Origin of the sequence: Paraburkholderia sp. DHOC27 (assembly GCF_003429005.1) — a bacterium.
Classification (GTDB): domain Bacteria; phylum Pseudomonadota; class Gammaproteobacteria; order Burkholderiales; family Burkholderiaceae; genus Paraburkholderia.
The window spans coordinates 723-57,918 of sequence record NZ_QVQV01000003.1; the positions used below are offsets into that span (position 1 = coordinate 723).

52 protein-coding genes (1 of these 52 running past the window's edge) are annotated in these 57,196 nt (G+C 63.0%); 17 read left to right on the forward strand and 35 right to left on the reverse strand.

The annotated features are described in order from the left end of the window. Positions 1–288: 288 nt before the first annotated feature. The 6 genes from D0B32_RS11955 to D0B32_RS11980 all read right to left on the reverse strand — a co-directional run bounded on the left by D0B32_RS11955 (position 289) and on the right by D0B32_RS11980 (position 6,507). Positions 289–1,398 carry an ABC transporter ATP-binding protein gene (locus D0B32_RS11955; RefSeq protein ID WP_117334204.1) on the reverse strand — a complete coding sequence of 370 codons (1,110 nt, stop codon included), beginning with the start codon at positions 1,396–1,398 and terminating at the stop codon, positions 289–291. 138 nt (positions 1,399–1,536) lie between these two features. Beyond that, complete coding sequence (locus D0B32_RS11960; RefSeq protein ID WP_117334205.1) at positions 1,537–2,235, reverse strand: HAD family phosphatase; 699 nt, start codon at positions 2,233–2,235, stop codon at positions 1,537–1,539. Positions 2,236–2,279: 44 nt separating this feature from the next. Continuing rightward, positions 2,280–3,146: a carbohydrate ABC transporter permease gene (locus D0B32_RS11965; protein ID WP_117334206.1), complete on the reverse strand. Its 867-nt coding sequence runs from the start codon at positions 3,144–3,146 to the stop codon at positions 2,280–2,282. Then, positions 3,143–4,078, reverse strand: coding sequence for a carbohydrate ABC transporter permease (locus D0B32_RS11970; protein WP_117334822.1), 936 nt, complete (start codon positions 4,076–4,078; stop codon positions 3,143–3,145). Before D0B32_RS11970 ends, D0B32_RS11965 begins: the two co-directional genes overlap by 4 nt. Before the next feature lie 216 nt (positions 4,079–4,294). Next, positions 4,295–5,617 (reverse strand): sugar ABC transporter substrate-binding protein, encoded by a 1,323-nt coding sequence (locus D0B32_RS11975; protein ID WP_117334207.1) that lies wholly within the window; start codon positions 5,615–5,617, stop codon positions 4,295–4,297. 107 nt (positions 5,618–5,724) lie between these two features. Then, a complete protein-coding gene (locus D0B32_RS11980; protein WP_117334208.1) occupies positions 5,725–6,507 on the reverse strand; it encodes an L-iditol 2-dehydrogenase in 783 nt (260 codons plus the stop codon). Positions 6,508–6,896: 389 nt separating this feature from the next. On the opposite strand from D0B32_RS11980, the gene D0B32_RS11985 reads away from it, so the two are divergent. Genes D0B32_RS11985 through D0B32_RS11995 form a run of 3 tightly spaced genes read left to right on the forward strand, consistent with a single transcriptional unit; the run spans position 6,897 to position 9,563 of the window. Then, positions 6,897–7,841 (forward strand): metal ABC transporter solute-binding protein, encoded by a 945-nt coding sequence (locus D0B32_RS11985; RefSeq protein ID WP_117334209.1) that lies wholly within the window; start codon positions 6,897–6,899, stop codon positions 7,839–7,841. Next, positions 7,838–8,788, forward strand: a complete 951-nt coding sequence (locus tag D0B32_RS11990; protein ID WP_117334210.1) for an ABC transporter ATP-binding protein — start codon at positions 7,838–7,840, stop codon at positions 8,786–8,788. Before D0B32_RS11985 ends, D0B32_RS11990 begins: the two co-directional genes overlap by 4 nt. After that, positions 8,781–9,563: a metal ABC transporter permease gene (locus D0B32_RS11995; RefSeq protein ID WP_117334211.1), complete on the forward strand. Its 783-nt coding sequence runs from the start codon at positions 8,781–8,783 to the stop codon at positions 9,561–9,563. Before D0B32_RS11990 ends, D0B32_RS11995 begins: the two co-directional genes overlap by 8 nt. Positions 9,564–9,644: 81 nt before the next feature. On the opposite strand, the gene fghA is transcribed toward D0B32_RS11995, so the two are convergent. Both fghA and D0B32_RS12005 read right to left on the reverse strand, forming a co-directional pair. Beyond that, entirely contained in the window at positions 9,645–10,490 is an 846-nt protein-coding gene (fghA, locus tag D0B32_RS12000; protein WP_117334212.1) for an S-formylglutathione hydrolase, read from the reverse strand. Between the two features lie 32 nt (positions 10,491–10,522). Further along, complete coding sequence (locus tag D0B32_RS12005) at positions 10,523–11,629, reverse strand: S-(hydroxymethyl)glutathione dehydrogenase/class III alcohol dehydrogenase (protein WP_117334213.1); 1,107 nt, start codon at positions 11,627–11,629, stop codon at positions 10,523–10,525. 399 nt (positions 11,630–12,028) lie between these two features. Between D0B32_RS12005 and D0B32_RS12010 the strand changes: the two genes are divergently transcribed. After that, on the forward strand, positions 12,029–13,447 hold the full coding sequence (locus tag D0B32_RS12010; protein WP_117334214.1) for a nucleobase:cation symporter-2 family protein: 1,419 nt from the start codon (positions 12,029–12,031) through the stop codon (positions 13,445–13,447). A 239-nt stretch (positions 13,448–13,686) separates the two neighbouring features. Here D0B32_RS12010 and D0B32_RS12015 read toward each other — a convergent pair whose 3' ends face one another. The 3 genes from D0B32_RS12015 to D0B32_RS12025 are packed head-to-tail and all read right to left on the reverse strand — an operon-like array spanning position 13,687 to position 19,681. Next, positions 13,687–15,207, reverse strand: coding sequence for an efflux transporter outer membrane subunit (locus D0B32_RS12015; RefSeq protein ID WP_117334215.1), 1,521 nt, complete (start codon positions 15,205–15,207; stop codon positions 13,687–13,689). Positions 15,208–15,217: 10 nt separating this feature from the next. Continuing rightward, positions 15,218–18,418, reverse strand: a complete 3,201-nt coding sequence (locus tag D0B32_RS12020) for an efflux RND transporter permease subunit (RefSeq protein WP_117334216.1) — start codon at positions 18,416–18,418, stop codon at positions 15,218–15,220. A 15-nt stretch (positions 18,419–18,433) separates the two neighbouring features. Then, positions 18,434–19,681 carry an efflux RND transporter periplasmic adaptor subunit gene (locus tag D0B32_RS12025; protein WP_117334217.1) on the reverse strand — a complete coding sequence of 416 codons (1,248 nt, stop codon included), beginning with the start codon at positions 19,679–19,681 and terminating at the stop codon, positions 18,434–18,436. Positions 19,682–20,109: 428 nt separating this feature from the next. Between D0B32_RS12025 and D0B32_RS12030 the strand changes: the two genes are divergently transcribed. Beyond that, positions 20,110–20,820 (forward strand): TetR family transcriptional regulator, encoded by a 711-nt coding sequence (locus D0B32_RS12030; RefSeq protein ID WP_117334218.1) that lies wholly within the window; start codon positions 20,110–20,112, stop codon positions 20,818–20,820. Here D0B32_RS12030 and D0B32_RS12035 read toward each other — a convergent pair. The 6 genes from D0B32_RS12035 to D0B32_RS12060 all read right to left on the reverse strand — a co-directional run bounded on the left by D0B32_RS12035 (position 20,807) and on the right by D0B32_RS12060 (position 26,587). Beyond that, on the reverse strand, positions 20,807–21,559 hold the full coding sequence (locus D0B32_RS12035; RefSeq protein WP_117334219.1) for a CoxG family protein: 753 nt from the start codon (positions 21,557–21,559) through the stop codon (positions 20,807–20,809). The genes D0B32_RS12030 and D0B32_RS12035 overlap by 14 nt on opposite strands. A 34-nt stretch (positions 21,560–21,593) precedes the next feature. Further along, the gene (locus tag D0B32_RS12040; RefSeq protein WP_117334220.1) at positions 21,594–22,037 is read right to left on the reverse strand and encodes a DUF427 domain-containing protein; all 444 of its coding nucleotides are present in this window, start codon (positions 22,035–22,037) and stop codon (positions 21,594–21,596) included. A 160-nt stretch (positions 22,038–22,197) separates the two neighbouring features. Continuing rightward, positions 22,198–22,689 (reverse strand): carboxypeptidase-like regulatory domain-containing protein, encoded by a 492-nt coding sequence (locus D0B32_RS12045; RefSeq protein ID WP_117334221.1) that lies wholly within the window; start codon positions 22,687–22,689, stop codon positions 22,198–22,200. A gap of 244 nt (positions 22,690–22,933) precedes the next feature. After that, positions 22,934–24,460 (reverse strand): DegQ family serine endoprotease, encoded by a 1,527-nt coding sequence (locus tag D0B32_RS12050; RefSeq protein WP_117334222.1) that lies wholly within the window; start codon positions 24,458–24,460, stop codon positions 22,934–22,936. A gap of 158 nt (positions 24,461–24,618) precedes the next feature. Then, positions 24,619–25,920 carry an ATP-binding protein gene (locus tag D0B32_RS12055; protein ID WP_117334223.1) on the reverse strand — a complete coding sequence of 434 codons (1,302 nt, stop codon included), beginning with the start codon at positions 25,918–25,920 and terminating at the stop codon, positions 24,619–24,621. 4 nt (positions 25,921–25,924) lie between these two features. After that, positions 25,925–26,587, reverse strand: coding sequence for a response regulator (locus tag D0B32_RS12060; protein WP_117334224.1), 663 nt, complete (start codon positions 26,585–26,587; stop codon positions 25,925–25,927). Positions 26,588–27,135: 548 nt separating this feature from the next. On the opposite strand from D0B32_RS12060, the gene dacB reads away from it, so the two are divergent. The 3 genes from dacB (at position 27,136) to D0B32_RS12075 (ending at position 31,137) form a co-directional block, all read left to right on the forward strand. Further along, positions 27,136–28,653, forward strand: coding sequence for a D-alanyl-D-alanine carboxypeptidase/D-alanyl-D-alanine-endopeptidase (dacB, locus tag D0B32_RS12065; RefSeq protein ID WP_259295014.1), 1,518 nt, complete (start codon positions 27,136–27,138; stop codon positions 28,651–28,653). A gap of 194 nt (positions 28,654–28,847) precedes the next feature. Further along, entirely contained in the window at positions 28,848–29,771 is a 924-nt protein-coding gene (locus D0B32_RS12070) for a sterol desaturase family protein (RefSeq protein ID WP_117334226.1), read from the forward strand. A gap of 127 nt (positions 29,772–29,898) precedes the next feature. Beyond that, positions 29,899–31,137, forward strand: a complete 1,239-nt coding sequence (locus D0B32_RS12075) for an SGNH/GDSL hydrolase family protein (protein ID WP_117334227.1) — start codon at positions 29,899–29,901, stop codon at positions 31,135–31,137. Positions 31,138–31,436: 299 nt separating this feature from the next. Here D0B32_RS12075 and D0B32_RS12080 read toward each other — a convergent pair whose 3' ends face one another. From D0B32_RS12080 to D0B32_RS12125, 9 genes are all read right to left on the reverse strand, one after another. After that, positions 31,437–32,438: an L-threonylcarbamoyladenylate synthase gene (locus D0B32_RS12080; protein WP_117334823.1), complete on the reverse strand. Its 1,002-nt coding sequence runs from the start codon at positions 32,436–32,438 to the stop codon at positions 31,437–31,439. 183 nt (positions 32,439–32,621) lie between these two features. Next, a complete protein-coding gene (locus D0B32_RS12085) occupies positions 32,622–33,818 on the reverse strand; it encodes a 5-(carboxyamino)imidazole ribonucleotide synthase (protein WP_117334228.1) in 1,197 nt (398 codons plus the stop codon). 127 nt (positions 33,819–33,945) lie between these two features. Next, positions 33,946–34,473, reverse strand: a complete 528-nt coding sequence (purE, locus tag D0B32_RS12090) for a 5-(carboxyamino)imidazole ribonucleotide mutase (RefSeq protein ID WP_117334229.1) — start codon at positions 34,471–34,473, stop codon at positions 33,946–33,948. A gap of 209 nt (positions 34,474–34,682) precedes the next feature. Beyond that, on the reverse strand, positions 34,683–35,573 hold the full coding sequence (locus D0B32_RS12095; protein ID WP_117334230.1) for a phosphoribosylaminoimidazolesuccinocarboxamide synthase: 891 nt from the start codon (positions 35,571–35,573) through the stop codon (positions 34,683–34,685). A gap of 136 nt (positions 35,574–35,709) precedes the next feature. Further along, a complete protein-coding gene (gene fba, locus D0B32_RS12100) occupies positions 35,710–36,774 on the reverse strand; it encodes a class II fructose-bisphosphate aldolase (RefSeq protein ID WP_117334231.1) in 1,065 nt (354 codons plus the stop codon). 191 nt (positions 36,775–36,965) lie between these two features. After that, complete coding sequence (gene pyk, locus D0B32_RS12110) at positions 36,966–38,402, reverse strand: pyruvate kinase (RefSeq protein ID WP_117334233.1); 1,437 nt, start codon at positions 38,400–38,402, stop codon at positions 36,966–36,968. A 250-nt stretch (positions 38,403–38,652) separates the two neighbouring features. Continuing rightward, complete coding sequence (locus D0B32_RS12115) at positions 38,653–39,846, reverse strand: phosphoglycerate kinase (protein WP_117334234.1); 1,194 nt, start codon at positions 39,844–39,846, stop codon at positions 38,653–38,655. A gap of 276 nt (positions 39,847–40,122) precedes the next feature. Beyond that, positions 40,123–40,446 (reverse strand): AzlD domain-containing protein, encoded by a 324-nt coding sequence (locus tag D0B32_RS12120; RefSeq protein ID WP_117334235.1) that lies wholly within the window; start codon positions 40,444–40,446, stop codon positions 40,123–40,125. Beyond that, the gene (locus D0B32_RS12125) at positions 40,443–41,189 is read right to left on the reverse strand and encodes an AzlC family ABC transporter permease (RefSeq protein ID WP_117334236.1); all 747 of its coding nucleotides are present in this window, start codon (positions 41,187–41,189) and stop codon (positions 40,443–40,445) included. Before D0B32_RS12125 ends, D0B32_RS12120 begins: the two co-directional genes overlap by 4 nt. Positions 41,190–41,425: 236 nt before the next feature. Here D0B32_RS12125 and D0B32_RS12130 point away from each other — a divergent pair, with 236 nt between their 5' ends. The 7 genes from D0B32_RS12130 to moaC all read left to right on the forward strand — a co-directional run bounded on the left by D0B32_RS12130 (position 41,426) and on the right by moaC (position 46,796). Next, positions 41,426–42,349, forward strand: a complete 924-nt coding sequence (locus D0B32_RS12130; protein ID WP_117334237.1) for a branched-chain amino acid transaminase — start codon at positions 41,426–41,428, stop codon at positions 42,347–42,349. Between the two features lie 65 nt (positions 42,350–42,414). Beyond that, positions 42,415–42,609 (forward strand): zinc-finger domain-containing protein, encoded by a 195-nt coding sequence (locus D0B32_RS12135; protein WP_074263449.1) that lies wholly within the window; start codon positions 42,415–42,417, stop codon positions 42,607–42,609. A 225-nt stretch (positions 42,610–42,834) separates the two neighbouring features. Next, positions 42,835–43,860 (forward strand): lipopolysaccharide heptosyltransferase II, encoded by a 1,026-nt coding sequence (gene waaF, locus D0B32_RS12140; protein WP_117334238.1) that lies wholly within the window; start codon positions 42,835–42,837, stop codon positions 43,858–43,860. 139 nt (positions 43,861–43,999) lie between these two features. Beyond that, entirely contained in the window at positions 44,000–44,446 is a 447-nt protein-coding gene (locus D0B32_RS12145; RefSeq protein ID WP_117334239.1) for a nuclear transport factor 2 family protein, read from the forward strand. A gap of 39 nt (positions 44,447–44,485) precedes the next feature. Next, positions 44,486–45,583, forward strand: a complete 1,098-nt coding sequence (locus tag D0B32_RS12150; protein ID WP_117334240.1) for a hydrolase — start codon at positions 44,486–44,488, stop codon at positions 45,581–45,583. Beyond that, the gene (locus D0B32_RS12155) at positions 45,576–46,163 is read left to right on the forward strand and encodes a DUF2946 family protein (RefSeq protein ID WP_117334241.1); all 588 of its coding nucleotides are present in this window, start codon (positions 45,576–45,578) and stop codon (positions 46,161–46,163) included. Before D0B32_RS12150 ends, D0B32_RS12155 begins: the two co-directional genes overlap by 8 nt. Before the next feature lie 153 nt (positions 46,164–46,316). Then, positions 46,317–46,796 carry a cyclic pyranopterin monophosphate synthase MoaC gene (gene moaC, locus D0B32_RS12160; protein ID WP_117334242.1) on the forward strand — a complete coding sequence of 160 codons (480 nt, stop codon included), beginning with the start codon at positions 46,317–46,319 and terminating at the stop codon, positions 46,794–46,796. Between the two features lie 150 nt (positions 46,797–46,946). Here moaC and D0B32_RS12165 read toward each other — a convergent pair whose 3' ends face one another. The 9 genes from D0B32_RS12165 to recA all read right to left on the reverse strand — a co-directional run bounded on the left by D0B32_RS12165 (position 46,947) and on the right by recA (position 56,042). After that, entirely contained in the window at positions 46,947–47,216 is a 270-nt protein-coding gene (locus tag D0B32_RS12165; RefSeq protein WP_117334243.1) for a hypothetical protein, read from the reverse strand. A 214-nt stretch (positions 47,217–47,430) separates the two neighbouring features. After that, entirely contained in the window at positions 47,431–49,215 is a 1,785-nt protein-coding gene (locus D0B32_RS12170; RefSeq protein WP_117334244.1) for a Wzy polymerase domain-containing protein, read from the reverse strand. Between the two features lie 202 nt (positions 49,216–49,417). Further along, positions 49,418–50,053, reverse strand: a complete 636-nt coding sequence (locus tag D0B32_RS12175; RefSeq protein ID WP_117334245.1) for a pilin — start codon at positions 50,051–50,053, stop codon at positions 49,418–49,420. 138 nt (positions 50,054–50,191) lie between these two features. Further along, positions 50,192–50,923, reverse strand: a complete 732-nt coding sequence (locus D0B32_RS12180; RefSeq protein WP_117334246.1) for a TerC family protein — start codon at positions 50,921–50,923, stop codon at positions 50,192–50,194. 187 nt (positions 50,924–51,110) lie between these two features. Then, positions 51,111–51,992, reverse strand: coding sequence for a succinate--CoA ligase subunit alpha (gene sucD, locus D0B32_RS12185; RefSeq protein WP_117334247.1), 882 nt, complete (start codon positions 51,990–51,992; stop codon positions 51,111–51,113). Positions 51,993–52,106: 114 nt separating this feature from the next. After that, positions 52,107–53,276: an ADP-forming succinate--CoA ligase subunit beta gene (sucC, locus tag D0B32_RS12190; RefSeq protein ID WP_117334248.1), complete on the reverse strand. Its 1,170-nt coding sequence runs from the start codon at positions 53,274–53,276 to the stop codon at positions 52,107–52,109. A gap of 17 nt (positions 53,277–53,293) precedes the next feature. After that, positions 53,294–54,031, reverse strand: coding sequence for a DUF2889 domain-containing protein (locus tag D0B32_RS12195; RefSeq protein WP_117334249.1), 738 nt, complete (start codon positions 54,029–54,031; stop codon positions 53,294–53,296). A gap of 189 nt (positions 54,032–54,220) precedes the next feature. Next, positions 54,221–54,958 carry a recombination regulator RecX gene (gene recX / locus D0B32_RS12200; protein ID WP_117334250.1) on the reverse strand — a complete coding sequence of 246 codons (738 nt, stop codon included), beginning with the start codon at positions 54,956–54,958 and terminating at the stop codon, positions 54,221–54,223. Positions 54,959–54,965: 7 nt separating this feature from the next. After that, positions 54,966–56,042, reverse strand: coding sequence for a recombinase RecA (gene recA, locus D0B32_RS12205; RefSeq protein WP_117334251.1), 1,077 nt, complete (start codon positions 56,040–56,042; stop codon positions 54,966–54,968). 230 nt (positions 56,043–56,272) lie between these two features. On the opposite strand from recA, the gene D0B32_RS12210 reads away from it, so the two are divergent. Together D0B32_RS12210 and D0B32_RS12215 are read left to right on the forward strand one after the other, a co-directional pair. Further along, positions 56,273–57,082: a response regulator transcription factor gene (locus D0B32_RS12210; RefSeq protein ID WP_117334252.1), complete on the forward strand. Its 810-nt coding sequence runs from the start codon at positions 56,273–56,275 to the stop codon at positions 57,080–57,082. Between the two features lie 8 nt (positions 57,083–57,090). Further along, positions 57,091–57,196, forward strand: partial view of a sensor histidine kinase gene (locus tag D0B32_RS12215; protein ID WP_117334253.1) — the beginning only. Its footprint extends 1,433 nt past the window's final position; the window shows 106 of its 1,539 coding nt (coding positions 1–106); the start codon lies at positions 57,091–57,093; its stop codon lies beyond the right edge, outside the window.

A 57,196-nucleotide genomic window follows, 5' to 3' on the forward strand; every position in this document is an offset into this window, starting at 1 on the left:
GATATCGTCCTTATCAACAACAGTAAGAATTACTGAATATTGGGGACGATACCGAATGCGCAAAAAGATGGGTATCAGCGCAGCGCTGAGATTGCGTAGGGGATTTCGCACCTAAGCGTCAGTGCGAAGAAGACTACCGCCGCGCAGGCTCACACCCGCGCGTGAGCGCACTGCACTTGGTGCACCGGCGACAACTCAAAGAATGATCAGCATCAACAAAAAAAATGCGCCCGTAGCGGGCGCATCATCCATCGTGCAAAACATAAGCGCGGCAAGCCGCGCCCCACCTCAAGCCGCCAGCACCTCGACGATCTTGCGCTGGAATGCCTTGCCTTCGCTATTGAACAGATGGCAGTGATCCGGCGTCGCGCCCAGCTTCTGCGTCTCGCCCTTGCTATGACGTTCGAGCGGCGGAATGCGCGCGATCAACCCTTCCGGCGAGACGCTCGACTCCGCGTACAGATACGCCGCATCGCCCAGCGACTCCACCGCCATCGTGCGTGCCGAAATGCCATCCTCGGTCATGCCGACATGCAGATGCTCGGGGCGAATCCCCACCGTCACCTTGTCACCCTGCTTCACCCCGCCCGGCTCCACGGCCACGCGTTGCGTTTCGCCGGTCTCGTAGCGCACCGTGACGCCATCGTGCGTGACCGACTGCACCGTGCCTTCCATGAAGTTCATCTTCGGCGAGCCGATGAAGCCCGCCACGAACCGGTTGGCCGGCGCGTGATACAGCATGGTCGGACTCCCCACCTGTTCGATGTTCCCCGCCGAGAGCACCACGATCTTGTCGGCCAGCGTCATGGCCTCGACCTGATCGTGCGTCACGTAGATCATCGTGGTCTTGAGTTCGTCATGCAGACGCGCAAACTCGAGGCGCATCTTCACGCGCAGCGCGGCATCCAGATTCGACAGCGGTTCGTCGAACAGGAACACCTTCGGCTTGCGCGTGATCGCGCGGCCAATCGCCACCCGTTGCCGCTGGCCGCCTGACAGTTGCTTCGGCTTGCGGTCCAGCAGGTGATCGATGTGCAGGATCTTCGCGGCGTTGCGCACGGCGGCGTCGATCTCCGGCTTCTTGGTGCCGGCGAGCTTGAGGCCGAAGGCCATGTTGTCGTACAGCGTCATGTGCGGATACAGCGCGTACGACTGGAACACCATCGCGATGCCGCGCTTGGCCGGCGGAATGTCGTTCACCCGCGTGCCGTCGATGTTCAGGTCGCCGCTCGTGATGTCTTCGAGGCCGGCGATCATGCGCATCAGCGTCGACTTCCCGCAACCGCTCGGACCAACGAACACGACGAATTCGCCGTCTGCGATGTCGAGATTGATGTCCCGCATCACTTCGTTATCGTCGTAGGCCTTTCTGATACCGCGCAGAGTCAAGCTTGCCATGATGTGTCTCCGTGTATTGCTCGTATTACGTTAATCCAGTCTGAAAACGTCTGCTTGCGGTCGTGCGTCCTGCTTCTGTCCTGCCTGCTTTCCTGCCGCTTTCGCAAACGCCCTCAGTACGGTCTTAAGGTGGTTCCGTTATGTCCCGCTGGGTTCACGCTGGGTCCATTGTGCTACCAGCGCGGGCAGTTGTGTCATATCGTCGAACACGTGCACCGCGCCGGCCGCCCGCAGCGCGCCGATCTGCGCCTCGCTGGCATGGCCGCCGCCAATGAATCCCAATACTGTCATACCTGCTGCTGTAGCCGCCGTCACGCCGGTCACGCTGTCCTCGACCACGAGGCACGCCGTGCTCTCCACGCCAAAACCTCGCGCCGCCGCCAGATACACGTCCGGTGCGGGCTTCGGATTCGGCACCGTGTCCGCACAGTACAGGCGGTCGCCAAAGTACTGATCCAGCCCGGTGCGCGCCAGCACGCTCTGCACATACGGCCGGAAGCTGTTGCTTGCACAGGCCTTGGCCAGCGGAATCTGCGCCAGCGCTTCGGCGATGCCGGCCACGGCAGGCGCCTGCATGGCCGCGGCTTCGACAGCGCGCCGTATGGCCTGGACATCTTCCGCAGTGAGACTGCGGCCCAGTTGCGCCGCCGCGCCTTCCAGCACCTTCTCGATGCGCAGCCCGAGCAGCGGCAGCACCACTGGCCCGACATCGGTATCCGGCCAGCGCGCCTCCAGTTCGTGCACCAGCATGCGCGCCGCCACCGCTTCACTGTCGATCAGGACACCGTCGCAATCGCAGATCAGCACTTGCGCAGTGGCGCGCGCCACCTGGCTCATTGACGCGTTCGCAGGGTTGGTCACAGGGTCGGTCACCGGATGGGTCACTTAACCGCCCCGAATGTCAGGCCACGCACCAGTTGCTTCTGCGACAGCCAGCCTACGATCAGGATCGGCGCCACCGCCAGCAGCGAAGCCGCGGATAGCTTGGCCCAGAACAGCCCCTCCGGACTCGAGTACGAAGCGATGAACACGGTCAGCGGCGCCGCGTTCGAACTGGACAGGTTGATACTCCAGAATGCTTCGTTCCACGACAGGATCACCAGCAGCAGCGCGGTGGACGCCAGACCCGGCAACGACATCGGCATCAGCAGATAGACGATTTCCTGCCACGTGGCCGCACCGTCGATCCGCCCGGCTTCCAGAATGTCGCGCGGAATTTCAGCGAAGTACGTGAAGGTCATCCACACCGCGATCGGTAGATTGATCAGCGTGTAGATGATGATCAGCCCCGACACGGTATCGAGCAGCCCCGAGTTCTTCCACAGCAGATAGATCGGCACCAGCACGCCCACCGACGGCATCATCTTGGTGGACAGCATCCACAGCAGCAGTTTCTGCGTGCGGCGCGTCGGGAAGAACGCCATCGCATAGGCACACGGCACGGCCAGCAGCAGACACACCACCGTCACGCCGGCCGAAATCAGCACAGAATTCCACGCGAACGAGAAGTAGTTGCTGCGGGCAAACACCTCACGAAAACTGTCCAACGTCGGGATAAAAAACAGTGACGACGCGTACGCCTGCTGCTCGGTCTTGAATGCGGTAATCGTCATCCAGAAGATCGGGAAAAACAGCAGCAGCGCGAGAATCCACGCCAGCACGCCAGGTGCCACGCGCTTGAAGATCGCCACCGGCGAGTTCTTCGATACTGCAGCGGCTGGGACGGGTGAAGCGGCAACTTGACTCATTTTTCGTACTCCCCTTTGAGGTTCTTCGCGAGCATCCGCACGAGGAAGAACGACACGATGTTCGCCAGCACCACCGCCAGAATCCCGCCCGCTGAGGCAAGACCGACGTCGAACTGCTGCAGGCCGAGCGAGTAGATCAGGTACGACAGGTTGGTGGTCGCCGTGCCTGGGCCGCCGCCGGTCGTCGTGTAGATTTCAGCGAAGATCGACAGCAGGAAAATCGTTTCCATCATCACCACCACTGCGATCGCCCGTTTCAGGTGAGGCAGCGTGATGTAGAAGAACATCGAGAACGCACCCGCGCCGTCTATCTTGGCTGCTTCCTTCTGCTCCTGGTCGAGCGACTGAATGGCCGTGAACAGGATCAGGAACGCGAACGGCAACCACTGCCACGACACGATCATGATGATGGCCGTGAGCGGATAGTCGGCGAACCAGTCGATCGGCTGCATGCCGAGTGCCCGCATGCCCTGCGCGATCAGCCCGTACACCGGGTGCAGGATCATGTTCTTCCAGATCAGCGCGCTGACGGTCGGCATCACGAAGAACGGTGCGATGGCCAGCAATCGCGCGACGCCTTGCCCGTAGAACTTGCGGTCGAACAGCACCGACATCAGCACGCCGCCCACCACGGTGATCACGAGCACGGAGATGATCAGCTCGAGCGTGTGCCCGATCGACGGTCCGAACGACGGATCGGAGGCGAGGTATTTGTAGTTGTCGATACCTGCAAAACCTTTCTCATCAGGATTGAGCAGGTTGTAATGCGTGAACGAAAACCAGATCGTCATCGCCAGCGGAATGGCCATCCACAGCACCAGCACGGCGGTGGAAGGAGTAACGAGCCAGCGCGCGGACGCGGCTTTGCGCGTTTCGCGCTCTTTTTCGGTCTGGGGATGGGCATGCATGAGAGGAAGGCGCAGAGGACGCATGATGTGACCACCTGTACGGTAATGCGCGGGATACGCGCGGCTGCGGTACATCGTGGGCCGGAACGGGGCACCGCTCGCTCAGGTTAGCCCGGGGCTTCCCGGGCGAACTGAGCTGGCTTGAGCGGGACCAGTACACGGCAACGACATACCACTGGAACCGCGACGGCCCGCTGTGCTGCAAGGGCCGGCTGACTGGCGTCAGCCGGCATTTTCACGTCACTTCAGATAACCTGCCTGGCGTACGGCACGCTCGGCGGTTGCCTGGCCGGCGGCCAGTGCCTGATCGACCGTCATCTGGCCAGCCAGTGCGCCCGAAATGCTTTGGCCCACCACTGTACCGAACGACTGGAACTCAGGAATGCCGACGAACTGCACACCGGTGTACGGCACCGGCTTGGCCGTCGGGTGATTCGGATCAGCCGTTTCGATGGCCTTCAGCACGAAGCTGGCAAACGGAGCGGCCGCCTGGTACTCGGGGCGGGCGTACGTCGACTGACGCGTTCCCGGAGGCGCCGAGGCCCAGCCTTCGTCCTTCGCGACCATCTCGATGTATTCCTTCGAGGTCGCCCAGGCGATGAACTTCTTCGCGGCGTCAGCCTGCTTCGACGACTTCGGAATGGCCAGTGCCCAGGCCCACAGCCAGTGCGCGCCGTTCGGCGTCACTTCGGTCGGCGCAGCGGCGAAGCCCACCTTGTCGGCGATCTGCGATTGCTGCTTGTTGTACAGCATGCCGGCTGCCACCGTGGCGTCGATCCACATGGCGCACTTGCCCGAGGACATCAGCGTCAGGTTTTCGTTGAAGCCGTTTGAGCTGGCTCCCGGAGGGCCATCTTTCTGCAGCAGGTTCACGTAGAACGTAATGGCCTTTTTCCATTCCGGCGAAGTGAGCTGCGGTTCCCACTTTTCGTTGAACCAGCGGCCGCCGAAGGTGTTCACCACCGTCGTCGCGTACGCCATGTTCTCACCCCAGCCAGCCTTGCCGCGCAGGCAGATGCCGTACACGCCATTGGCCTTGTCGGTGAGCTTGTCGGCGAATTGCTGGATCTGGTCGTAGGTCGGCTGATCCGGCATCGTCAGACCCTTCGCTGCGAACAGGTCCTTGCGGTAGTACGTCATCGAGCTTTCGACGTAGAACGGCAGCGCATACAGCGAACCGTTGTACGACAGACCTTCACGGGCCGTCTTGACGACGTCGTTCAGATCATAGGAAGCAGGCAGATTCGTGATCGGCGTGAGCCAGCCGCGCTTGCCCCATTGCGGCGTTTCGTACGCGCCGATCGTCATCACGTCGAACTGGCCGCTGCCCGTGGTGATGTCCGTCGTGGCGCGCTGACGCAGCACGTTTTCTTCCAGGATCACCCAGTTCAGCTTGATGTCCGGATTGGCCTTTTCGAATTCCGGCGACAGCTTCTTCAGCTCGATCATGTCCGGATTGTTCAAGGTCGCGATCGTCACCGTCCCGGCCGTGGCGTTCAGTGCTGCGCACGCAACAGCGGCGGCGCCGGCCGCTTTGAGCGCGGGTTTGAAAGCTGCTTTCATCACTTGTCTCCTTTCTCGTACGTTATGTTTTACTGCGTGTTGTGCAAAGGGGGCGGCGAGTCGGTCATCGTGCTCGCGCAAGCTTAGCCAGCTTGATTACTCATCCGTTAGCTCATCCAGTTGCCACCGTCGACATTCAAGGTTTGCGCGGTGATGTAATCGGCGTCGGCGGAAGCGAGAAACAGCGCCGCGCCGGTCAGATCCTCCGGCACACCCATGCGTCCAAGCGGCACCGCTTCGCCGACCAGACGTTTCTTTTCACCGAGCGGCCGGTGCTCATAACGCGCAAAGAGCGCATCCACCTGTTCCCACATCGGCGTATCCACGACCCCCGGCGCAATGCCGTTGACGTTGATCCGGTGCGGCGCCAACGCCAGCGCCGCGGATTGTGTATAGCTAAGCACTGCTGCCTTGGTCGCGCAATAGTGCGAAACCAGCGCTTCACCACGCCGGCCCGCCTGCGATGCCATATTGATGATCTTGCCGCCGTGCCCTTGCTCGACCATCTGCTGGGCCACGGCCTGCATCAGGAAGAACATGCCCTTCACGTTGACGGCAAAGAGGCGGTCGTACACGTCCCACGATTCGTCGAGCAGCGGCCGCATGTCGAACAGCGCCGCGTTGTTGAAGAGAATGTCGATCTGCTTGAAGCGTTCGAGCGTGCTCGCGACGATGCGCTGAATGTCCTCGCGGCGCGTGACGTCGGCGCTCACGGTCAGCACACGGTCTTCAGCGGATTCGCGCAGTGCCTGGGCGAAGCTGTCTGCCGGCTTGACGTCGACGAGCACACAACGCGCGCCTTCGTCCAGATACCGCCGAGCCACTGCCTCGCCGATACCGCTTGCTGCGCCCGTCAGGATCGCTACCTTGCCTTGCAATCGCGCTGCCACGCATGTCTCCAGTTCGTTTCTCGTTGTCGGCGCAGTGAGCGAACGCCCGTTGCGCGAACAATTGCTCTGTTAGTGATCGAATGATCGGATACGCATTCGGTCATGTCAAGGCGGGAAACAAGATTTCGATGGTGCAGCGCGTCAGGAGCAGCACCGCGCGTGGCGTTCGAAGGAGGGTCGACTGGAAGGATGCGCATCATCTTGTCATTCGACCGCGTTCGGTAGATGACAAATTTTCAAGATACGTTATATCATTGCATCCCTGTTTTGCAGCCGCGCTTTGCAGGCAGCGTCATGACCACGTCAGGCAGCCCGTGGTGCTGGCCGCCGCCCGTCAGCGTCGACGTTCAGCCCGATCGATTGACTCAACTCTCGCAGCAGGGAAACCGATGAAACGAATCAGTTTGCAATGGCCCGCCACGCGCCACGCGCTCAATTTGTGGAAGTGGCTTGCCGCCGGCGTCGCGGCGTTCGCGCTCAGCCAGGCCGCGTGCGCCCAGACCGCGAGATTGCAGGTGGTCGCGGCTGAAAACTTCTATGGCGACGTGGTGAGTCAGTTGGGCGGCGACCGCGTCAGCGTCACCAGCATTCTGAGCAATCCGGATCAGGATCCGCACCTGTTCGAGGCCAGCCCGAAGACCGCGCGTGCCCTGCAGAACGCCAACCTTGTGGTCTATAACGGCGCCGACTACGATCCGTGGATGGAAAAGCTGCTCAACGCTTCGAAGAACACGAAGCGCACGACCATCGTTGCCGCGAATCTGGTGGGCAAGAAAGGCGGCGACAATCCGCACCTGTGGTATGACCCGGCCACCATGCCGGCGGTCGCGCGTGCGGTCAGCGCTGCGCTCGTGACGGCTGACCCGGCGCACAAGTCGGAGTACGATGCGAACCTCGCGAAGTTTCTCGACTCGCTCAAGCCCATCGACGCCAAGGTGGCCGAACTGCATGGCCGCTACGCCGGCGTGCCGGTGACGGCAACCGAGCCGGTGTTCGGCTATATGTCGGATGCGATTGGCCTGTCCATGCGCAACCTGCGCTTCCAGCTGGCGACGATGAACGACACGGAAGCGAGCGCGTCGGACATCGCCGCATTTGAAAGCGATCTGCGCGAAAAGCGCGTTCGTGTTCTCATCTATAACAGCCAGGCCACCGAGGCCTTGACCAAACGCATGCTGAAACTCGCGCAGCAATCACACGTACCGGCCATGAGCGTCACCGAAACGGAACCGGGCGGCACGACGTATCAGCAATGGATGCTCTCGCAGCTCGACGCGCTCGACAAGGCGCTCGCCGCGAGTGCGGGTAATGCAAGCAAGGGAACCACGCAATGAATGTGACTGGCCGCGCAATGTCGGGCGCCGCGCCTGTTCTCGAACTCGAGAACGTCTCGCTGGAACTGGGCGAGCGCACGATCCTGCGCGACACGAGTCTGCGGGTGAATCAAGGTGAGTTCATCGGCGTGCTCGGCCCCAATGGGGCGGGCAAAACCACGCTGATGCGCGCCGTGCTCGGCCTCGTGCCGGCGGCCGGCGGCACGATCCGCGTGCTGGGCGAGCCGGTGATGCGCGGCAATCCGTCGATCGGCTACATGCCACAGACGCGCAGCGCGCTGGCAGGGCGTCGCGTACGCGGGCGCGATTTTGTCGCGATGGCCGCAGACGGACATCGCTGGGGTCTGCCCCACGCGGACGCCAAAACGCGCGCCGATGTCGAACGCGTGCTCGAACTGGTCGGCGGCCGGGCGCTGGCGGCGCGGCCACTGTCGGAGCTGTCGGGCGGCGAACGTCAACGGCTGCTGCTCGCGCAGTGTCTGCTCGGCAATCCGAAACTGTTGCTGCTCGATGAACCGCTCATCAGCCTCGATCCGCACCATCAAAAGAGCGTGGTCGAACTCGTGCGCAACGTGCAGCAGGAACTCGGCATCGCCGTGCTGTTCTCGGCGCATGAACTGAATCCGCTGCTGCATGCGCTCGATCGCGTGCTGTATCTGGGCAGCGGCGTAGCGGCGCTCGGCACGGTCGACGAAGTGATTACCAGGCCCGTGCTGTCGCGGCTCTATGGCTCGCCCATCGACGTCATGCGCGTGAATGGCCGCATCTTCGTGATGTCCGGCGATGTCGAAGTCGAAAAGCACGATCACGAACACGAGGACGACCATCACCATCACGGTGGCGAATCCGGCCACGCGCACTCACACGGTCATGCGCACGGTCACGCGAAGGGCCACGCGAAGACCCACCATCACCCCTCGCACGACGGACACACGAACGATGTTTGAATACGATTTCATGGTGAACGCGTTCGCGGCGTCGGGGATCGTCGCGGTGCTGGCGGGGATCGTGGGGTACTTCCTGGTGATGCGCGGACAGACGTTCGCCGGCCACGCGCTCTCGCACGTCGGCTTCACCGGCGCGACGGGCGCTGTGCTGCTCGGTATCTCGCCGATCTGGGGGATGATCGGCTTCACGCTGGCGGCGGGTGTCGGCATGGGCGCGCTCGGCGAGCGCCTCGCGGGCCGCGACGTGGCGATTGGCGTGATCCTCTCGCTCGCACTCGGTTTCGGGCTGCTGTTCCTCCATTTTTTCACCGCGTATGCCACGCAGGTGACTGCCTTGCTGTTCGGCAATGTGCTGGGCGTCAGCGCGTCCACACTGGGCGTGCTCGCCGGACTCGGTGTGCTGAGCCTCGTGGCGCTCGCCGCGATCATGCGGCCGCTGCTGTTCGCTTCGCTGCAACCGGAGCTTGCCGAGGCCAAGGGCGTATCGCTGCGCCTCGTCTCCGTGCTGTTCCTCGCCATTGCTGCATTGGCCGTGGCGGCCTGCACGCAGATCGTCGGCGTGCTGCTGGTGTTCACCTTGATGGTAGGCCCGGCCGCGGCGGCGCAAAACCTCACGACGCGACTGTCCATTGGCCTCGTGCTCGCGGCCGTACTCGCACTCGTACAGGCGTGGGTAGGTTTGACGCTCGCGTTCTACACCGACTGGCCCACCAGTTTCTGGATCACTGCGCTGGCGGCATTGGTGTATGGCGGGAGCTTGCTGGGGCGGCGTTGATCACTGCGTTGATCACTGCTTTAATCACTGCAGCGATCTCAACCGCCTTCGTGCAAACGTCAGGCAAGCTTCAGGCAAACCTCAGGCAAACAGCGCCTGCGCGTGATGCCTGAGATGATCCTCGATGAACGTCGAGATGAAGTAGTACCCGTGGTCGTAGCCTTCGTGACGGCGCAGCGTCAGCGGCTGACCCGCTGCCCGGCACGCCGCTTCGAATACGTCCGGATAGAGCTGCTCGGCGAGAAACTGGTCAGCGAGTCCCTGGTCGACCAGAATGCCCTCGGCAAACTTGCGTGACGCGTGCGCCACCAGTTCGCTCGAATCGTACGCCTTCCAGGCTTCACGGTTTTCGCCCAGATAACCGCTGAACGCCTTCTCACCCCACGGACAACGCGACGGCGCCGCAATCGGCGCGAACGCCGACACCGAACGGTAGATCTCCGGGTTACGCAGCGCCAGCATCAACGCGCCGTGACCGCCCATCGAGTGCCCGAAGATGCCGAGCCGCTCGCCATCCACGGGCAGGTTCTCCAGCACCGCCTCGCGCAACTCGTCGCGTACATAGGAGTACATCTTGAAGTGCCGGGCCCACGGCTCTTCGGTCGCGTCCACGTAAAAGCCCGCGCCCACGCCGAAGTCCCACGCCGCGCTCTCGCCGGGAATGCCGGCGCCACGCGGACTGGTATCGGGTGCGATCAGTGCCATGCCGAGTTGCGCGGCAATGCGTTGAGCGCCGCCTTTGATCGGGAAGGTCTCTTCGGTACACGTGAGACCCGCCAGATAAAACAGCGCCGGCACCTTGCCCTGCGACGCCTGCGGCGGCAAATACACCGCGAAGCGCATGGGCAGTCCGATCACCTTCGAGTCATGCTTGTAGAAGCGTTGTACGCCGCCGTGGCTGGCATGTGCGCCTAGAAGTTCGAGCATTTACCGCTCCCGTTATCCGACGTTATCAGGCATCAATACAGCACGACCGAGCGGATCGACTCGCCCTTCTTCATCAGGTCGAAGCCTTCGTTGATACGCTCGAGCGGCAGACGATGCGTGATCAGATCGTCGATGTTGAGCTTGCCTTCCATATACCAGTCGACGATCTTCGGCACGTCGGTGCGGCCACGCGCGCCGCCGAACGCCGAGCCCTTCCATTGACGCCCCGTCACCAGCTGGAACGGCCGCGTGCTGATCTCCTCGCCCGCCGCCGCCACGCCGATGATGAACGACTGGCCCCAGCCCTTGTGCGTGCATTCGAGCGCCTGACGCATCACCTTGGTGTTGCCGATGCATTCGAACGAGTAGTCCGCGCCGCCGTCCGTGAGCTGCACGATGTGGTCGACCACGTTCTCCACTTCATTCGGGTTGATGAAGTGCGTCATGCCGAACTTCTTTGCCAATTCGACGCGGCCCGGGTTCAGGTCCACGCCAATGATCTTGTCCGCCCCAACCATCTTGGCGCCCTGGATCACATTCAGCCCGATGCCGCCCAGGCCAAACACCACCACGTTGGCACCCGCCTCGACCTTCGCCGAGTACACCACCGCGCCGACGCCCGTGGTCACGCCGCAGCCGATGTAGCAGATCTTGTCGAACGGCGCGTCCTCGCGCACTTTCGCCACGGCAATTTCCGGCACGACGATGTAGTTCGAGAACGTGGACGTGCCCATGTAGTGAAAGAGCGGCTTGCCGTCCAGCGAGAAGCGCGAGGTCGCATCGGGCATCAGCCCTTTGCCCTGGGTGGAGCGGATCGCCTGACACAGGTTGGTCTTGCGCGACAGGCAGAACTTGCATTGCCGGCATTCCGGCGTGTAGAGCGGAATCACGTGATCGCCCTTCTTGAGCGTGCCGACGCCCGGACCCACATCGACGATCACGCCCGCGCCTTCGTGCCCAAGAATGGCCGGAAAGATGCCTTCGGGGTCCGCGCCTGACAGCGTGTAGTAGTCGGTATGACAGATGCCTGTTGCCTTCACCTCGATCAGCACTTCACCGGCACGCGGTCCTTCCAGATCCACCTCCTCGATGGTCAGGGGTGCGCCTGCTTTCCATGCGATCGCTGCTTTTGTTTTCACGGTGAAATGCTCCTGTAGTTCGATGGATCAATGGGGGAATCTGAGTGAATGCACCGTACGTCCGTTGCTGGTCGGCAAACGTGGCCCGACGCGCGAATCGCGGGTTTACCCCGCTACGCCGCAAGCCGCCTCGAAACAGGACTATGCGTGCCTTTGAATACGCTTCATGGATTCTCACACATATCGTTTCAGCCGGGCGCGCCGCCCGGACTTCCGTTGCGCGCCACCGCAAAGGGCTCACAGCCGGTTTGGCGGCGAACCGCATTTCTATCACCTTTCAAAATACCCTCACGCATATGGTGGTCGGGAAGTCGGGAATAGGCCCCAGCGGGCTTGTTATGCCTTTTCTCTCCGCATACCTTGGAGTCATCCCAAAACGAGATGGTGGAGAGAGACAAAATGCAATCGAACACGGTTCACCCGTGCGACGAGCGACTGCCCGCAGGCCAGTTGCTGACGCTCGGCATTCAGCACGTCCTCGTCATGTACGCCGGCGCGGTCGCGGTGCCGCTGATCATCGGCAGCGCGCTCAAGCTGCCGAAGGATCAGATCGCTTTCCTGATCAGCGCCGACCTCTTCTCCTGCGGGATCGCCACGCTGATCCAGACGCTCGGTTTGTGGATCTTCGGCATTCGTCTGCCGGTCATCATGGGCTGCACGTTCGCCGCGGTCGGTCCGATGGTGGCGATCGGCACCAATCCCAGCCTCGGCATCCTCGATATCTTCGGCTCGACCATTGCGGCCGGCGTGATAGGCATCCTGCTCGCACCGGCGGTCGGCAAGTTGTTGCGTTTCTTCCCGCCCGTGGTGATCGGCGTGGTGATTTCCGTGATCGGGCTCTCGCTGATGGAAGTCGGCATCAACTGGGCGGCCGGCGGCGTCGGTAATCCGGATTACGGCAATCCGGTCTACCTGGGTCTGTCACTGGTCGTGCTGACGTTGATCCTGATGATCAACAAGTTCGGCAAGGGCTTTATGGCCAACATCTCGGTGCTGCTCGGCATCGTCGCCGGCTTCGTGATCGCGGCACTGCTCGGTCGCGTCAACATGGAAGGTGTGACGGCCGCACCGTGGGTCGGCATCGTGATGCCGTTCCACTTCGGCCTGCCGCACTTCGACCCGCTGGCCATTGCAACGATGGTCACGGTGATGTTCGTCACCTTCATCGAATCGACCGGCATGTTCCTCGCGGTCGGCGACATGGTGGATCGTCCGGTGGATCAAAAGACGCTGGTGCGCGGCCTGCGCGTGGACGGTCTGGGCACGCTGATTGGCGGCATCTTCAACTCGTTCCCGCATACGTCGTTCTCGCAGAACGTCGGGCTGATCGGCGTAACGGGCGTGAAGAGCCGTTTCGTCTGCGCGATGGGCGGCGTGATTCTCGTGCTGCTCGGCCTGTTCCCGAAGATGGCGCAGGTGGTCGCGTCGGTGCCGGCCTTCGTGCTGGGTGGTGCGGGCATCGTGATGTTCGGCATGGTCGCGGCGAATGGCATCAAGGTGCTGTCGAAGGTCGACTTCGTGAAGAACCAGCACAACCTCTTTATCGTCGCCGTCAGCATTGGTCTGGGCCTCGTGCCGGTGGTGTCGCCGCACTTCTTCTCGAAGCTGCCGTCGGCGCTTTCGCCGCTGCTGCATAGCGGGATTCTGCTGGCTTCCGTGTCGGCGGTCGTGCTGAACCTGGTGTTCAACGGCGTGAAGGGTGAGCGGGCTGCGAAGCGCGACATCAAGCGCGCAGGGAAGGACTTCGATGGCCGCCCCGGCAGCCACGACGAGCAGGTGGCCCGCGATGAAATGCTGCGGGCGGCGGACCTGCATTGAGCAAATGAGTGGCAACGGCGTGCGGGGTGGTGAGCGCACGCCGAGGACGGTTGCGGGCTGATCGGCGTCTGAAACGCGGCGCAAACAAAAAGGGCTGAGTTCTGTGATGCACAGAACCCAGCCCTTTCTTCTTTAGCGCCTGGTTGCCCAACTCTGCCTGATCAGACCAGCACAGTGGAGTGGGCAACCAGCGAAGCGGCGGCAGGCTCAAAACCAGCCTGCCTTCGCTCAACCCGCGTTCAATTCACCGCGGGTGCAGACGCGGCACCTGGCATGCCCGTCGCGCTGTAATCGACCGGCGCATCCGCGGGACGCGGTTGATCGCCGTTATGCTCGATCCAGCCACCGCCCAGGTACTGATAGAGATCGACCAGGTTGGTCAGTCGCTGCACCCGTGCCGAGATCAACGCCTGCTGCGCCGAATACAGATCCGTCTGCGCCGTCAGCACGGACAGGTAGCTGTCCACACCATTCTTGTAACGCAGTTCCGACAGATCCAGACGCCGCTGTTCCGCCACGACATCGCGCTCCAGCGCCTCGATCTGCTGATCGTACGTGCCGCGTGCAGCCAGACCGTCCGCGACTTCGCGGAAGGCCGTCTGAATCGTCTTCTCGTACGTGGCGATCTGGATGTTCTTCTCGACGTTGGCGAGATCGAGGTTGGCCTTGTTCGTGCCGCCCGTGAAGATTGGCAGCGAGATCTGCGGCGAGAAACCCCACGCCGCCGAGCCCGGCTTGAACAGACCACCCAGCGTCGGACTCAAGGTGCCGAAGTTGCCCGTCAGCGAAATGGCCGGGAAGAACGCAGCGCGCGCCGCCCCGATGTTCGCATTGGCGGCCAGCAGGTTCTGCTCTGCTTCCATGATGTCCGGACGACGCGTCAGCAGGTCCGACGGCAAGCCAGCCGGAATATCCGTGAGGAGGTCCTGGCTGTCGAGTGGCATGCCCGGCGGCAGGTCCTCCGGCAACGGTTCGCCGACCAGCAGCACCAGCGCGTTCACGGCCTGGGCGCGCAGACGCGCTTCGGCCTGATAGTTCGCGCTCGCCTGCTCGACCACCGTTTGCGCCTGACGCAGGTCGAGTTCCGTACCCGTGCCGTTGTCGAACTGCAGCTTGGTGATCCGGTACGACTCCTGCGCCGTCTTCAAGGTGTTCTCCGTGACCTTCAGCAGGTCGTCATACGAGAGCACCGTGAGGTACTGATCCGCGACTTGCGAGACCAGCAGGATTTCCGCTGCCTTGCGAGCCTGCGTGGTGGCCAGATACTGCGCCAACGCCTGGTCCTTCAGGCTGCGAATGCGGCCGAAGAAATCCAGCTCCCACGACGCATTCACGCCCACCGAATATTGGTTGGAGATGGTCTGGTCGAAGAACGACAGATCCTTCGGCGTGCGCGACTTGGTTTGCGAGCCGGCAGCGTTGATGGTCGGCATCAGACCCGCCCGCGCAACCTGATATTGCGCCTGCGAAGCCTGCATGTTCAGCACCGCCACGCGCAGATCGCGGTTGTTCTTCAGCGCAATTTCGATCAGCCGTTGCAGACGCGCGTCGTTGAAGAAATTGCGCCAGCCAATGTCAGCAGCCGACTCGCCATTCGCGCTACGCGTGCCGTTGGCCGCCGCGCCGGGCTGCGTGGCATACACGCCGCTCGCCGGGAACGCCGCCGACACCGGCGGGGCCGGCCGCTCGTACTTCGGCTCCATCGTACAAGCCGTAGCGAGCAACGCGACCGCCACTGCAATCAAAGAGTGTTTTTGCATCTCAATGTCCTTAGTGGGCCGACCCGTTACCCGAGCCGTTGCCACCCTGCGGGTCATGCGGATGGTGCTGGTTATAGTGTTCGAGCGCCTCATCCGGGTCTTCCTTCTCGCCGCCGAACTTCGCGCGAATCACGACGAAGAACATCGGGATCATGAAAATGGCGAGGAAGGTCGCCGTCAGCATCCCGCCGATCACGCCCGTACCAATGGCGTGCTGGCTGGCCGAGCCCGCGCCGTTACTGATGGCGAGCGGCATCACGCCGAGAATGAAGGCGAGCGAGGTCATCAGGATAGGACGCAGCCGCAGACGCGCCGCTTCCAGCGCTGCCTCGATCGGACCCATGCCTTCGCCCTGTTGCAGCTCACGCGCGAACTCCACGATCAGGATGGCGTTCTTCGCGGACAGCCCCACCGTGGTCAACAGACCCACCTGGAAGAACACGTCGTTCTCGAGACCGCGCAACGTGGCTGCGAGCAGTGCGCCCAGCACGCCGAGCGGCACCACCATGATCACCGAGAACGGAATCGACCAGCTTTCATACAACGCCGCGAGACACAGGAACACGACGAGGATCGAGATGCCGTACAGAATTGGCGCCTGCGAACCGGACTGGATTTCCTGGAACGACAGACCCGTCCACTCGTAACCGATACCTGCCGGCAACTTCGCCGCGAGCGCTTCCATTGCCGCGTTCGCCTGACCGGTGGACTTGCCCGGCGCTGCCGCGCCCTGGATTTCTACCGCGGAAATACCGTTGTAGCGTTCCAGCTTCGGCGAGCCATAGGTCCACGTGCCCTTGGAGAACGACGAGAACGGCACCATCGTGCCCGCACCATTACGGACGTACCAGAGGTTCAGGTCTTCCGGGTTCATCCGGAACGGTGAGTCGGCCTGCAGGTACACCTTCTTGATCCGGCTGTCGGTATCGAGGAAGTTGTTCACGTACGACGACGCCCAGGCGATCGAGAACGTCTGGTCGATGGTCGCAAGCGACACACCCAGCGCAGAGGCTTTTTCATGGTCGATCGTCACGCTGAACTCCGGCGTGTCGTTCAAACCGTTCGGACGCACCTGCGCCAGCGTCGGGTCTTTCGCCGCCATGCCGAGCAGCATGTTGCGCGCTTCCATCAGCTTTTCGTGGCCCACGCCGGCACGGTCTTCAAGTTCGAAGTCGAAGCCCGCTGCAGTGCCCAGTTCCGGAATGGACGGCGGATTCACCGGATACACCAGCGCGTTCTTGTAGCCCGCGAAGTGCATGAAGAGACGCCCCACCAGTGCCTGCACCTTTTCATCGGCATGCTGGCGCTGCGAGTAGTCCTTCATCCGCACGAACACCAGACCCGCGTTCTGGCCACGGCCGGCGAAGCTGAAGCCGTTCACCGTGAACACCGATTCGACAATGCCCTTTTCCGTCGTGAGCAGGTAGTCGGAGATGTCCTTCAGCGCGTGTGCGGTGGTTTCCTGAGTGGAGCCCGACGGCGTCTGCACCAGCACGAACATCGTGCCCTGATCTTCATCCGGCAGGAACGACTTGGGCAGACGCACGAACAGCATGCCCACCGCCACGATCACCACCAGGTAGATGATGAGCCAGCGGCCCGAACGCTTGATGACGTGGTGCACGCCGCTGTGATACTTGTCGCGGCTCTTCTCGAAGGTGCGGTTGAACCAGCCGAAGAAACCCTTCTTCTCTTCGTGATGGCCCTGCGGAATCGGCTTGAGGATGGTCGCGCACAGCGCCGGCGTCAGCACGAGTGCCACCAGCACCGACAGCACCATCGCGGACACGATGGTCAGCGAGAACTGCCGGTAAATGGCGCCCACCGAACCACCCGAAAACGCCACCGGCACGAACACCGCGGAGAGCACCAGCGCCACGCCGACCAGCGCGCCGGTGATCTGGTCCATCGCCTTGCGGGTGGCGTCGCGTGGCGATAAACCCTCTTCGGCCATCACCCGCTCGACGTTCTCCACCACCACGATCGCATCGTCCACCAGCAGACCAATGGCGAGCACGAGGCCGAACATGGACAGCACGTTGATCGAGAAGCCCACGATGCTCATGATCGCGAACGTACCCAGCAGCACCACCGGCACCGCGATCGTCGGAATCAACGTTGCGCGCAGGTTTTGCAGGAACAGGTACATCACGAGGAACACCAGCACGATACCTTCGAGCAGCGTCTTGACCACTTCCTCGATGGACAGGCGCACGAACGGCGTCGTGTCATACGGATACTTCACGACCAGACCGTGCGGGAAGTACTTCGACAACTGGTCGATCTTCGCGCGCACCGCGTTCGCCGTGGCGAGCGCGTTGGCGCCGGTGGCGAGCTGAATACCGAAGCCCGCCGTCGGCACACCGTTGTACTTGGTGTCGAAGTTGTAGTTTTCGCCGCCCAGCTCGATGCGCGCCACGTCCTTCAGCAGCACGCGCGAACCGTCCTGATTGACCTTCAGCAGAATGTTGCCGAACTGCTCCGGCGTCTGCAGCAGGGTCGCTTCACTGATGGTGGCCTGCAACAGCTGCCCCGGCACCGACGGCGTGCCGCCGAGCGAGCCGCCCGACACCTGCACGTTCTGCGCGGTGATGGCCGCCTGCACGTCGACCGGCGTCAAGCCGTAATTTGTGAGCTTGTTGGCATCCAGCCAGATGCGCATGGCGTACTGCGAGCCGAACAACGTGACCGTACCCACACCGTCGATCCGGCTGATCGGATCTTCGATGTTCGAGGCGACATAGTTCGCCAGGTCGTACTTGTTCATGCTGCCGTCTTCAGAGTTGAAGGCCATGACGAGCAGGAAGCTGCTGCTCGACTTGGTGACCTTCGTACCCTGCTGCTGCACTTCCTGCGGCAGCAACGGCGTGGCGAGCTGCAGCTTGTTCTGCACCTGCACCTGCGCGATGTCAGGATTGGTACCGGCAGCAAACGTCAGCGTGATGGTGGCCGTGCCCGAGTCGTCCGAGGTGGACGACAGGTACAGCAAGTGGTCGAGACCGCTCATCTGCTGCTCGATCACCTGGGTGACGGTGTTTTCCACCGTCTTCGCCGATGCACCCGGATACGTTGCGCTGATCTGGATGGCCGGCGGCGCGATGGTCGGGTATTGCGCGATCGGCAGTGTGAAGATCGACGCGATGCCCGCGAGCATCAAGATGATGGCGATCACCCATGCAAAGATCGGGCGATCAATAAAAAACTTTGCCATGAAACAGGCTCCCTGTTATTGCGCGCCTGATGCAGCGGAGGCACCCTGAGCTGTCTGTGCACCGCTGGCGGCCGGCGCGCCCTGAGCAGGGGCGCCGGGAGCGGCTGCGTCGGAGGCCGGTGTGGCAGGCAACTGGGCCGGAACGGTCTTGACTTCCATGCCCGGACGGACCTTGTCGGTGCCCTGCACGATCACGCGGTCACCCGGGTTCAGGCCGCTGTCGACCACCCAATTCGAGCCATACGTGCTCGACGTGACCAGCTGGCGCAAGCCGACCTTGTTGTCGGCACCCACCACCAGCGCGGTAGGCGTGCCCTTCTGGTCGTGCGTGACGCCGATCTGCGGCACGACGATCGCGTTGTCGTTGGTGCCTTCCTCGATGCGGGCGCGCACGAACATGCCCGGCAACAGCACGCCGTCCTTGTTCTGGAACAACGCGCGCACCGTGACCGAGCCCGTGCTCTGGTCAACCGTCACGTCGCTGAACTGCAACTTGCCCTTCTCCGAATAGGTACGGCCGTCTTCGAGGATCAGCGTGACCTTGGCCGCATCCGGGCCGCTCGTTTTCAGACGCCCTTCCTGCACTTCGCGGCGCAGCTTCAGACCGTCGAGACTCGATTGCGTCAGGTCGACGTACATCGGGTCGAGCTGCTGCACCGTGGACATCAGGGTGGCCGCGCTCGCCTGCACGTACGCGCCTGGCGTGACCTGCGAAATGCCCACCTGGCCGCTCACCGGCGAAACCACGTCGGTGTAGCCGAGGTTGATCTGCGCGGTATCCACAGCGGCCTTGCCCGAGGCGACGTCTGCCGCGGCCTGGCCTTCCGAGGCCACCGCGTTGTCGTAGTCCTGCTTGCTGACCGCATTGGCCGCCACCAGCACCTTGTAGCGGGCGGCCTGGGCCGTGACCGAGACGAGGTTGGCCTGAGCCTTGGCGAGCGTCGCCTTCGCGCTGTTCAACTGGGCGATGTAAGGCGCCGGGTCGATCTTGTAGAGCCGCTGGCCGGCCTTGACCATGCTGCCTTCCGTGAACTCGCGCCGCAGCACGATGCCGTCCACCCGTGCACGCACCTGCGCCACGAGGAACGCGTTGGTGCGGCCGGGCAGTTCAGTGGTAACGGGAACGGAGGTAGGTTCGACGGTGACGACGCCGACTTCCGGCGTTTGTTGCGGCGGGGCTGATTGTTTTGGTCCGCACGCTGCCAGCAAAACGGCAGCCGTCGCGGCACTGATTAAGCGGAATGGAACCCGTTCGACGCGCATGGAGCGACCTCTGTCAAGGCTGAGAGTATGAAAAGTGCGCGCATTCCTACCCCGGGGACAACAGCGCACACTTCTCGTCTCGCGACGTGTGACAGGAAGCCCAATGCTGTGAACTAGCCCGCCCGGAGCATCCCGAGCGCTATGCACCAAATACCGGGAAATGCCGCACGCGCTGCGGTTTCAGCAGCGCATTTGCGTTTTAAAAGACAACCAGCGACGGATATCAAGCGGTTGGCACCGGCCAGGTTATCCGATCGATGGGGTGCTATTATATATACATCCAAGAATGCATGTAAAAGTGCATTTCAATACTTTCACCGCTGAACGCCAGCAATAACTGTCCACGAATTGCGCAACAATCGAACAGATTGACATGGGCCGCGCTTAAAAGCGGCCGCGTTCCCGACAATACTGTAAGCACGACACATATGGTCAGAAGGACCAAGGAAGAGGCGCAGGAGACGCGCTCCGGCATTCTCGATGCCGCCGAACGGGTCTTTTTCGAGAAAGGCGTGTCGCGCACGTCGCTGGCCGATATCGCCCAGGCTGCGGGCGTGACGCGCGGCGCGATCTATTGGCATTTCGCCAACAAGGGCGACCTGTTCACCGAAATGTTCGACCGCGTGCTGTTGCCGCTCGATGAACTGAAGGCCGCCTCGATCAACCCGGAAGAGCCCGATCCGCTCGGCCGGCTGGTGGAAATCTGCACCTTATGTCTGCGCGACACGGCGGCCGATCCGCGGCGGCGCCGCGTGTTCGACATCTTTTTTCTGAAGTGCGAGTTCGTCGAGGACATGGGCCCGGTGATGGCCCGCTATCAGACCAACATGCGTGAGGGGCTGGGGAAGATCGAAGCCGGCTTGCGCAACGCGATTTCCAAAGGACAGATGCCCGCCGACCTCAACACGAAGCTCGCGGCCACGATGCTGCACGCGTTCGTGGGCGGCTCGTTGCGCGACATGCTGCTCCTGCCCGAATCCGCCGATTACGACCTGCACGCCCAGCACATGGTGGAAGGCATGTTCGACGCACTGCGGCTCAGCCCTGCCCTGCGCATCGGCAACGGCGTCGGCAACGGCAAAGACATCGGCATTGGAAGCCGCACCATCAACGGCAGCCGCGCCATCAGTTCTGACTGAACCAGTGCGCTGCATACAGCAGCAAGGCAACCAGAAAGATCATCACCGCCCATGCCCATTGCGGCATGGCATGCGGCGTCGGCTCGTGATGCGAGACGCTGTGCGAGGCCCGCGCGCCGAACGGCGTACTCGTGGCGCGTCCGGTGAGTGCGCCGCCGTGATCGTGCGTGCGGTTGCGCCGCGCCATACCGCTCAGGTTGATAGGACGCAGGAACACATGCTGACGCCGGGCAGGCGGACGCCGCGCTTCGTTCGGACCCTGACCGTGCTTGGCCTGGACGACCGCGCAGAATTCGGTGAAGAAATCGTCGGCCAGTTCGTGGAGGGCGTTTTCCAGTTGGCGGGCCGGCAGCTCGGAGAGCGGCCCGGCCAAGGTGGCCCACACCGAATAGTCGATGCGCGTACTCGGTCCTTGCGTGGCGCCACTGTCATCTGCGCGCAGGGAAACGTCGATCTGGCCACGCAGCGAGCCCACGCCATCGGCGCGGGCCTTGAAGTTCAGGATGCGATGGGGCGCGTCGGTCTGCGCAACGTCTTTACTGGCCACATGGGCGCGCACTTCGTAGCGCGCGCGCAGCGGTCCGAGCGGCACGGTCAAGGTCAGCTCGTATTCACCACGCGCGAGGCGGCTGAACGATTCGCAGTTGTCGAGGCTCGCGCGCAGCAACGCGATGTCCTGCAACGCATCCCAGACTTCGGATGGCGCCAGCGCAATTCGCAACGCGTTGTTCAGTTCCATGACCGCTTCCCCCGATGACCGCGCGTACCCAGAATCAGGATGTCTGATCGATGCGGTCGACCCGCGAGTTATAAAACGCGAGATATCCCTTGATCTGCTGGACCCCTTCGAACGGGTTCTCGTAGCACCAGACGGCGTTCTCGACGAGGCCGTCTTCGGTGCGCAGGTGGAAATACGACGCGTCACCCTTGAACGGGCAATGTGATGCGTGATCGGACCGTTCGAGCCGCGCCATATTGACATCGGCGCGCGGAAAATAAAACACCTCCGGCAAGCCCGTCTCCGCGAGCGTCAGCGCGGCCTGGGTGTCGGCCATCGTCACGCCCTGATGGATCACGCGCACCCGGTGGCTATTCTGTTTGATGTCGATGCGATGGCCGCCGCCCGTTCCGCCGCTGCCGTGCCCGGCCTGACCAGCCGGCGGATTGCCCGCACCGGCGCCGGTGGGACTGCCATTGGTCGTCGAGGCATCGCTCATGTCACGGCTCCGGTGAGGTGAATCCTGCGCCCGGGCGCAGGAGAACGGCACTAGCAGACTGCGGCGGCTCAAAAAGAAAAAAGCCACGGAAAGATCCGTGGCTTCATTATCGGCCAAACTTCGGCGGATTGTGCAGCGTTGCTTGTGCGCTACGTAACGTTTATTGGTGGTTCCAGTAGAACGCCGCCTTGGCGCTGCCCGAAGCCGGAATCGTCACTGAACGCTGCTGCTCGGTAGTCTCGTAACGCGCGTGGACCGTGTACTGGCCGGGGCGCAGCTTGACCAGCATGTAAGGTCCGCGTGACGTTGCCTGCAGGACGTCGCCGCCATGCGCATCGACGATCTGCACGTGCACGTCAGCGAGGAAATCCGAGCCGGGGCCGGTGAAGCGCAGCGCCAGCGGCCAGTGGCCTTGCGCACGCTGCAACGCCTTCGATTCGTCGCTGCCCACGCCGCCCGACACGTACGACACGTCGCCCTGCTGCTGGATCTGCGGCATGCCGCCGCCGTTGTCGTTGCCGGCACTGGTGGTGTCCGTGGTGTTGCCGCCGGTCGTGTCGTTCTGCGCCCATGCCCCGCCGGCGAGGCCGAGCGTCAGCGCGGCGGTCACGGCTGCCGCTGCGAGCGTGCGGCGTTTACCTTGAATTTTCATTGCTTCGCTCCTTTGTCTTTATGTTCAGTGCTCTCGGTGCAACTGAGCCCGGAAAGTCCGGACGTCCCTCTTCTGCAACTGCTGTGCCTGGTTGAAGGAAGGACGCCGGGAAGAGCCGCGCCGACGCCATGTGGAAGCACGGGGCGCGCGGTGAGAAGCGGGAAGGGAAAGACCAGAAAGGTACAAGGAGCCGGTTCGTCGGCAGATTATGCAAACGAACCGGCAAGTTTTACGTCAACCGCGATCAACCCAGATCCACCGGCACGAAGATCTGCGAGTTGTCCCGCTGGATCAGCAGCGCGATGCTGTTGCCTGCCTGCGAGATCATCTGCTTCAACTGATCGACGCTCGTCACCGGACGGCCGTTCACCGCGAGGATCACGTCACCCGGCTGGATGCCGGCGTTTTCCGCCGCGCCGCCCGACTGCTGGACCAGGAGACCGTGCGAGATCGACGCGCTGCTCTTCTCCTCAGGCGTGAGCGGCCGCACCGCGACGCCCAGACGGCCCTGCAACTGCGCCGGCGCATCGCTCTTGTCGTTCGAGGCCACCTTGGCGTCGGCCATTGAGCCGATCTTCACCTTGATGTCCTTGTTCGCCTTGTCACGCCATACGGTGATAGTTGCGGAGCTGCCCGGCGCGATGCTTGCCACCTGCGCCGGCAGATCGGTCGAGTCCGCCACCGGCGAGCCGTTCACTGCCGTGATCACGTCGCCGGGCTGCAAACCGGCCTTGGCTGCCGGACCGTCCGGATCCACCGAGCTGACCAGTGCGCCATTCGGCTTGCTCATGCCGAACGAGTCTGCCAGTGTCTGATTGAGACCCTGCACCGCGACGCCCAGGCGTCCACGGCTCACGTGACCGGTCTTGACCAGGTCGTCCTTGACCTTGATCGCCTCATTGATCGGGATTGCGAACGACAGGCCCTGGAAGCCGCCCGTCTGCGAGTAGATCATCGAGTTGATGCCAATTACTTCGCCCTGCAAATTGAATAGCGGGCCACCCGAGTTACCCGGATTCACCGGCACGTCGGTCTGGATAAACGGCGTGTAGTTTTCGTTCGGCAGCGAACGCGATTTCGCGCTGATGATGCCCGAGGTCACGGTGTTGTCGAAGCCATACGGCGAGCCGATCGCCACCACCCACTGGCCGACCTTGCTCTGGTTCGGATCGCCAATCTTCACGGTCGGCAGATCGCTGGCGTCGATCTTCAGTACGGCGACGTCAGACTGCTTGTCCGCGCCCACCACCTTCGCCTTGAATTCACGCTTGTCGGTCAGCTTGACGGTCACCACGTTGGCGCCGTCGACCACGTGCGCGTTGGTCAGGATGTAGCCATCGCTGCTTACGATGAAGCCCGAACCCAGGCTCGCGCTCGGCTGATCCGATCCGTCGCCGCCGTCTCCGCCACCGCCGCCCTGCATGCCGGGCATGTTGCCGAAGAAACGCTTGTAGAACTGGTAGAACGGATCGCTCGGGTCGATGGGCAACTGCTGCGCGTTGCCGCCGTTGTCCCCGCCGCTGCGCAACGCCGTCTGTTTGACGACGTGCTTGGCGCTGATGTTGACGACCGCCGGACCATAGGTTTCCACCAGGCCCGAGAAATCGGGTACGCCCGTCTTCGCGGCGGCCTCGGCAGGCATCATCGCGGCCTGTGCCGGCGAGATGACCTGTGGCGTCGGGACATCGCGATGCCCCGCCACGTAGCCGGCAGATAGCGCGACGGCAACCGCTACAGCTACGGCGCTGCGGGAAAGGGTTTTTGCTTTCATCGAGTACTCCTGACAGGGAGGGGCTTAGGGATGGGATGAAGCGTACGGGGTGTCACTTAAAAGAGTCTTAAACAAAGTGAACGTCCGCTATATCGCGGGATTTTCCCTATGCTCATCCAGCCACCCACCCAGCCAGGCGCAGCGCTGCGCGGCACGGCTTAAAACCGCACGCTGACCAGCAGGCCACCGGCCGGCGCGTCGTCGAGCGTGACTCGTGCGCCGTGTTGCAGCGCGATCCGGCGCACGATGGCGAGCCCCAGCCCGCTGCCGGCAATGTCCGTGCGCACCCGATCCGCGCTGGGTCCGGCGCGGTAGAAGCGGTCGAACACGCGCTCGCGCTCGGCGAGCGGCACACCGGGTCCGCTGTCGGCGATACGCACGACCGGATGACCGTCTTCGACCACGAGACTCACGTCGACGCGTCCACCGGACGGCGTGTATTTCGCGGCGTTATCGACGAGATTGTTGAACATCACGCGCAAGGCTTCGGCATTGCCGGTGACGCTTGCCGCGTCGTTGCGCTCGATGCCGAGATCGATGCCGCGTTGCTGTGCAAGCGGCGCGTAAGTCAGCACGCAATCTTCGAGCAGCGCGTGCAGATCGATGCTCGTCGTTTCGGTCTGGCCGTCCGGTTCGGAGCGCGCCAGCGCCAGTAGTTGCTCGGCAAGGCGAGTGGCCCGCGTGACGCCGGCTTGCAGGTCCGCCAGCGCTTCACGGCGAGTGACGTCGTCGTTGGCACGTGCCACCAGTTGCGTCTGGATCTGCACCGCGGCGAGTGGCGTGCGCAGTTCGTGCGCGGCGTCGGCGACGAAGGCTTTCTGCGTATCGAGCGCGGTGGCGAGGCGCGCCAGCAGGCCATTCAACGCGCGCACCAGCGGCTGCACTTCGAGCGGCAGACGCGTGTCGGGCAATGCATCGAGCGCTTCCGGATGTCGTGCGTCGAGCGCACCCGTCACGCGGCGCAACGGTTTGAGTCCACGGCCGACGATGATCCAGACCGCGAGGCCCAGCAGCGGCAACAGCACGATCAACGGCCACAACGTGCGTAGCGCGACGTTCGCCGCGAGGCGATTGCGTACTGACACCGGCTGCGCAAGCTGCACGACGTTATCGCCGACGATCGCGCCATACACGCGCCAGTCGCCGCGATCGGTGTGCTCGGTCGAGAAGCCCAGTTCCGCACGTGGCGCGAGCGGCGCACGCGGCCGCGAGTAGTACATCAACGTGCCGTTGCGATTCCAGATTTGCAGCACGATGCCTTCGTCGCCGGTATCGCGTGAGCCGAGCACCTGCGAAAAGGATTCCGATGGCAACGCCTCGGCGATTTCCTGCAACTGGTAATCGAACAGTTCGTTGGCTTCGGCGAGCGCCTGACGGTAGATAAGCCAGCCGGCAATGCCGACGCCGAGCAACACGATGGCCAGCAGCCAGAACAGCAATTGACGGCGAATGGAACGCATCGATTCAGGCGTCCTTCGCGATCATGTAGCCAAGGCCCCGCACGTTGCGGATCAGATCCGCGCCGAGTTTTTTGCGCAACGCGTGGATGTAGACCTCCACGGTATTGCTGCCAATCTCCTCGCCCCAGCCATACATTTTTTCTTCGAGTTGACTCTTCGACAACACCGCGCCGGGCCGCGCGAGCAGCGCCTCGAGCAGCGCGAATTCACGCGCTGACAGCGCGACCGGCGCACCGGCCAGTGTGACCTGATGCGAAGCGGGATCGAGCGTGAGCGTGCCGTGGCGGATGGTCGAATCGCTGCGGCCGGACTGGCGGCGGATCAGCGCACGCATGCGGGCGCCGAGTTCGTCGAGATCGAACGGCTTGACGAGGTAATCGTCGGCGCCGGCGTCGAGACCTTTGACGCGGTCGGCCACCGCGTCGCGCGCCGTCACGATCAGCACGGGCAACGTGTGACCGCGCGAGCGCAACGCGCGCAACACGTCCAGACCGTCACGCTTGGGCAGCCCGAGATCGAGCAACACCAGATCGTAAGGTTCGCCCGACGCCGCGCTCAGCGCCGCCTCACCGTCCTCGACCCAGTCGACGGCAAAGCCTTCGCCGCGCAGCGCCTTGCGCACGCCTTCGGCAATCATCCGGTCGTCTTCGACTAGCAATATGCGCATGGCTCTACGATTCCGAAACAATCATGATGCCGCATTCTAGCGCCCGAACCGGCATGGGCGCGCCTGCCTGTGGTGCCCCACCGCCGTTGCCATGAGGTCCGCGTCGACATTGGGGCAAATTCGACGCACGGACGCGGCATATCTCTACAATGAGCGCTTTGCGTGGCGCGCCGCGCGGTTTCGACCGCTGCGGCCAGCGCGCAAGCCGGATACTCGAACAGGGGATTGCCTGCAGGCCCGTCCTGACGTGCGGCACAAACGCCGCCGCACGTTCGCCGCGCGCCTGCGCACCCCGAACATTGAAAAAGTACGATGCCGCCGCTTGTGCCATTCCTGCTGGCCGGGCCGGTCGTGCCGTCTTTTAGCCGTTACTTTTGCTTTTTTGCCCGTACATGACGCACGCCTTTCTGTCTGCCCTGCTCCGTCGCCACACCGTACATCCCGTACGCGCCGATTCGTCCAGATCGCCAAGATCGTCCACCCAGTCCGTTCCATCGGATTCATCCGTGAGCCGTACGCGTCCCGCCTTGCAAGGCTTGGTTCGCCCAATGGCCGTGATGCTGGCGTGCACGGCATTTGCCTTCGCCGCGCCTGCGCAGGCGCGCGTCAAGGCGACGCATCCCGCAGTCAGCGTCAGTACCGTGTTGCCGCCTACCGTGATGGCTGGTCTCGCGCGCGCCCACGTGCCCTTGTCGGCCATCAGCGTGGTGGTGGAGAAAGTGGGCGATCGCACGCCCATCGTCGCGCTCAACGCCGGGCAGCCGATGATGCCCGCCTCGACGATGAAGCTCGTCACGACCTACGCCGGTCTTTCGATCCTCGGCCCTGACTACCGCTGGCGCACCAGCGCCTACGCGGATGGCAACCTCGACGCGAACGGCATCCTGCACGGCAATCTGTACATCCAGGGCACCGGCGACCCGAAACTCGTCCCGGAAGAATTGATCGACCTCGTGCAGAAGATCCGCAAGGCGGGCATCAACGGCATTGACGGCGCGCTGGTGCTCGACAAGCGTTTCTTCGATCCGTCGACGCGCGATCTGCCCGCCTTCGACGACGACGCCAATGCGCCGTACAACGTCGGCCCCGATCCGCTGCTGTACGCTTTCAAGTCGCTGTCGTTCACCATGACGCCGGCGCCCGACGGCAGCGTGGCCGTCGACGTGATCCCCGCCCTCTCGCAATTGCAGATCGACAACCAGTTGCACGCCACGCGCGGCCCCTGCCGCGGCGAACTGCCCACGCCTGCCGTGACGCCGCAAGCGAACGGCATGGTCGTCGCAGCGTTTGGCGGCGACTATCCCGAACGCTGCGGCCCGCGCACGCTGAACGTCGCGGTCCTCGACCACACGACATTTTTTGCGGGCGGTTTTCTCGCGCTGTGGCAGCAGACCGGCGGCACTTTCGCCGGCACCACGCATGAAGGCGCAGTGCCGCTCAGCGCACGCCTCGTGGCTACTCACGACGGGCCGATGCTGTCGGACATCGTTCACGACATCAACAAGTTCAGCAACAACACGATGGCGCGCAATCTGTTCCTGACCATCGGCGCGGTCACCAGCAAGCCGCCCGCTACGCCGGCAAAATCGGCGCATGCGATCGAAGCGTTTTTGCAGAAGAGCGGCCTGAACATGGAGTATCTGTCGCTCGACAACGGCTCCGGTCTGTCGCGCGACGAGCACATCACGGCGCTCTCACTCGCCGACCTGTTGCAGGCGGCCAATGCCAGCCCGGTCGCCCAGGTGTTCGTCGATTCGCTGCCGGTGGCCGGCGTGGATGGCACCATGCGCAACCGGCTCACGTCGCAGCCCGTGGGCGGCAACGCGCACATCAAGACCGGCACGTTGCGCGACGTGCGCGCCATTGCGGGCTACGTGGCGTCCGCGGACGGCGTCAGCTACATAGTGGTCAGCATCATCAACGATCCGCATTCCGAAGCAGCGCGCGCCGCACACGATGCGCTGCTCGAATGGATCTACCAGGGTCCCTCCCAACCCATCCAGGAGGTCGAACCCGAGCCGCGCGCCAAGCCCAGGAAAAACCCGCACAAGCGCTCCCAGCATTGAGGAATCCTTCTAGCGAAGGCATGCGCGGCGCGCCTCGGACCGTGTACGCTTGCGGACAGAGTTTGAAGCGCTCCTCGACGTCAGACAGACGCGCGCACGCAGCCGACCGGTAAAAACGGCGCGCTGCCTCAAACAAAAACGACAACGTCCGCCGCGGCAACCGCGACGGACTGGGACCACGGAGGAAGACGGACATGCAATTCGATGCCGAATTGCTGCTGCTCGCCATGGCGCCGGTCTTCCTCGCATGCATTGGTTGGGAGGCGTGGCACCTGCATCGCACGCGCCCCGCCGCGCGCTTTTATACATGGCGCGACACGCTGTGCAACACGGCGCTCGCGCTCATGCAGCAGGCCGCCGACAAACTCGCGTGGCTCGCCATCATTCCCGTGTACGCCTATTGCTATGCGCATTGGCGCATCTATACGTGGCCCGCGGGCTGGCTCTCGTTCGCCGTGCTGTTCGTCGCGCAGGACCTGCTCTATTACGTGTTTCATCGTTGCAGCCATCGGGTGCGCTGGCTGTGGGCCGCGCACGTGGTGCATCACTCGTCGGAGCGGATGAATTTCTCCACCGCGTTTCGCCAGAGCCTGATGTATCCGGTTGCCGGCATGTGGGTGTTCTGGATTCCTCTGGCGGTGCTCGGATTTCCGCCCAAGGAGATCGTCGGCATCGTGCTGATCAACCTCGGCTTTCAGTTCTTCGTGCATACCCAGGTGATCGGCAAGCTCGGCTGGGTCGAGTACGTGTTCAACACGCCATCCATCCATCGGGTGCATCACGCGCGCAACGAGCGCTACCTCGATCGCAACTATGCGGGCGTGCTGGTGATCTGGGATCGCCTGTTCGGCAGCTTCGTGGAAGAGGATCCGCACGATGCGCCGGTCTACGGCATCGTCGAGCCGCTGCACACGTATAACCCGCTAAAGGCAACGTTCCACGAATGGGCGTCGATGGGCGCCGACGTGGTCCGCGTGCGCGGCTGGCGCAACAAGCTGCGCGCGCTGTTCGCGCCGCCCGCATGGGCAACCGCGTATCACGAGCAGCTTGCACGGGAGGGCACCGGGCAGCGCGCGGCGGCGGAAGTGCCTGGCAGTCCGTCTAAAAACGCTTTCTAGAAACAACAGTCGACGCTTAAACATCGCGCAAGGCTGAGAAGATTATGTAAGCTGTCGCTCGCTGCCCTCGCTGTGGGCGCGGCTTGCACCACGGCAAAAGGGCCACATACGAGGAGATGAAATCAATATGAAGCACCAGGGAATGAAACAGCGCGGTGTTCTGCGCATGACTCAAGTGGCGATTGCCAGCGCAGCGTTCGCGTTGCTTGCAGCGTGCGGCGGGGGAAGCGGCAACAATAATTCGAGCAGCACGCCGGCAGGCGGCGTGAATCTTCAGGTGGTGTCGTTCGGCGACAGTCTGTCGGACGTGGGCACGTACTCCCCGGTGATCGCCGCGGACTTCGGCGGTGGTCGCTTCACGACGAACCCGGGCGAAATCTGGACGCAAAAGGTTGCCGAATACTACGGCGGCACGCTGACCCCGGCGTATCAAGGCGGCTTCGGTGATCCGCTGGTCGCCACCGGCGGCTATGGCTACGCGCAGGGCGGCTCGGACGTGGTCAATCCTGAAGGTGAAGGCTGGGCGCCCGACAACCTCGCGGCGACGACCGTGCCGGTGGTCACCCAGGTCAGCAACTATCTGGCCGCGCATCAGAGCTTCAACTCGAACCAGTTGGTGCTGATCAACGGCGGCGCCAACGACATTTTCCAGTACGCGACTGACGCCAATCTGGCGGCGCTCGGCGCTGAACTGCAGACGGGATACCCGGCAGCCGTGAAGGCGGGTCTGGTGCCGAATACGCAGGCAGGCGAGGTGACGTTCATCGCAGGTTACCTGCAACAAACGAATAGCCCGATTTATCAGGCGGCTGTCGCGCTGGCGGGTCAGATCCAGACCATCGCCGGTTCGGGCGCGAAGCATATCGTGCTGATGACCATTCCGGACATCGGCCAGACGCCCCTCGGTGTGGCCGCCAACGCGCAGACGCCTGGCGCGGCTGCGTTGTTGACCGGCATCACGGCCGCGTACAACGGTATCCTCGAACAGGCTATCGCACCGCTGGCAACGTCCGGCACCGTGATCGTCGCTGATGCGTTCACGTGGCTCGACACCGTCGCACTGCCGAACGCCGCCGCCGAAGGCTTCACGGTCACCAACACGGGTACGGCGTGTAACCTGACGGCAATGGCCGCTAATGCTACGGCATACGCAACGGCGAACCCGTCCGTGACGCAAGGTCTGACGCCGCAGCAGTACGGCGCGCAGTTCGCGTCGTCGCTGTTCTGCTCGCCGCAGAACTACACGGTGGCCGGTGCCGATCAGACCTATATGTTCGCGGATACGGTCCACCCGAGCACGCATACGCACGCACTGTTCGCGCAGTACGTCGAGAAGACGATCGCGGCGACGGGATTGGGTAAGTGATTTAATGCAGCGCGGGCGGTGGGCTTGATTAGCTGCCGCTCATGCGCTGATGATGAGAAAGGCCCGGTGTGGTTTAGCTGGGCCTTTTTTCTTTGGCGGCGCGGGTGATCAAGGCGGGACGTTATGCGCTAGCTAGCGGTTAGCTGGTTGCCTGAAGGTGGCATCTCGCCTCTTGCCGCGGACCGTCGTGCGTCCTGCTGTTGCGCTTGAAACGCCGCAGCGGCCCACCTTGGCCGGTCATTCACCGCGAGCAACGAGTTCGCTGCAGGCAAACGGCTTCGTAGTGCTGGTCGCCGGCCCTACCCTTGCGCTTCAAACGCCGCCGCAGCGCGCCCAAGCCGGTCATTAACCGCGATCCATTCAATCGAATCGGGCAACTTTTCGATCAGGATACGCGTGACATTGGCGCGATCCAAAGCCCGCAACAAGCCGTACAACTCGCGCGCGTAAACATGCGGGTCTTCAGGCGCAGCGATGAAATGCACGCCTTCCGCTTCGGCCCACCGGCCGGCGCGTGAAACGCGGGCCACCAGCGCCACACGTTGGTTCGGTTCGCGCGCCGCCAGCATCGGCTCCAGCGCCTCGAACGGCAGCAACGCCAACGGCGTGCGCGGCGCGTAGTGTGCCTTGAGCGTGCCGGAGGCACGCGGCGCCGTGGCGTCCGAGCCGTCTGGCAGACGCGGCGCTTCGCCGAGCACCTCGGCAATATCCTGCGGCGTCACGCGCCCCGGGCGCAGCAGCGCAGGAAACCCACGCGACAGATCGAGAATGGTCGACTCGATGCCCACGTCCGATGAACCGCCGTCGAGCACATGAATCGTGCCGCCGAATTCGTCGCGCACATGCTGCGCGGTGGTCGGGCTGACGTGGCCAAAGCGGTTCGCCGACGGCGCAGCAACGCCGCCATGCCCACCGCGTCGCGCGCTGAATGCCGAGAGCAGCGCCTGAGCCACCGGATGCGACGGACAACGCAAGCCCACTGAACCCTGCCCGCCACTGACCGCCGCTGGAATATGCGCGGCGCGCTTGAGAATCAAGGTCAGCGGACCAGGCCAGAACGCGTCGATCAACCGTAATGCTTCGGGCGGCAGGTGCTCGACCCAGTAGCCAGGATCGCCATGCGGCGCGAGATGCACGATCACCGGATGATTCGCCGGGCGACCCTTCGCCGCGTAAATCCGCGCGACGGCATCCGGGCTTTGCGCGTCACCGCCCAGGCCGTAGACGGTTTCAGTGGGAAAGGCGACCAGTTCTCCCGCGTCGAGCAACGCAGCCGCGTGCTCGATGTGGGCGGCGCTCATCACCGGGCTAGGCGTGACGGCGGACGTCCCAGCGGCAACTTCCGACGGGCTGTGAACCGGGTTGTGAACATTGGTCTCACGCGAAGCGGCATCCACGCGCGCCACCTCTCCGGCTGAGGCTTCAGCAGGTTTCGACATGCTGCCCGGCGGTTTGCTTTGATCCGGCATGATGGCGCGTGCGTCTCAGCTCTTCAGGATGTGCAGCAGACGCGCACAATCCCGCGCGGCGGTACGCGCCTCGTCCAGCGTCACTGCGGTGAAGTTCACGTGACCCATCTTGCGGCCCGGACGTGCCTCCTCCTTGCCGTACAGATGCAGGCGCGCCGCCGGCATGGCTGCGACCTCGTGCCACGGCGGCGTGACGGCAGCGCGCTTGCCGCCGTCCGGGAACCACACGTCGCCGAGAATGTTCAGCATCACGGCCGGCGAGTGCTGGCGCGTGTCGCCGAGCGGCATGCCGGTCATGGCGCGAACCTGCTGTTCGAACTGGCTCGTGGCGCACGCATCGACCGTGTAGTGGCCGGAATTGTGCGGCCGGGGCGCCATTTCATTGGCCACCAGCGAACCGTCCTCGAGAATGAAAAACTCGACGCACAGTACGCCGACATAACCCAGCTTGTCCGCAATCTGCAGCGCGGCCTGTTGCGCCTGGCTGACGAGCGTCGCGCTCGCATCCGGCGCGGGGACGATGGTGTGCGAGAGCACGCCATCGCGATGGGTATTCTGCGCAAGCGGGTACACCACGGAGGAGCCGTTCGCGCCCCGCGCGATCAGCGCGGACACTTCGAACTTCAACGGCAGACGCTTTTCCAGCACGCACGCCACGCCACCGAGCGACGCATGCGCCTCGCGCACTTCTTCGGCGTTGCGCACGCTGATCTGGCCTTTGCCGTCGTAGCCGAGTCGCGCGGTCTTGAGAATGCCGGGCAGTACGGCGTCGATCTTGCCGTCCTCGAGCGCGGCGAGCGCGTCCGACGATTCGATCACCAGATGCGGCGCCACCGCGACACCCGACTCCGCAATAAAGCGCTTCTCGGCAATACGGTCCTGGGCGACAGCGACACAACGGCCGGCTGGGCTCACGAAGGTGGTGCGGGCCAGAAAGTCGAGGCTCGCTGCCGGCACGTTTTCGAACTCCGTCGACACCGCCGCGCACAGCCGCGCGAGTTCGGTCAACGAGGCTTCGTCGTCGTAAGCCGCGCGCAGGTGACGGTCCGCGACCGAGCCCGCCGGACTGGCTTCGTCCGGATCGAGCACGGCAACGCGATAACCCATTGCCTGGGCGGCAAAGCAGAACATGCGGCCGAGTTGGCCGCCACCGACCATGCCAAGCCATGCGCCGGGCAGAATCGGTGAAACCGGTGTGTTGTCTGGATTCATCTTAGTGGTCGGTCACGGCCGACACGCATGGAGGCGTGCCGCGCCGGGGTCAGGCAATGGACTTCGGGACTTCTGTTTCGGTACGGCTGTGCACGTGAAGACGCGCTGGCATCCGTCGCGTTTGCGCTTACAGCGGCGGCAACACCATTGCATGCGCGGCTTCGTTCTGCCGCACGCGGAACGCCGCGAGCTGATTGGCGTACTCGTTCGACGTCACGCTCAAAATCGACACCGCGAACAACGCAGCATTTGCCGCGCCTGCCTCACCAATCGCAAAGGTCGCAACCGGCACGCCCTTGGGCATCTGCACGATGGAATGCAGCGAATCGACGCCCTTCAGATATTTGCTCGCCGCCGGCACACCCAGCACGGGCACGGTGGTTTTCGCGGCCAGCATACCCGGCAGGTGCGCGGCGCCGCCCGCACCCGCGATGATGGCGCGCAGGCCGCGCTCGCGCGCGCCCTCGGCGTAGGCGAACATCTCGTCGGGCATCCGGTGCGCGGACACGACCTTCGCTTCGTACGGTACGCCGAATTCCTGCAGGATCGCAACGGCGTGCTTCATGACTTCCCAGTCGGAACTGGACCCCATCAACACACCGACGAGCGGTGCTGCATGCGTGTGTGCCTTCTGGGCGGACTGGACCTGACTCATCTTGCGGGCTTCCTTATCGCTGCTGTTGCGCTGCTATCGCGCTACTGTCGTGTTGCCTTGGTACTGCCTCAGGCGGCCTTGCGGCTACCTTGGTGCTGCTTCAATGCCGGGGCCGCTGCCGCGCCACCACCTGGTGCAGGTGCGGCGGCAGCCCGGCGCTGCCTTGATCGCGGGCTTTGCGGCCTGCTTCACGGAAACGTTGCCCGCCCTCAGGCGAGCTTTTCCCCAGTTAGACGCTCAAGTGCTTCCTGATACTTCGCGGCCGTCTTCGTGACCACTTCGTCCGGCAGCTTCGGCGCCGGCGGCTCTTTCTTCCACGGCTGGGTTTCCAGCCAGTCGCGCACGAACTGCTTGTCGAAGGACGGCGGATTGGTGCCGACCTGGTACTGGTCAGCCGGCCAGAAGCGCGAGGAATCGGCGGTGAGGGCTTCGTCCATCAGGTACAACTTGCCCTGATTGTCGAGGCCGAATTCAAACTTGGTGTCGGCGATGATGATGCCGCGCGTGGCCGCATACTCCGCCGCTTCCTTGTACAGCTTGATCGAGATGTCGCGGATCGTGGCCGACAGTTCGGTGCCGATGCGACGCTCCATGTCGTCGTACGTGATGTTCTCGTCGTGATGGCCCATTTCGGCCTTGGCGGCCGGCGTGAAGATGGGCTCGGGCAGCTTTTGCGCGTTTTGCAGGCCCGGCGGCAGCTCGACGCCGCACACGGCGCCGGTGGCCTGATAGTCTTTCCAGCCGCTGCCGGCCAGATAGCCGCGCACCACCGCCTCGACCAGGATCGGCTCGAGGCGCTTGACCACGACCGCGCGGCCCTTCACCTGCTCGGCTTCGTCTGCCGCCACTACCGACTCAGGCGCCACGCCCGTGAGGTGGTTCGGCACGATGTGCTTGAGCTTGTCGAACCAGAAATTGGCCATCTGGTTCAGCACGCGACCCTTGTTCGGAATCGGCTCGCCCATGATGACGTCGAACGCCGACAGACGGTCTGTCGTGACGATCAGCAACTGGTCATTGCCCACCGCGTAGTTGTCGCGGACCTTGCCGCGGCCAAGCAGCGGCAGCGAGCGGAGCGTGGATTCGTAGAGGGTAGACATCGTCGTAGTTCGCTAGAAATGAGGCAAAAATGAGACCGGAACAAAAGGGAAACGCCGTTCCCCCTATGATGCGGGAACGGCGAAGCGGACGGCAACCTGGCCGGATGGCCAGGTTCGTACTGCAATACAGCCCAGCTTAACGGACGACCTGCGCAAGCTCGCCCGACTTGTACTTCTCGGCAATTTTATCAAGCGGGACCGGCTTGATCTTGCCAGCCTGCCCTTCGCAGCCAAATTGCATGTAGCGCTGCAGGCAAATCTTCTTCGCGGCTTCGCGGGCCGGCTTCAGGTAATCGCGCGGATCGAACTTGCCCGGATTTTCCGCCATGTAGCGGCGGATCGCCCCGGTGATCGCCAGACGCAGGTCAGTGTCGATATTAACCTTGCGCACGCCGTGCTTGATGCCTTCCTGAATTTCCTCGACCGGCACGCCGTAGGTTTCCTTCATATCGCCGCCAAATTCGCGGATTTCCGCCAGCAACTCCTGCGGCACCGAAGACGAACCGTGCATCACGAGGTGCGTATTCGGAATGCGCCGGTGAATGTCCTTGATGCGCTGAATGGACAGAATATCGCCGGTGGGCTTCTTGCTGAACTTGTACGCGCCGTGTGACGTGCCGATGGCAATGGCGAGCGCGTCGCACTGCGTGAGCTTGACGAAGTCGGCGGCCTGCTCCGGATCGGTCAACAGTTGCTCGCGGGTCATCGTGCCTTCCGCGCCGTGGCCGTCTTCCTTGTCGCCCTTCATCGTTTCCAGCGAACCCAGCACGCCGAGTTCTGCTTCCACCGTGACGCCGATGGAATGCGCGGCTTCCACCACCTTGCGCGACACCTCGACGTTGTACTCGTACGACGCCACCGACTTGCCGTCCGCTTCCAGCGAGCCATCCATCATCACGCTGGAAAAACCGCTGCGGATCGCCGCCATGCACACTGCCGGCGACTGCCCGTGATCCTGATGCATCACGACCGGAATATGCGGATACGACTCCACGGCTGCTTCGATCAGATGACGCAAAAACGGCTCGCCCGCGTACTTCCGCGCGCCCGCCGAGGCCTGCATGATGACGGGGGCGTTGACCTGATCCGCCGCTGCCATGATGGCCTGCACCTGCTCCAGATTGTTCACGTTGAATGCCGGAAGCCCGTAGCCGTGTTCAGCGGCGTGGTCCAGCAGTTGACGCATTGATACGAGAGGCATGCATGTACTCCAAAGTTGAAACGAAACCTGTGCCGCCGGCATCTTTTTTCGATTCAATCGCGAAGCAGACCGCCACCCCTTGCGCATCCAGCCATCTGCGAGCCCGCAAGCTCGCGCTACTCACTGGTGCGTCGCCTCTCATGGAGCGTTCAACCTGCTTCGCCGTGCCGATCAAGCAGATTTGAAGCCGATCAATACGGTTCGCCCACCCGCACGATCTTCAGCGTGTTCGTTCCGCCGGCTGCGCCCATCGGCTCGCCGACCGTCAGCACGACCATGTCGCCGCGCGACGCATAGCCCTTGCTGACCACCGTCTCCAGCGCCTGCTGCAGCGCCGTGTCGCGGTCGCTGCTGCTGTCCAGATGCAGCGACGTGACATTGCGGTAGAGGGCCATGGCGCGCTCGCTGCTCACCCGCGGCGTGAGCGCGAAGATGGGTACGTGCGACCAGTGGCGCGACATCCACAGCGCGGTGGAACCCGACTCCGTCAACGCGACGATGGCCTTGGCGCCCAGGTGGAACGCGGTGAACAGCGCGCCCATGGCGATGGACTGGTCGATGCGCGTGAACGTGCGGTCGAGGAAATCCTTGTCCAGTTCGGACAGTTCCGACTTCTCCGCTTCCACGCAGATGGCAGCCATCGTTTCGATGGTCACCACCGGGTATTTGCCGGCCGCGGATTCCGCCGACAGCATCACCGCGTCCGTGCCGTCGAGCACGGCGTTGGCCACGTCCGACACTTCGGCGCGGGTCGGCACCGGCGCGTAGATCATGGACTCCATCATCTGCGTGGCCGTGATGACGAACTTGTTCGATTCACGCGCCATGCGGATCATGCGCTTTTGCAAGGCCGGCACCGCGGCATTGCCCACTTCCACGGCCAGGTCGCCACGCGCGACCATGATGCCGTCCGACGCGTCGAGAATGCCCTGCAGCGCCGGAATCGCTTCCGCGCGCTCGATCTTGGCGATCATCTTCGGCTTGATGCCGTACGGCGCGCCGGCGATGTTGGCGAGCTGACGGGCCATTTCCATGTCGGTGGCGTTCTTGGGGAACGATACCGCGACAAAATCCACGCCCAGCGACATGGCCGTGCGGATGTCTTCCATGTCCTTGGCGGTAAGCGCCGGCGCCGTGAGGCCGCCGCCCTGGCGGTTGATACCCTTGTTGTTCGACAGTTCGCCGCCGATCTTCACGGTGGTGTGGATCTCGCTGCCGAGCACACGCACCACGTTCAGCACGATCAGGCCGTCGTTGAGCAACAGCACGTCGCCCGGTTTCAGGTCGCGCGGCAGGTCCTTGTAGTCGAGGCCGACGCGGTCGTCGTTGCCGAGTTCGCATTCGGCGTCGAGGATGAACGCAGCGCCCGGCACGAGCGTGGTCTTGCCGTTTTCAAATTTGCCGACCCGGATCTTCGGGCCCTGCAGGTCAGCCATGATGGCAACTTCACGGCCTGCCTGGCGGGCCGCTTCGCGCACGAACTCGGCACGCTGGCGGTGATCGTCGGCCGTGCCGTGCGAGAAATTAAGGCGCACCACATCGAGTCCTGCCTGAATCATTTGCAGCAGGACTTCCGGCGTGCTGGATGCCGGGCCGATAGTGGCGACAATCTTGGTGGCGCGATGCATGAGTCTCCTCGTCTGGATGGGATCGCTGGAATGAGCGCTGCGAGTGGGGTGCGGAGGCTGCGCACCCAAAGGTGCTATGGGGAGTGGCGCGCCAGTTGAAACCGGCGTCGCTTTATGGGTGATGGCGGTGTTCGATACCGGCGCGTGAAGCGCCAGCGGCGGACGCGTTGCTTCGCTGACCTGAACCTTCGACGACGCTGGCTTCACCCGCGTCCTGCCAACTTTTGCCGATGAGGAGCGAGTGGCCACGTTATGCCCGCGATTCCAGGACTTCGACCGCCGGCAGCTTCTTGCCCTCGAGGAATTCGAGGAAAGCGCCGCCGCCCGTCGAGATGTAGCTGATCTTGTCCTGGATGTTGTACTTGGCAATGGCCGCGAGTGTGTCGCCGCCACCGGCAATCGAGAACGCCGGCGATTTCGCAATCGCGTCTGCCAGCGTCTTGGTGCCGTTGCCGAACTGGTCGAATTCGAACACGCCGACCGGACCGTTCCACACGATCGTGCCGGCTTTCTCGAGCTGCGCGGCGAGTGCCTTAGCGGTTTCCGGTCCGATGTCGAGGATCAGGTCGTCGTCCTGCACGTCCGCTACCGCCTTCACTTCGGCCTTCGCGGTGGGCGAAAACTCCTTGGCGGTGACGACGTCCGTCGGGATGGGCACCGACGCGCCGCGTGCCTTGGCCTGGTCGATGATGGCCTTCGCTTCGTTCACCAGATCGGCTTCGGCGAGCGACTTGCCGATCTTCAGACCGGCCGCCAGCATGAACGTGTTGGCGATGCCGCCGCCGACGATCAACTGATCGACCTTTTCGGCCAGCGACTTCAGGATGGTCAGCTTGGTGGACACCTTCGAACCGGCGACGATCGCCACCAGCGGACGCTTCGGTGCGCCGAGTGCGTTGCCGAGCGCGTCGAGTTCAGCGGCGAGCAGCGGGCCGGCGCAGGCCACGGGCGCGTACTTCGCGATGCCGTGGGTGGTGGCTTCGGCGCGGTGCGCCGTGCCGAACGCGTCGTTCACGTAGACGTCGCAGAGCTTGGCCATCTTCTGCGCGAGCTCATCGGAATCCTTCTTTTCGCCCTTGTTGACGCGGCAGTTTTCCAGCAGCACGACCTGGCCCGGCGCGACATTCACGCCGTTTTCCACCCAGTTCGCCACCAGTGGCACGTCGCGGCCAAGCAGCTCGCCGAGGCGCTTGCCGACCGGCGCGAGCGAGTCTTCCGGCTTGAAGTCGCCTTCAGTGGGACGGCCCAGATGCGAAGTGACCATGACCGCGGCGCCCGCCTCGAGCGCAGCCTTGATGGCCGGCACGGAAGCGCGGATACGGGTGTCTTCGGTGATGTTGCCTTGATCGTCCTGCGGCACGTTCAGATCGGCGCGGATGAATACGCGTTTGCCGGACAGTTTGCCTTCAGCGATCAGATCGGAGAGACGCAATACCTGGTTCATGGGCGTTTGTGTGCGGTTGTGTGGAAGGCGGTGACGGAGCGCGCGAACTGCCTCCGGCGAAGCGCGACCCGGCTAAGCACCGCCAGGGCTGCCCTTCGAACCGGCGCTAACGGCTTGAGCCGCCGCCTCGCGCAGCGTTCCGGGAGTCGAGTATTTTAACCGATCCCCACTGCGTCATGCCGCGCTTCAAGGCGAATGTCCCGTATTTGGGAGATACGTGTCGAAGCGGTGACACGCATGGGTTCGATGTTGCGACGCAACATTGCATAACACCGCTCAAAAGACGAGCCGTAAAGCGGTGAACACCAGCATGCCGACGACGATCGTGCCGAGCATCGTGCGCCGCCACAAGAACCAGCCGAGGCCGGCGAGCGTGCCGTAGAAGGCATGGTTGGACAGCCCGAACGACAGCCCGCTGGGCGTCATCAGCACATCCGGGAGAACGACGGCGATGAGCGCCGCGGCCGGCGCGTAGCGCAACATGCGCTGCACGCGCGCCGGCAATACCGTGCGCTCGCCGCCGATCAGGAACAGCGCCCGTGTCAGCGCCGTGACGAACATCATGCCGAAGATGGCGAGCCAGATTTGCGTGGAGGTCATGGGGAATCTCCGGCGCTGTTGCGGATGCGGCGCAGGTCGGCGCGCTCCACCAGCAGGTCGACGCCGCTGCCCGCAACGATTGCCATCACGACGGCGAGCGGCAAGGCGAGGCGGTACGGCAGGTCGAAGGCCAGCAGGGCCAGCACGCCGGCCACGCTCACAGCCACCAGCGTTGAGCGGCTGGTGATCGCGGAGACCATCACTGGAATCAGCGCCAGCGTGCCGGCCAGCGCGAGACCCCAGTTATCCGGAATCAGGCTCGCCAGCAGAATGCCGATGATCGACGAGACCTGCCAGGACAGCCAGCTCGCGATGGCCATGCCCCAGTAATACGATTCCTTGCCCGGCACGTAACCGGTCTGAAAGCTCTTGCGCTGAAACAGCAGGTAAATCACGTCGCCGTTGAAGTATCCGAGCACGATGCGACGCCACATGGACAGATACGAAAAGTGCGGCGCGAGGCCCGCGCTGAAAATCACAAACCGCGTATTGACCATCGCCGCGGTGAGCAGCACGGTCCAGACCGGCAATTTGGCGGAGAGCAGCGGCAGCACGGCCAGTTGCGACGAACCGGCGTAGCAGAGCAGCGACATGGTGAGCGCCTGCGGCAGCGTGAGCGCGGATTTGCTCATGGCAATGCCGGTGACGAGCCCCCAGGAGAAGATTGCCATCAGCGTGGGCGAATAATCGCGCACGCCTTCGCGGAAAGCTTGGCGGTCGAGTTCGGAGAGGCTACCAGGCATGAGACGAAAGCCGCTGGCCGCGACGGCATGGAGTCGGCGCCAGGTCGACGAACACCCGCTGGCGCATTCGGATGACTGTTTATTCGTGCGCGGAATTATAGCGTCCGGTATGCGGCCAAATGCCCGTTGCGTGTGCAAAAGACGTTAAAATGACGGACTTCGCCGCTTACCGGCCTGTTTGACGGCTGCCGTGGGCGGTGCGCACCACCTCACAACCGCACCCGCTGGAGAATCGTATGTCAATGGCCGACCGCGACGGCAAGATCTGGATGGATGGCAAGCTCATCGACTGGCGCGACGCCAAGATCCACGTGCTGACCCACACGCTGCACTACGGTATGGGCGTCTTCGAAGGCGTGCGCGCCTACAAGACGGCCGACGGCGGCACCTCGATCTTCCGCCTCCAGGAACACACCAAGCGTCTGCTGAATTCGGCCAAGATCTTCCAGATGGCCGTGCCGTTCGATCACGAAACGCTCGCCGCTGCGCAGCGCGAAGTGGTCCGCGAAAACAAGCTCGAATCCTGCTATCTGCGCCCGATCATCTGGGTGGGTTCGGAGAAGCTCGGCGTGTCGGCCAAGGGCAACACCATCCACGTGGCCATCGCGGCATGGCCGTGGGGCGCGTATCTGGGTGAAGACGGCCTCGCCAAGGGCATCCGCGTGAAGACCTCGTCGTTCACGCGCCATCACGTGAACGTCTCCATGGTGCGCGCCAAGGCGTCGGGCTGGTACGTCAACTCGATCCTCGCCAACCAGGAAGCCATTGCCGACGGCTACGACGAAGCGCTGCTGCTCGACGTGGACGGCTACGTGTCCGAAGGCTCGGGCGAAAACTTCTTCCTCGTGAACAACGGCAAGCTGTACACGCCCGACCTGTCGTCGTGCCTCGACGGCATCACGCGCGACACCGTCATCACGCTGGCAAAAGACGCCGGTATCGAAGTGATCGAAAAGCGCATCACGCGTGACGAGGTCTACACCTGCGACGAAGCCTTCTTCACCGGCACCGCTGCTGAAGTCACGCCGATCCGCGAACTCGATAACCGCACCATCGGCTCGGGCGCGCGCGGCCCGATCACGGAAAAGCTGCAAAGCGGCTTCTTCGACATCGTCAACGGCAAGAGCGCGAAATATGCGCACTGGCTGACCAAGGTTTAAATTACACACTCAAGCAGGCCGCCACGCGGCGCGCCTGCGCCCTGTCTCCACCGAGAAAGAGCCTCATGAGCGAAATCAAGGAAATGCCGCTGGTCGAACTGACGGCAAAAGACCTGCCCGCGTACTGTCCGAACCCGTCGATGGCGCGCTGGAGCGCCCATCCGCGCGTGTTCATCGACGTGACGCACGGGGAAGCGCGTTGCCCGTACTGCGGCACACGCTACAAGCTGCGCGACGGCGAAGTGGTCAAGGGTCACTAAAGCAGACCGGCGGTTTGCGCGGGCGGCCCTCGGGTAGCTATCCGGGCCGCGCGCGGCAAACCAACCGGCTCACTGAACCCGCGCGTCACGAGTCAGGCCGCAGCCGTCGCGGCAAGGTCGCATCTTGCAGCCTTGCGCGACGAATGTGGATGCCCCCTCTTTACAACCTGAACGTCGCACGCCTTGGCGTGCTGCGCTTTCTTTCGACATCGGAAACTCACCCTGATGCGTCGCGCGTTGGTTATCGCACCGAACTGGATCGGTGACGCATTGATGGCGCAGCCTTTGTTCTCGCGCCTCGTGAAACTGCATCCGCGTATCGCGATTGATGCGGTCGCGCCGTCGTGGGTCGCGCCTGTGCTCGAACGCATGCCCGAGATTCGTGACGTCTACGCCACCGATCTCGCGCACGGCAAGCTGCAGATGCTGCGCCGCTGGCAACTGGCAAGCGATCTGCGCGATGTCGGCTACGACGCTGCCTACGTGCTGCCGAATTCGCTGAAATCGGCGCTGATTCCGTGGCTCGCGAACATTCCCCTGCGCATCGGCTATACCGGCGAGAGCCGCTACGGTCTGCTGAACGTGCGGCATAACAATCCGCGCAAGGACGCGCGGGCGCCGATGGTCGGCCAGTACGCCGCCCTCGCCTACGCGCCCGGCGCCAAGGTGCCCGACGACCTGCCCATGCCGCGGCTGGATACGGACCTGAACGAGGCGTCGCGCGTGTCGGCACGCTTCAATCTGGACACGCGGGTGCCGCTGCTGGTGTTCTGCCCGGGCGCCGAGTACGGTCCGGCCAAGCGCTGGCCGCCCGAGCATTTCGCGGCGCTCGCACAGATGGTCGGCCAGTCGTTTCCGTACACGCAGATCGTCGCGCTGGGTTCCCCGAAGGACGCCCCGCTCGCCCAGGCTATCGCGGAACGCGCGCCGAACGTGCGCAATCTGTGCGGGCAAACCGCGCTCGGCGAGGCCTGCGCGCTGATCGCTCGTGCCAGCGCCGTGGTCACCAACGATTCCGGTCTGATGCACGTGGCAGCCGCGCTACGGCGCCCGCTCGTGGCGGTCTACGGCTCGACTGATCCGCGCCACACCCCGCCATTGTCCGAGCTTGCGAAGGTACAATGGCTGCATCTCGAATGCAGTCCCTGTTTTGAGCGCGAGTGCCCGCTCGGTCATCTGAACTGCCTGCGGCACCTGAGTGCCGAGCAGGTATTCGGCGACCTGCGCGGCATGCTGCTCGCGCAACGCTGAGCTGTCCAACACCGCCCGCCGCGCTGCCAGTGAGCCGCGCGGCGTCATCCCCGCGCCTTACGGAGCGGGCATCCTCGCGGTTGTTTCGCCGACTGCTGTCCCGCAACCGCGCGTGCCGCGCACAAGAGACTGACGAGCCATGCCACGTTTTGCCCACATCTTCGAAGCCGCTGCGGATACCCTCAACGCCTACTATCAGGCGGTCGCGGAGGTCAATATCGACAGTTTGATGGGCCTGTGGATCGACGAGGAGTTCGCCAGTTGCATCTGGGCCGACGGCTCGCATCTGCACGGGCTCGATAACATCCGTGCCGGTCTCTCCGTCCAACTGGAAGCCGCGCCGGTTTCGATCGAACCCATTGATATCCGCGTCTACGACAGCCTCGGCACCGTCGTCTACGCGATTGCCGAAGCGCACCGCCCGGCTGGCCGGACCGCCACGCCGCACATGGTCTTCACGACCTACGTGATGGTTCACGAGCGCGGCGAATGGAAGATCGCACATATTCACGCGAGTGCGATGCCGAACGAAGCGGCCAGCCAGTTTGCGGCGAAAATGCGTCATGGCCAAGGGTCATTGCACTGAGCCGAGGCTGCCCGTCTTACGTTTTCTCCGGTTGCAGGCATGAGCACGACGCACAACAAGACCGATTCCTCCGGCACCGCCCGCGTGGCTGCGGCAGTGGAAGCGAGCGTCGAAATGCTCTACCGGGCGCCACTCTGGCTGCCGAATAGCCACATCCAGACCATCGTCCCCGCCCTGTTCGCGCGCCTGCCCGCCGTGACTTACCGGCGCGAGCGCTGGGACACGCCGGATGGCGATTTCATCGAACTCGACTGGCTGGTGCATCAGGTGCCCGCGCGCGCGGGTACGGGCGCCAACGGTTCGGCGCATGCCCGCTGGGCCGAAACGCCCTCCGGCGACAAGCCGCTTTTCGTCCTGTTCCACGGCCTTGAAGGCAGTTCCGCCTCCCACTATGCCCGCGCCTTGATGGCTGCCGCCCACGAGTTGGGCTGGGACGGCGTCGTGCCGCACTTCCGTAGCTGTAGCGGCGCGCTGAACCTGCTGCCGCGCTTCTATCACCTGGCGGACAGCGACGAGGTGGACTGGGTGCTGCGGCGCCTGCGTGACATGCACCGCGGGCCGATCGTCGCCGCGGGGGTCTCGTTGGGTGGCAACGTGCTGCTGCGCTGGCTGGGCGAGCGTCGCGAGGATGCGTCGATCATCAACGCGGCGGCGGCGATTTCCGCGCCGCTCGATGTCCACGCCGGTGGCCGCGCGCTGTCGCAAGGCTTCAACAAGGTCTATACGCGCAGCTTTCTGAGAACACTCAAGGTGAAGGCGCTACAGAAGCTCGAACAGTATCCGGGCCTCTTCGACGCCCACGCGATGCTCGCGAGCCGTACCATGTATGAGTTCGACAATATCGTCACGGCGCCGCTGCACGGTTTTCGCGATACGGACGACTACTGGACGCGTGCCACCACCCGGCCGTTGCTGCCCGAGGTGACGGTGCCCACCCTCGTGCTCAACGCGCGCAACGATCCGTTCCTGCCGGCCACGGTGTTGCCGGCGCGGCACGAGGTGTCGGCGGCAATCGAGCTGGATCAGCCGCAGCATGGCGGGCACGTCGGCTTCATGACGGGGCCGTTTCCCGGGCGCATCGACTGGCTGTCGCGGCGCGTGTTGAATTACCTGAGGCCCTTCGTCGACCATGGATGACATCGTTCGCCAGGCGCTCGCCAAATGGCCCAACGTACCGCACTGCACCGGCTGGTTGCTGCTCGACCGGCGCGGCAATTGGCGCATGCGCGACGACGAGGCACAAGCGAGCGGCGCGCCAGGCGAACCGATCCGCCATACCGCGCTGCTTGCGTTTATCAACCGCAATTACGAGGCGGACGCGAGCGGTCAATGGTTCTTTCAGAACGGGCCGCAGCGCGTGTATGTGGAACTGGGTTATACGCCGTGGGTGGTGCGCCTTGCGGATTCGAACGGCGATGGACTTGCGTTGACCGATCAGGCGGGTCAACCGTTCGAACCGTCGACGGTGTACCTCGATGATGAAGGCGGCGTGCTGTTCGCGGATGCATCAACGCCGGCTCGCATTGCCGTGTTGCACGATCACGATCTCGATCTGTTCTCCGAACATGCCGACCTCGCTGATGACGGTGGTAGTGGGACGTTGCGGTGGCGCGCTGGAGTGACGCTGTCGCTGCAAGCCATCTCGCGTCAGGATGTGGCGGCGCGCTTTGGCTTTGTCGCCAGCCCGGCGCAGGTGGCGGCGGCTCGGAGCGAGTAAGCGCCTTTGTAGGCGGTTCAGTTCGGCGACATTGGGTCATGTGGGGCGATGTCGCCTCGGCGGGCATCGCGTCAATAGATCATCAGCAAGAGACCTCGACGCGGCGCCACCCGCCCCACTGTTAAGATACGCGCCCACACCAGGAGCTGCACCATGCCCGAACTCACGCATTTCGACGCCGCCGGACAGGCGCATATGGTGGACGTCGGCGGCAAGCAGGAAACGAAGCGCATCGCGATTGCGCGCGGTTCGATCCGCATGCTGCCCGCGACGTTCGCCCTGATCCGCGACGGTCACGCCAAGAAGGGCGACGTGATCGGCATCGCGCGCATTGCCGCGATTCAAGGCGCCAAACGCACCGCCGATCTGATTCCTCTATGCCACCCGCTCGCGCTGACCCGCGTAGCGGTCGAGTTCGAACTCGATGAGAAGCTGCCGGGTGTGCATTGCACGGTGCAAGTCGAGACGTTGGGGCGCACGGGCGTCGAGATGGAAGCGCTCACCGCTGTGCAGGTTGGATTGCTCACCGTCTATGACATGTGCAAGGCGGTGGATCGGGGAATGACCATCACCGATGTGACGGTGCTTGAAAAGCACGGCGGGAAGTCGGGGGATTGGGTGGCGGAGGGTTGAGAGATTGGTTGGTTAAAACGATCTCTCACGGCTCCGGCCAACATCACCGCTTGAAGATCTTCAAGCGGTACTAATGATCATCGACCATAGCGTTAGCGCGAAACTCAGGCCGAACGGTTCACCCGTAATCCGGCAGTTAGTGGCTCAGTTTCAATACGAAGGATAGACGGTTCCTTCCTGGCCTGTGTACGGATTCACGTTTCCTTTGGATGACCAATTGTCGTACTGGGTGTCGTTCGGGTTTGTCTGGTAATGCCCCTCGACATAGGTCCCGTTGTTGCGTGTGTATCCCTGCACGTAGTGTTCGCCGCTGCTACCTGAGTAGTAGTTGCGCTCCTCGCCGCCGTAGCGATCGCCACGGGCAAACGCAACTGAGGAAATCACGCAAAGGCAAACAACGACAATCGCTCTGGTTTTCATATTGGTTTTCTTCGAAGGTGAGTTTGAATCATCGCCAGCTTTCTTTTAGATGGGTTGCTGACGGCTTGCGATTCTATAACTGCACCTCGAGTAAAAACCGAGCGAAAGATACCTCAATTGACTTGTGTCAGATGGGTTCGCATAGAACGCCGCGAACCCATTGATCGGTTGGTCGGCACATCAAACGATCTGCCGACCAACCATAAGCTACCCCTCAATCGTCACTATCGTCATCATCTGAATTGACGTCCTTCGCCGGCGTGCCGTACTTCTTCATCAGCTCGGTCTTGAAACCCGCAAGCGACTTCTGCTCATCGCACAACTGGTACAGATTGCTCAACTGCGACGGCCAGTCATTCAGTTCAACTGCGAAAATCCGCAACCGCTCAACGGTGTCGAACGCGGCGTTCGTATCGCCGGCAAGCGCCTGCAACACCGCATAACGTCGCAGCACCGTTTCGCCCGGCAATAGCGCCAGCGCCTGTTTGTGCATCGCCAGCTTGTGATCCAGATCCATCGTATTCATCGGCAACAGCGTCGCCATGCCGTACTCACCCCACGCGCCGAACAGGAACGACGGATCTTCGCTGTATTGCTCGGCCGGACGCGCGCCGTAATACAGCACCTCGGCCCGGTTGTAGTCGCGGAACACCGGATACAAGGCTACGAGGCCAGCAAATGTCACCACCGCAAACACGCCAAACGACACGCGCTTTGACACGAGACGCAGTGGCCGCGTCTCCAGCAGACCAAACACGAACATCGCGGGCAGCAGGAAGAACATGTATTGCTGCGGATATTCGACGAGCGCATGCATCGCCAGCACGCCAATCAACGCAATGCCGAAAACGCGCGCTGCGGTATGCGGTACGCGCACCGCACGCACCAGCCAGGCAACCAGCCCAAGCAAGACAATCGCGAGACCAATCAGGCCCGTCTTGCCGAGCAGATCGAGAAAGATGTCGTGCGAATTATTGGCGATCTCCACGCCACCCAGGCTGCGCACATAGTCGAACTGATAGCGCGGAAACTCGCCCCAGCCGACGCCAAGCAAGGGATGCGACTTGAACATCGTCCAGCCGTACTTCCACAGCGCGAGGCGCGGGGCAATCTGGCCGGCGTCCTTGAAACGCTCGGCCGCCGACACGTCCAGGTCGAGGTGATAGCGGACGTTGGCCCAACGCACCACGGCGTTGACAATGAAAAACAACACGCCCAACACGATCGGGATCAACCATTCGCGATTACTGCGGCGCAAAGCCGGGTCACGCCGGATTTCGGCAAACGCCATCCAGAAACCGGCAACGACGATCACGCCCATCTGCAACCAGGGGCCGCGCGAAACCGTCAACGCCAGTCCGGTAGAAAAGATGATCGACAGCAGCGCCCAGACGATCACGTTCAGGCGCCGTGTCTGCACCAGGAACAACGCGCCGGCCATCGCGAAGGCGATGTACGTGGCCAGGTGATTGGCCTGCGCCATATTGCCGAACGGCCGGCGTTCGACCATCACGTTGTACGCCACCACCAGTGGCGTGACCTTGGTCTCCAGATGAAACAACTGGATGACCTGGCAAAACACGGCGAACAGTCCACCGAAGATCAACGCGCTAGCCATCCACCGCAATGTAAGCTCGGTGAGCTTCAGGCGTGCGAATCCGTAGCCTGCGTGTACGGTCATGAAGGCCGCCAGCAGGTAGCCCGCACCGAGCCAGTTCATGGACGGCTGCGCCACCGGCAGCACAAAGGTCTGCGCGATCAGCAGCAGCCCAAACAGCAACGGCACGAGCGCGACCGTGGGCGACGCGTACTCGATGCGCGGCCGCGTCGTCGCGACCATCAGCACGACCGTGGCGCTGGTCAGGACATACAGCGTAAGCGCCGTGAACTCCGCGTAAAACGTCGGGATCGGATAGGTATGGTTGACAACTGCATAAGGCAGAATCAACGCACAAGCCAGTACAACCAGAGATAAATAGCGCGCGAATGGGGAAGGCATGAGTAACCGGGGGCGTCAGCAACCGGCGCACTATACAAAAAAATCCTCCTGCTGTGCGCCGGCACGGCTTAAATATCCCGAAATCGGCTACTAAGTGCGCTTTCCGGCAAAACTTCGCGGCTCACCCCACTCGTTTTTCGCTCGCCGGCCCTCGCTCCGACGCCGGTATCTCAAGGGCATCCGTTACGCCATTTACCGTGGTTCACGCCCTGCATTCCGGCGGTGCGAGATTCGATGGCAGCGTCGCGGCATCTGCGGGATTGGGCCCGGCGCCCGGCGCGGGCAGTGACGATGCGGTCTTGCCGCCAGCGAAGCATTCCCATGTCACCGTCCCGGCTTGCACCCCGCCCTTGACGAGCGCGACGCGGGCAGTGGGCGCGTCCGCGTTGTCCGGGACCGACGGCACCAGCACCAGCGTGTTCGAACCAGAGGGCGCAACGCGCGTCGTAAACGCCACGGTAATCTGACCCGTGTCGTCGTCGACATGCACCGACTCGATGTTGCGCGTTGCCGGTGGCGACGTGTAGCCGCCGCCCAGCGCGCTACCGCTGGCGGCGTTCTCCGCCACCGCCAGCCGGGCCGACGCGGCGAGCGAAAGTCCTTCGCCCACGCGGCTGCGCGCAAGGTAGTCCTGATACGCGGGAATGGCGTAAGCCGCAATCACGCCGACAATGGCGAGCACGATCATCAGTTCGATCAGCGTAAAGCCCAGTTCACGGCATGCCCGCGCGAGCCGCGCCGGCCAGCGCACGCGCAATGGCTCGGCCGCATCCGCGACGGCGCGGCCACGCCGCGGCTGAAAAAACGAGGAGGTGGAAGTAAAGGTAATGACGGTCATCAGCAGGCTCCTGAAACGAAAAACGCCTGCCCCGAGCATCGGAACAGGCGTATTGATCGTATCCAGCCGCACTGCGCGAACATAGTCAGCCAGATGGCTAACGTTCTGGTGCTCAACCCTTGGGACGGTGCGTGCGAGTCAATGCGCGCCAGGCGGCAACTGGCCCTCACTCGCAGCGCGGCTCGCGTTACGGCGCTTCAACAGATAACCGACGATCACCACGAACAGCGCCCCCGCGATGCTCATGCCATATTCGGCCACCGGCGAGTCGAGCACGGGCCAACGGTCGCCGGCCGGATCGTTGACGATCAGGCCGCCCGCGATCCAGCCGAGCAGCGCCGCACCGAACGTGACGATGACCGGGTAGCGGTCGAGCAGCTTCAGCACGAGCTGGCTGCCCCACACGATCAGCGGGATGCTCACGACCAGCCCGAAGATCACCAGCGCAAGGCGGTGTTCCGGGTCCGCCGATTCGGCCGCGCCCGCAATCGCGATCACGTTGTCGAGGCTCATCACGGCGTCGGCGATAACGATCGTCTTGATCGCGGTCATCAATTTATCGGCGGGCTTGATGTTTTCGTGGACGTCGTGCGCGGGCGCCATCAACCGCACGCCAATCCACAGCAGCAACAGACCGCCGGCGAACTTCAGCAGCGGCACGTCGAGCAGCACCACCGCGAACGCGATCAAAGCGACGCGCAGCAGAATCGCACCGGCCGTGCCCCACAGCACGCCCTTCGTCCGCTGCGCCTGCGGCAGGTTGCGGCAAGCGAGCGCGATCACGACCGCGTTGTCGCCACCCAGCAGGATGTCGATCACGATGATCTGAATGACAGCGCCCCAGTGGAGCGTGGCGAAAAACTCGAGCATGGGCAGCAGGATAGAAAGACGCCGAAACGAAAGAAGCGCGACATGCAAAGCGCGCCGGCAGACAACCCGCAAGCAATAAAAAAGCGAGGGAGCAATTGCTCGCTCCCTCGCTTTTTGGACTTCGTTCTTACGAAAGGATCTCGTAAGAGTATCAAAAGTGGACTGGACTGCGCCAGTCCATCTTGATTTAGAGCATCGCCTTCAGAAGACGCGCCATTTCCGACGGGTTCTTCGTGACCTTGATACCGCACGCTTCCATGATTTCCAGCTTGGCTTCAGCCGTATCGGCACCGCCCGAGATCAGCGCGCCTGCGTGACCCATGCGCTTGCCGGCCGGCGCCGTGACACCCGCGATGAAGCCAACCACCGGCTTCTTCATGTTGTCCTTGATCCACTCAGCCGCATTCGCTTCGTCCGGACCACCGATTTCGCCGATCATGATGACGGCGTCCGTATCCGGATCGTCGTTGAACATCTTCATGACGTCGATGTGCTTCAGACCGTTGATCGGGTCGCCGCCAATGCCGACTGCCGACGACTGGCCGAGGCCGATTGCCGTCAACTGACCGACTGCTTCGTACGTCAGCGTGCCCGAACGCGACACGACGCCGATGCGGCCCTTGCGGTGGATGTGACCCGGCATGATGCCGATCTTCAGCTCGTCCGGCGTGATCGTGCCCGGGCAGTTCGGTCCGAGCAGCAATGTCTTGCTGTTCTTCTCGCGCATACGTGCCTTGAGCTCGATCATGTCACGGACAGGAATGCCTTCCGTGATACAGATGGCGAGATCCAGATCCGCCTCGACGGCTTCCCAGATTGCGGCGGCTGCGCCTGCGGGCGGAACGTAGATGACCGAAACGGTTGCACCCGTTTCAGCCTTCGCTTCCTTCACGCTTGCGTAGATAGGAATGCCTTCGAAATCTTCGCCGGCCTTCTTCGGGTTCACGCCGGCGACATACGCTTCGCGGCCGTTTGCATATTCACGGCAGGCGCGCGTGTGGAACTGACCGGTCTTGCCGGTAATGCCCTGCGTGATGACCTTCGTGTCTTTGTTAATCAGAATCGACATGTATTGACCTCTGTTCGTTTGGCGTCGTGCATCTGGCCCCTCGGGCGGCATGTTCCTCGCCCGCGGCGCTGCCTTGGCGCCATTCGTAATCCGTGGTTAGCGCTCAGCCAGGCCTTAGGCCTTGCCCGAAGCGGCCGCGACGACCTTCTGTGCAGCTTCTTCCATGCTGTCTGCCGCAATGATGGGCAGACCGGATTCAGCGAGCATCTTCTTGCCGAGATCTTCGTTCGTGCCCTTCATGCGGACCACGAGCGGCACCTTCAGCGACACGGCCTTCGAAGCTGCGATCACGCCTTCCGCGATCACGTCGCAGCGCATGATGCCGCCGAAAATGTTGACCAGAATTGCCGTCAGATTCGGGTTCTTCAGCATGATCTTGAAGGCTTCCGTGACCTTCTCGGTCGTGGCGCCACCGCCCACGTCGAGGAAGTTCGCCGGTTCGCCGCCGAACAGCTTGATGGTGTCCATCGTTGCCATCGCGAGGCCTGCGCCGTTCACGAGGCAGCCAATGTTGCCGTCAAGCGAGATGTACGCGAGATCGAACTTCGATGCTTCGACTTCGGCCGGATCTTCTTCGTCCAGATCGCGGTAAGCCACGATTTCCGGATGACGGAACAGCGCGTTCGAATCGAAGTTGAACTTGGCGTCCAGCGCGATGACCTTGCCGTCGCCGGTCAGGATCAGCGGGTTGATTTCGGCCAGCGATGCGTCCGTTTCCCAGAATGCCTTGTACAGGCCTTGCAGGATGGCGCGTGCTTGCGGCAGCGAAGCGGCGGGCACGCCGATCTTCGTGGCCAGTTCGTCCGCTTCCGAATCTTTCAGACCGGTGGTCGGGTCGACAGCGATCTTGTGGATCAGCTCGGGCGTCTTTTCTGCGACTTCTTCGACGTCCATGCCGCCTTCGCTCGACGCCATCACGACGACTTTCTGCGAGACGCGATCGATCACGAGGCCGACATACAGTTCCTTCTTGATGTCAGCGCCTTCTTCGATCAACAGGCGGTTCACCTTCTGGCCTTCCGGGCCAGTCTGGTGCGTGACGAGTTGCATGCCGAGGATCTGGTTCGAGTATTCACGAACCTGTTCCAGCGACTTCGCGACTTTCACGCCGCCACCCTTGCCACGGCCACCCGCGTGGATCTGAGCCTTCACGACCCAAACCGGGCCGCCGAGCTCTTCCGCGGCCTTGACCGCATCATCCACCGAGAAGACCGGCTTGCCGCGCGGTACCGCGACGCCGAATTTCCGCAGGATTTCCTTACCCTGGTACTCGTGAATCTTCATGCGTGATTCCCTTCAGTCTAAGAGTTGGGTTGAACTTCGTTTCCGCTGCCGTCGTTCAAACGAGACGTGCCACCACCGCTGCCATTGCCGGCGGCGTGGCGTGTTTGTTCGCTTGCTGGTTCGGTAGGCTCCGCTGTACGCGGCGCATGCTCATACCAGCGCGGATAAAACTGTCGCACCGCCTCGCCGTCGAAGCGCAGCGCGTGGCAGCGACCCAACTGGAATGGCGGCTTGTCGTTTGAGTGCTCGTCTTTAGCTTCAGGCGAGCCGTCCCCTGATGTCCCCCTGGAAGCGGCCTCGTTGGGCTGCTTTCCATCGTTCGTATTCCACACTTCTCCGGCGAACGCCTGAATGGCGGCCGTGGGCAGGAAAGCGCACAACTCGGTGAGATGCGTGCAACCTGCCGTGCCTCCCAGCAAACGGGCGGCTTCGCGACGGAAGTTGTTGAACAGATTGAGCCCGATGAGGGCCCGGTAGGCGGGATTCGTGGCTTCGCAGAGACCAGGATAGGGCACCCAGTCGGACGACGCTTGCGCGTCGATAACGTTGAGCTTGCGATCGATCGTGATGCGAAGCCAGAGTTCATGGATCGGCTGACCGTTGGGCCGGACGCCCGACGCAAGCGCCACGTCACGTGGCTTTTGGTCGGTTAGACACGCCTCTATGTCCCACAGGCCGTCTGCGCGCTCAAATGCTTCCGCTCGGATTGCGCGAGTATGGCGCAACTGACGGGACACTGGCGGGGAGAGCGGCATGCGGAAGGAAAGGCCGAATTGGGAAAACCCTAGGATTTTAGCATACTGGGTATTTGAGACAGTCTGGATTGTGCACAGCACCAATGGGGCGCGAGCAGAGGCCGTTACGAGATGGCGTATAGCGGAGGCTCGGCGGTCCGAACCCTATTCTTCAGTTCGTGCTCTGGCTACGGGGGAAGACGCGCCGGCCTAGTCCTCGTCGTCGAAGCCCTTGAGGATCTTGCCGATGGTTGCGCCGCTGAAGCCCCGCGCCGCCAGGAAACGCGCTTGCCGTGCTTTCTCAGCCGGCGTTTCCGGCAATTCGCCGTATTTCTTGCGCCAGACGGCTTGTGCGCGAGCCAGTTCAGTCTCGCGGAGTTGAGCGCTCGCCTCTTCGATCAAGGTCTGGCCCACTGCGTGCCGCTTGAGTTCGCCCACGATGCGATTGGCGCCAAGGCGCGACGCGCGGCGATGGATCAGGCTTTCGGCAAAACGTGAGTCGGATAACCAGCCCTCTTTTTCGAGCGAGTCGAGCAAGCTTTCGAGCGCGTCGACTTCTTCGACGAACGGCATCAGCTTGCGCGAAAGCTCAGCGCGGCTGTATTCGCGGCGGGACAGATAGCCCAGCGCCCGGCCTTTCAGCGAACGAACGGGGCGTTGAGATTTGTCTGCCTTGTCTTTCCGGTCAGGCGATTCACCCGGCACGCGACGCGAGCGGGTGTAAATGGTTTCGGCGGGGGAGCTGGATGAATCGTTAGATGTTCCGGCATTGGTAGCACGTTGGCCAGATGGGCCACGTCCTTCTGCCTCGTCGTGCGCGTCGAATGACTCGAACGGATCAAAGGCGTCGTCATGGTCGGCGCCACCAGCGTCACGCCGACCATGCGGAACACGCGAGCCACCCGCATCACCTGCTGCATGGGATACGGGCCGGCCCTTGCGTATCACGCGACGCCTACTCTTCTTCGTCCGCGACTTCAGCGCCTGCGCCGACTGCCGCTTCCGCCATCGCGTTCACGCCCAGCGATTCACGAATGCGGTTCTCGATTTCGCGTGCGATATCGGGATTTTCGCGCAGGAATTCGCGCGCATTGTCTTTACCTTGACCAATGCGTTCGCCGTTGTAGCTGTACCAGGCACCCGCTTTGTCCACGATCTTTGCCGATACGCCGAGGTCGATCACTTCACCCTGACGCGAAATGCCTTCGCCGTACAGGATGTCGAAGATGGCTTCGCGGAACGGCGGCGACACCTTGTTCTTGACGACCTTCACGCGCGTTTCGTTGCCGATCACTTCGTCGTTCTTCTTGATCGAGCCAATGCGGCGAATGTCCAGACGCACCGACGCGTAGAACTTCAGCGCGTTACCGCCCGTGGTGGTTTCCGGATTGCCGAACATCACACCGATCTTCATACGGATCTGGTTGATGAAGATGACGAGGCAGTTGGTGCGCTTGATGGTGCCGGTGAGCTTGCGCAGCGCCTGCGACATCAGACGCGCCTGCAGACCAGGCAGCGAGTCGCCCATTTCGCCTTCGATTTCCGCCTTCGGCACGAGTGCCGCGACCGAGTCGATCACGATCATGTCGATGGAGCCCGAGCGCACCAGCGCGTCGGCGATTTCCAGCGCCTGTTCGCCCGTGTCCGGCTGCGAAACCAGCAGTTCATTGACGTTCACGCCGAGCTTGCCCGCGTACTGGATGTCCAGTGCGTGTTCTGCGTCGATAAACGCCGCCGTGCCGCCAAGCTTTTGCATTTCGGCGATCACCTGCAGCGTCAGCGTGGTTTTACCCGACGATTCCGGCCCGTAGATTTCCACCACTCGACCACGCGGCAAACCGCCGACGCCCAATGCGATGTCGAGGCCAAGCGATCCCGTGGAGACCACCTGAATATCTTCGACTACCTCACCCGCGCCGAGCCGCATGACCGACCCTTTGCCGAACTGTTTTTCGATCTGCGCGAGTGCGGCGGCGAGCGCCTTGCTCTTTTCAGCAGTCAGTCCAGCCGAGCCTTTCTTGCTTTCTTCCATGAATCGTCCTTTGCTATGATGAACGGCGTCTGAGGCAGATGTGCAGCCCATTCATCACGGACAGCACACTAAACGCAGACACTGTATAAAAAAACAGTAGTTTTGGCAAGCAGGATTCGCACGAAGATGCATGATTGTGCGAACCGCTCACGCAAAACTACCCACAAAATTCTGGAGACCGCTGCGCGCCGAGCGTTACGACGGTGCCGGCATGGCGAGGCTGGCGCACCATGCGAATTCTCATTGCCGAAGATGACAGCATACTCGCGGATGGTCTGCTTCGATCACTCCGCCAATCGGCATACGCCGTTGACCACGTGAAGAACGGCGTCGAGGCCGATACCGCACTTTCCATGCAGACTTTCGACCTGCTGATCCTCGATCTGGGCTTGCCACGCATGTCCGGTCTGGAGGTGCTGCGCCGCCTGCGGGCACGCAATTCGAGTCTGCCAGTGCTGATCCTGACCGCTGCGGACAGCGTCGACGAACGCGTCAAGGGACTCGATCTCGGCGCGGACGACTACATGGCCAAACCCTTTGCGCTGAACGAACTCGAAGCGCGCGTGCGGGCGCTCACCCGGCGTGGCGCGGGCGGCGGTCCGACTGTAGTGCGGCATGGCTCGCTGTCGTTCGATCAGGTGGGGCGGATCGCCTACATCAACGAGCAGGTGATCGACCTGTCGGCACGCGAGCTGGGTTTGCTCGAAGTGCTGCTGCAGCGGATTGGCCGGCTGGTGTCGAAAGAACAACTGGTGGATCACCTGTGCGAGTGGGGCGAAGAAGTCAGCAACAACGCCATCGAGGTGTATGTGCACCGCTTGCGCAAGAAGATCGAGCCGAGTGGCGTACGCATTCTCACCGTGCGCGGCCTGGGTTATTGCCTGGAAAAAGCCACACCGGGGACGGCATCTGACTCGGCTACTGCGGCGGCCAGCTCGGCCACGGAGGCCGCGCCGGCTGCGGCGCAGCGAGGCAATACGACAGCTTCCTCCGCCCCAACGTCCGCCGCCGCGATGCCTGCGAGCCATCACTTCAAATAAGGACCACCATGTCCGCACGCGCTGACCGCGCCACGGCGCAAGCGGCGGACCTCGACGAGGCGCGCGACGCCCGCTACGCCAACCCGTTTGCGCCACCGGACGAAACCGAAGCCG

Excerpts from the sequence above, each read along its gene's own strand:
- D0B32_RS12170 (WP_117334244.1), bottom strand. The coding sequence starts at position 49,215 with ATGCCTTCCCCATTCGCGCGCTATTTATCTCTGGTTGTACTGGCTTGT.
- D0B32_RS12080 (WP_117334823.1), bottom strand. The coding sequence starts at position 32,438 with ATGAGCGCCGCCCACATCGAGCACGCGGCTGCGTTGCTCGACGCGGGA.
- D0B32_RS12175 (WP_117334245.1), bottom strand. The coding sequence starts at position 50,053 with ATGACCGTCATTACCTTTACTTCCACCTCCTCGTTTTTTCAGCCGCGG.
- D0B32_RS12060 (WP_117334224.1), bottom strand. The coding sequence starts at position 26,587 with ATGCGCATATTGCTAGTCGAAGACGACCGGATGATTGCCGAAGGCGTG.
- D0B32_RS12030 (WP_117334218.1), top strand. The coding sequence starts at position 20,110 with ATGGTCAGAAGGACCAAGGAAGAGGCGCAGGAGACGCGCTCCGGCATT.
- D0B32_RS12020 (WP_117334216.1), bottom strand. The coding sequence starts at position 18,418 with ATGGCAAAGTTTTTTATTGATCGCCCGATCTTTGCATGGGTGATCGCC.
- D0B32_RS12130 (WP_117334237.1), top strand. The coding sequence starts at position 41,426 with ATGTCAATGGCCGACCGCGACGGCAAGATCTGGATGGATGGCAAGCTC.
- D0B32_RS12145 (WP_117334239.1), top strand. The coding sequence starts at position 44,000 with ATGCCACGTTTTGCCCACATCTTCGAAGCCGCTGCGGATACCCTCAAC.
- D0B32_RS11990 (WP_117334210.1), top strand. The coding sequence starts at position 7,838 with ATGAATGTGACTGGCCGCGCAATGTCGGGCGCCGCGCCTGTTCTCGAA.
- D0B32_RS11975 (WP_117334207.1), bottom strand. The coding sequence starts at position 5,617 with ATGAAAGCAGCTTTCAAACCCGCGCTCAAAGCGGCCGGCGCCGCCGCT.
- D0B32_RS12070 (WP_117334226.1), top strand. The coding sequence starts at position 28,848 with ATGCAATTCGATGCCGAATTGCTGCTGCTCGCCATGGCGCCGGTCTTC.
- sucC (WP_117334248.1), bottom strand. The coding sequence starts at position 53,276 with ATGAAGATTCACGAGTACCAGGGTAAGGAAATCCTGCGGAAATTCGGC.
- D0B32_RS12210 (WP_117334252.1), top strand. The coding sequence starts at position 56,273 with ATGCGAATTCTCATTGCCGAAGATGACAGCATACTCGCGGATGGTCTG.
- D0B32_RS12150 (WP_117334240.1), top strand. The coding sequence starts at position 44,486 with ATGAGCACGACGCACAACAAGACCGATTCCTCCGGCACCGCCCGCGTG.
- D0B32_RS11955 (WP_117334204.1), bottom strand. The coding sequence starts at position 1,398 with ATGGCAAGCTTGACTCTGCGCGGTATCAGAAAGGCCTACGACGATAAC.
- D0B32_RS12120 (WP_117334235.1), bottom strand. The coding sequence starts at position 40,446 with ATGACCTCCACGCAAATCTGGCTCGCCATCTTCGGCATGATGTTCGTC.
- D0B32_RS12075 (WP_117334227.1), top strand. The coding sequence starts at position 29,899 with ATGAAGCACCAGGGAATGAAACAGCGCGGTGTTCTGCGCATGACTCAA.
- D0B32_RS11970 (WP_117334822.1), bottom strand. The coding sequence starts at position 4,078 with ATGCGTCCTCTGCGCCTTCCTCTCATGCATGCCCATCCCCAGACCGAA.
- D0B32_RS11960 (WP_117334205.1), bottom strand. The coding sequence starts at position 2,235 with ATGAGCCAGGTGGCGCGCGCCACTGCGCAAGTGCTGATCTGCGATTGC.
- D0B32_RS12165 (WP_117334243.1), bottom strand. The coding sequence starts at position 47,216 with ATGAAAACCAGAGCGATTGTCGTTGTTTGCCTTTGCGTGATTTCCTCA.
- D0B32_RS12180 (WP_117334246.1), bottom strand. The coding sequence starts at position 50,923 with ATGCTCGAGTTTTTCGCCACGCTCCACTGGGGCGCTGTCATTCAGATC.
- waaF (WP_117334238.1), top strand. The coding sequence starts at position 42,835 with ATGCGTCGCGCGTTGGTTATCGCACCGAACTGGATCGGTGACGCATTG.
- D0B32_RS11985 (WP_117334209.1), top strand. The coding sequence starts at position 6,897 with ATGAAACGAATCAGTTTGCAATGGCCCGCCACGCGCCACGCGCTCAAT.
- D0B32_RS12045 (WP_117334221.1), bottom strand. The coding sequence starts at position 22,689 with ATGAAAATTCAAGGTAAACGCCGCACGCTCGCAGCGGCAGCCGTGACC.
- D0B32_RS12125 (WP_117334236.1), bottom strand. The coding sequence starts at position 41,189 with ATGCCTGGTAGCCTCTCCGAACTCGACCGCCAAGCTTTCCGCGAAGGC.
- D0B32_RS12115 (WP_117334234.1), bottom strand. The coding sequence starts at position 39,846 with ATGAACCAGGTATTGCGTCTCTCCGATCTGATCGCTGAAGGCAAACTG.
- fghA (WP_117334212.1), bottom strand. The coding sequence starts at position 10,490 with ATGCTCGAACTTCTAGGCGCACATGCCAGCCACGGCGGCGTACAACGC.
- D0B32_RS12085 (WP_117334228.1), bottom strand. The coding sequence starts at position 33,818 with ATGAATCCAGACAACACACCGGTTTCACCGATTCTGCCCGGCGCATGG.
- sucD (WP_117334247.1), bottom strand. The coding sequence starts at position 51,992 with ATGTCGATTCTGATTAACAAAGACACGAAGGTCATCACGCAGGGCATT.
- D0B32_RS12035 (WP_117334219.1), bottom strand. The coding sequence starts at position 21,559 with ATGGAACTGAACAACGCGTTGCGAATTGCGCTGGCGCCATCCGAAGTC.
- D0B32_RS12055 (WP_117334223.1), bottom strand. The coding sequence starts at position 25,920 with ATGCGTTCCATTCGCCGTCAATTGCTGTTCTGGCTGCTGGCCATCGTG.
- recA (WP_117334251.1), bottom strand. The coding sequence starts at position 56,042 with ATGGAAGAAAGCAAGAAAGGCTCGGCTGGACTGACTGCTGAAAAGAGC.
- D0B32_RS12155 (WP_117334241.1), top strand. The coding sequence starts at position 45,576 with ATGGATGACATCGTTCGCCAGGCGCTCGCCAAATGGCCCAACGTACCG.
- D0B32_RS12040 (WP_117334220.1), bottom strand. The coding sequence starts at position 22,037 with ATGAGCGATGCCTCGACGACCAATGGCAGTCCCACCGGCGCCGGTGCG.
- D0B32_RS12050 (WP_117334222.1), bottom strand. The coding sequence starts at position 24,460 with ATGAAAGCAAAAACCCTTTCCCGCAGCGCCGTAGCTGTAGCGGTTGCC.
- moaC (WP_117334242.1), top strand. The coding sequence starts at position 46,317 with ATGCCCGAACTCACGCATTTCGACGCCGCCGGACAGGCGCATATGGTG.
- D0B32_RS12095 (WP_117334230.1), bottom strand. The coding sequence starts at position 35,573 with ATGTCTACCCTCTACGAATCCACGCTCCGCTCGCTGCCGCTGCTTGGC.
- D0B32_RS11965 (WP_117334206.1), bottom strand. The coding sequence starts at position 3,146 with ATGAGTCAAGTTGCCGCTTCACCCGTCCCAGCCGCTGCAGTATCGAAG.
- D0B32_RS12015 (WP_117334215.1), bottom strand. The coding sequence starts at position 15,207 with ATGCAAAAACACTCTTTGATTGCAGTGGCGGTCGCGTTGCTCGCTACG.
- dacB (WP_259295014.1), top strand. The coding sequence starts at position 27,136 with ATGGCCGTGATGCTGGCGTGCACGGCATTTGCCTTCGCCGCGCCTGCG.
- fba (WP_117334231.1), bottom strand. The coding sequence starts at position 36,774 with ATGCCTCTCGTATCAATGCGTCAACTGCTGGACCACGCCGCTGAACAC.
- D0B32_RS12195 (WP_117334249.1), bottom strand. The coding sequence starts at position 54,031 with ATGCCGCTCTCCCCGCCAGTGTCCCGTCAGTTGCGCCATACTCGCGCA.
- D0B32_RS12010 (WP_117334214.1), top strand. The coding sequence starts at position 12,029 with ATGCAATCGAACACGGTTCACCCGTGCGACGAGCGACTGCCCGCAGGC.
- purE (WP_117334229.1), bottom strand. The coding sequence starts at position 34,473 with ATGAGTCAGGTCCAGTCCGCCCAGAAGGCACACACGCATGCAGCACCG.
- pyk (WP_117334233.1), bottom strand. The coding sequence starts at position 38,402 with ATGCATCGCGCCACCAAGATTGTCGCCACTATCGGCCCGGCATCCAGC.
- D0B32_RS12025 (WP_117334217.1), bottom strand. The coding sequence starts at position 19,681 with ATGCGCGTCGAACGGGTTCCATTCCGCTTAATCAGTGCCGCGACGGCT.
- D0B32_RS11995 (WP_117334211.1), top strand. The coding sequence starts at position 8,781 with ATGTTTGAATACGATTTCATGGTGAACGCGTTCGCGGCGTCGGGGATC.
- D0B32_RS12135 (WP_074263449.1), top strand. The coding sequence starts at position 42,415 with ATGAGCGAAATCAAGGAAATGCCGCTGGTCGAACTGACGGCAAAAGAC.